Raw genomic sequence first — 56,299 nt, forward strand, 5'->3', positions numbered from 1 at the left:
GCAGTGGCTGCACACCTACAATCACCACCGCGGACACACCGCGCTGAAGGGCCAACCACCCGCCAGCCGCGTCCCCAACCTCACAGGGCAATACACCTAGTCGTCGCGATGGTGAGGTGCACCAGTCTGCCCACGGATCGGTGCGGAAGAAACCACTCCGTCGCAAGTGGATCAGAGCGCTTCCACCTGCGACGATTCGAAGCCAAAGCTTTTCGCCAATCCGCGTAAAAGCTGGACACGACCGGTCCGTTCACGGTCAAACTGTGTCCCGGCTCCAACCGGAGCCACGCCGCTCTACAGCAGGAGACCAGCGCCATGCTCGAGGTCCGCAAGATCCGACGCACCATTGGCGTGACGGGTGCCGCCGTCGGACTCATGGCCGGTCTCGGCGTCGCCAACGCCTCGACCGCGTCCGCCACCAGCTACGTCTGCAACGTGCTGTCGTCCGGCGCTGACCGCTCGCAGTGCACCCACTCCTCGACCCTGTACACCGGCAGCGAGTGGAGGCCCCAGACGACATTCAACAGCGCCTTCACGTACCTGCGGTTCCAGTACGACGGCAACCTCGTCCTGTACTGCAAGAACAGCGGCTACTCGTTCGGACTCGGTCGGAATGTTTCAGCGGGGCAGGCCGTGTGGGCCTCGGGGTGGACCAACAGCGGCGACATCGCCAACGACAAGTGGGACTTCTGGTCCGACGGCAACATGGCCACCTACTACCAGAATTCCGCCGGGTGGCAGGTCGACTGGAACACCCAGACCTGGCACGGGGCGGGCACCATCGCCATCGTGCAGACTGATGGAAATTTCGTCCTGTGGCAGAACGGCCAAGCCGTCTGGGCGTCGAAGACCTACCACGACTGCCCCGGCAGCGAGAACTATTGGAACGGCTACCAGTAAGCCCTGCTGATGGCGCAACGCAGCGTCAGTGAAGAAGGGCTCCAGAGGCAGCCGGCCCGTCAGCCACGCCGCCGCCCTCGACAAGGAGAGGAACACTGTCGAGCAGCTGATCAACAAGCTGAAGGCCTGGCGAGGCATCGCTACGAGCGACGGCGCGCGGCCGTCCCCGCCGACCAGGGCCCCGCCTCAACACAAGGCGGGACAACAGTCGCGCGCAGCCGGCGTGCGGGCAATCGCGTGCAAGGGGCCGTACAAGTGCCTGGTCATCCGGCCTGCCGTCCGGCGAGACGCGCAACGCCAGTGCCAGCCACCAGAAGCCGAGCATCGGGTGGCCCGAACTCGCGATCTGCGACTTGCGTAGCGTCCGGTGCGCCGACCCGGACACCCTCAGCGTAGGCGCCGCCCCGGTCCCGACACACGATCTCGACGCCCGGATGCGCGGCCAGCCAATCGGCCGGCGTCTGGGCCTCGCGGTCCGGCAGCACGTCGATTGGCCGGTGCGTTTCCATGTCGATCAGGATGGTGTTGTAGGAGTGACGGCGCCGGATCGCGAAGTCGTCGACGCCGAGCACGGTCACCTTCGGGACCTCGGGCGCGGGCTGCGCGCGGATCAGCTTGATGAGCAGGTCACGGCCGCACGGCATACCCAACCGGGTGGCGAGCCGGGATCCGGCCCGGCCGGCCAGCGCCAGCGCGATCGACACCAGCGCCTCGCTCAGCGTCGGCGTCCGCCTGGCGAACGGCGAGGTGAGGCCCGGGACCTGTTCGCTGAACGTCGTTTGGCAGCACGCGTCGTTGACGCATTTGAAACGGCGCACCGTCACCACAACCTTCACCCCGCGCCCGGCGACCGGCGAGTCCGCCAACGAACGGCGGTAGCGGCCGTGAACCCGCGCGGACCGGACGCCGCAGCCGGAACACGCTGCGGCCGGCGCGGAAGACCGTACGGACAACGTCGCGGACACACCATCGGACTCCACCCGATCGACGGCCACTGCGCTCAGGTGCGGAAACAGGGCCCCAATACTCTGCGATAAGCACGTCGATCATGCTCCCCGATCACACATAGTCCTGTGGGTCGCGACGCGTGCAATGGCAGGGAACGTCACGTGACCCGCCAGAACCGAGGGAACTTGATCGCTTGTGGCTAACTCGGGTATTCAGCCTTGAGAGATCGTGACCCGCCACAGGGAAAAAGGTTCACCGCGTAAGCCTGGTCCGGGCATGATTCCCTCCGTGCAGGAGGACGAGAACCATCGCGGGCCCACGCGGTACACGCTGACGGAGACCGAGCATGGCCATGCCTGGGGAGTCTGCGTCGAGGCGGAGGGGCTGTTCGGGGAACCCCGGAGTGGGACGTACGAACTGCTGGACTGGGTCCCGGTAGACGGCGAGGTGCGGGACTGGGTAGGCAGCCGGGTGTGGCTGGTGCCGGACGACGAGGGACTCGAACCTTGGCTGCTGGAGGACGCGGAGAGCTCAGGGCAGTTCCCCGGAACAGACAGTCTGCTGCTCACCGGTCTGGACGACTACGAAGGCCCGCCCGAGGGCCACAGGGGCTCCGTCCGACTGCACGACGGCCATCGGTGGCTGGGCTCGTGCCGGGAATTTGCCCGCATCCTGCCACCCGAGCAGGTGGCACCCCCGCTCGTCCTGAGGGGACTCGCCCCGAGTGATCAGCTCAGGACGGCACTGCTGAAGGGCACCCGGCGGGCGCTGGATCTGGAGGAGGCCGCCCTCGAGATACGGGACGACCAGGGCGAACCCCTCACGGAACGACTGCTGTGGACCAAAGTCACCGCCTGGCAACCGTCCTCCAACGGGACGGACCTGATCGACCTGGAGCTCGAAGGAAAGCTCTTTACGCCCGTCCCCGAATACGCCCGGCCCATCTGGGAACGGTGGCTCGCCGGGCCACCGAACACCCTGGGCGCCTGGGCCTGCCTCGACACCCGGCGCCGCGGGGCCTGGCTCGATCTCGTCCGGGAGCGGGCCTGCCGACGCGCCCACCGTGACCGGCCGGCTCGTCACGCCTACGAACTCGACGGTCGGCACATCACCGACGAACCTGGCCTCTACCTGGCGCTCGGCGAGGCGGTGAACGGACCGGGCGGCTACTTCGGCGGCTGCCTGGACGCCCTCGACGACTGCCTGGGCGGCACCTTCGGCTACACCGCCCCCGCAACCCTGCTCTGGCGAGACGCCGTCACCGCACGCGAGCACCTGCCCAAGACCTTGACACCGGACGGCCAGCCCTACGACCTGTTCGCCGAGGTCCTCAACGTCCTGGCCGAAGGCGACATGCACGTCACCCTGGCGTGAGCTGCACTCCGCCACAAGTGCGCCGCGACGCGTCGGCCAGAGAACATCACGTGATCGTCGCCAGAGCCGAATTCCGTGATGCTCAACCCGTCACAACTGGGGAATTCAGTGACTGTCGACAGACCTCGATCATGCAAGGGACCTTGGGGTGTCTCCCCCTCCTGGTACCGCGCACTGCTGACGACGCGCGCTCGCAGCTGTTCCACGCGGCGCGTCGCCCCCGCACGTTCTGCCAGTGCCTCGACAGGCTTCACTGTCGCCACCTCCCCCTCCATGGGCTCGCACGTATACGAATGAGAATCCGACAGCACGAACGAGAACGGGTGGGAATCCGACAGGTTCAGCGCGTGCCCGGCTCATCTTCGGCGAGCAGACAGGCTGACGTGGCGCGATGACCATCCTGCTCGCCAGTTGCGGGATGTCCTGCTGGCCTTCGGCACTGATACCCGAGCAGGAGGCATTGACCCGCTTCGCGGATTCCTGTGCGCGCTCGCCTCGGCCGCAGGTCGGCCGCGTTCAACCTGCTACCCCAGGCTGAACACGGAGCGGCCGGGCGAGGCAACCCTACAGCCGCGCACTGGCCGGCTTCGCCGTCGGCGCGGACGATGAGAGCGGAGCCGACGGCGTACGGCGCTCCGACCTGCGCGGCGCCGGAGGGCCCGCCGAGGCGCTTGAGCCGGTTCTCGCGGGCCCTGGCCTGCTCGTAGTCATACCGAGGTCGCCAGCTCGCCTTGCCCCCTGTCGGCCTCGTCTGCAAGACGGGCGAACTCCTCAGCGGGCGGCGGCCGGTTTCTCACCGCCGCCTTGGACGCAGCCCCTGCCAGGGGCGGCGCGCGCCGAGGAGCAGGTGCGCACAGGCGATGCCGGCCAGCCCGGCGATCCCTCAATGCTCGCTCTGAGTAATCACGCTACGCCGTTCCAGTGATGCACAGCGAAAACGAACTAGCGGTGGTCGGTGGGGCAATCACTGGTCCGACCTGCCACTTTGTCAGATTTGATACATATTTCAACCGAGTGGGCATGCACGTTGGACATGCCGGTCCGCCGCGCTCGGGCCAGCCTGGATGCGCGAGCCGTCCCGGATGGCCGACTCGCTCCCAGGGGGGAACTTCGATCCGTCCAGGAGACCGACATGAGCGTCACCCGAAGCCATCACACCCGCGCACTCGCCGCCGGTGCCCTGTCCGCCGCCCTGCTGTCGACCGGTACGGCCGGAGCCGTCGCAGCGACCGGGACACCGGCCCCCAAGCCGACCATGACTCACACCGGCATGCCGAGCATGAAGCCGTCGCGGACGTCGGCCGCGATGGGCTCGATCACCGTCTCCGCCGACCGCAAGGCCGTCAAGGTGGGCAACACCGTCGTGTTCACCGGCCGTGTCAAAGGCATCAAGACCGGTTCCACGCTGGTGCTTCAGCACCGGCACAACGGCAAGTGGACCACGCTGAAGACCACAGCCGTCGTCAACAAGAACGGCACCTACACGATCAAGCGGACGTTCACCAAGAAGGGCACCGAGCAGGTGCGGGTGGCGACCAAGTCCGGTACGTTCCACTCCTCGCCGCTCACCGTTCAGGTCAGTTGACGGCGAGCTGAGGCGGGTCTGCAGCCGATCGTGGCGCAGCCGACTTGAGCGGGGTTGGGCATGATTGACCTGTCCGGCCCCGCTGTCGCGTCAGCACGCCGATGATGGGCATGCGCCTGGTGAATTGCGCTCCTTGTTTCCTGTCTGTCCGGAACGGCAGTGTCACCGACCGGCGTGGGCGGGCCGCGGACCGCTACCGTACCGAGCACGCCGAGGCGCGGAGCTGTGCGACGGTCGTAGACCGCCTCACGTCCAACGCCACCTTGAATCCCGCAGCAGAGAACAACCGGACCAAGCAGTCTTGCCGGCCACGCAACTTCGTTGGCGTCCGCACTGACAATACCCGAGCGTCGCCCAACCGAGGCCCCGGCGACAGCGCCGCCGACAGCTCACAACTGGCGTCAATCACCTTCGGGAAGGACCGTGGGCCTGCGCAACAGCCACCGCCAGGACGCCCAAGGCGGGGGCCGCACCACGCGGCCGTGAGCCTTCTGACCGACCAGCTCAACTCGCCAACTGACCGGTGCATCGGGATTCGCCGGAAGCCGACGGTGCTTGACCCTGCTGTGTATCAGCTGCAGACCATCAATGTCGACGATCCCCGGCTTCGTCACCGGCGTCAGGGTCTTCCCCGTCATGCTCACCGTAAGGTGTCATGCGTGACCACAGCGTCGGTGAAGTCGAGCGTCACCTCGCAGTACGTCACCGCGAGCTCCAACTTCCGCGGCCCACCCAACGCCCCACGCGCTCGACCGCGCCGCTGTGCTTTCGATCCGGACCACGTCCTTGACCTCCGCCCCAGCCGCACCGGCGGCCGGCAGGTCGACGGTGAGCGCGGTCAGTTCGCTCACCGTCCACGCCGACAGGGCAGCTTCCAGGCGCTCATCTAACTCGTCCGCGGTCAGCAGGCCGCACATCCACCACCCTGTCCCGGTCCGCATGAGAGGCCCGCAGCTCGGGCGGCGAGCCGGGGCCGGAACGCCTCCCGATGAGCGAAATCTCTCCCAACATGCCTCCGCGTATCGCGACATGCACCCGGCCTCGCCCGACGAAGGGACAGGGACGGCGCCGAACCGACCGACCGGGGCGGTGTGAGCGGATCGAAAATCCAAGGTGACAACGGCTGAGTGATCGCTTTGCTGCACGACAGTCAGGCCCTCGGCCCCTGGTCCGCGGGACGGAGCACGAGCACGAGCACGAGCAGGAGCAGGAGCAGGAGCAGGAGACAGCGAAGCTCGGCGCACTACCGCGTCACCGGTGCTGCGGACGCCATTCGAAGAGCAGGATGGTCGCGTCGTCGCGCAGTTCGTTGCGCTGGTAATCAAGGATGGCGTGGATGAGCAGCCGCAACACCTCGGCCGGGCGCTGTCCGGCGGAGGAGGAGCGGATGATGAAGTCAGTGAACCGGTCAAGGCCGAACTCCGCACCGTCCGTGTCACGAGCCTCCACGACACCATCGGTGTAGAGCAGGACGCAATCGCCCGGTTCCAGGGTCGTCTCGTGTACTTGCCGGGCTGCCGGGGCGAGTGGGCCGGCCAGGCCGATCGGCGGCTGCGGGGGGCTGTCCAACGCCCCGGCGAGCACCCGCTCGGCACGGATCAGCAGCGGCGGAGGGTGACCACAGTTGACCCAGTTGAGGACCCCGGTCTCGGCGTCGAGCCGGCACACCACGCCGGTGCAGAAGGAGTCGGGCAGCCACTGGGTGAGCGCCTGATCGAGGGAGCCGACGACGTCGGCCAGATCGCAGCCGCCGCGGCGGGCGTTGCGCGCCGCCGCCATGGCGACGGACGTGGTCAGGCCGGCGCTCAGATCGTGGCCCATGGCGTCCAGGATCATGGTGTGCAGCAGGTTCTTGACCACCGAGTGGTCGAAGGCGTCGCCGGCGATGGCGTACGCCGGTTCCAGGACCGCGGTGGACACGCACCTGATGCTGCCTATGGTGCGGGGCGGCAGGAAGGCCCGCAGCATCTCGGCGGGCATCAGCATGGTCGCGGTGCGGGTACGGGCGGCGAGCCAGTCGCTGTAGGCGCGCTTGGAGGTGATCAGCATGGCGAGCAAATGGGCCAGCATCCGGCTACGGCGCATCCGCACCCCGTCGAGCGAGGCGGTCCGCACCGCCAGCACGCCCAGCCGCTCCGCGCCATCGATCATAGGGATCCAGAGGTCCAGGCCGTGGTCCACCTCGGCCACCCGTGGGGAGACCGTGCGGTACGCCCAACCGGCCGACGAATGGTCCACCGGCAGCGGCTCCAAAGCCTCGTCGAGTGGGATGAGCAGCTCTTGCTGCAGGTCGGCGAGGTAGATCCGCGCGGTGTCCAGGCCGAGGGACGCGGCGCACCGGTTCGCCAGGGCGGGCAGTTCGACCGGCAGAGCGGTCTGCGCCTCGATGATCAGCTCTTCCAGCCGGTTCTCGTCGACGCCGGTGTCGGGACCGGAGGACGCGCGCGCTGGGTCCGACACGGGGATCACCCCTTCCGTGCCCAGTTTCACACCGATCCCGTCCTCTTTCACGTCAGCCCCGGCGAGGGCGAGAGGCCGTGTCGCCCGTCATCGATCCGACGACCGTCGGTCAGCCTCGCGTCGCCCACGAAGATCCCGATTTTCACCGAGGGCAGTACGACGGAGATCAACCGAGAGCGCCTCGTCAGTCACTGACCTTCTGGCCGCGGTCCGCCTTCGGGTTGCGGTCCTCAACCGGTTTCAGAAGCGCGCGGGTTTCGACCGCTCGATGGCCGTGGCGTAGCGCCGTGACGGCCCTGATCCCGCTTTCCATCCTCCTCAACGCCGCCTTCGTACATTACGGCGCCGGAGAGCGGATCATCAGGCGCTACAACCTCACCGGAGCGGGCGCCGCTGCGATCAACTCGCTGTTCTCTCCTGCCGGAGGGTCCAATACGAACTGGGGCGTCTGCAGTGTCCTCTCCTGCCGATCTTCTGGGCGGCGTCGGGAGTGTGGTTGTACGGCGGCCCGTACTCGGCCGTGCCACTGAGCATCCCGGCCGTCACCGTCCACGCCGACGCCTCACTCGCCGAGAGTGTGACGACACTGTCGTGCACCTCGATCCGGAGCGCTCCAGGGTGCGTGCCGAAGAGCCGTACGACGACCTCGCGCCGCACATCGCTCCCGGTCCTCGTGGGCATCATGACCCATCGACGTCAAACCTAAGCCTCGATCTTTCGTGAGGGTCCGCTGACGGGGTCGGCGGGCCTTTTCGGTTTTCGGGGCGGGTGGTGGGCAGGCTGGTGGCCCGGTTGTCGCGTCGGCCGAGCGCCGGGTTCCACTTCCCGGGGCGGGTGGTGCTGTCGTCGGGACGGGAAGTTGGCAGGTCAACCCGGGCCAGGCAGAAGTGCGAGTCGTTCGGGGGCGTCCGTGATCTCGTGGGTCCAGGGCCAGCGGCGGGCGAGGCGGAGCATCCTGTGCCGCCTTGTGGTGACGAGCTGGGCGGCCGCGGAGAGCAAGGGGAACCGTAGGCGGCGGGGTTCCCATAGCCTGGCTTTGCCGGTCAGGGCGAGCATGGGCATCCATGCCAGCAGGTCGAGGGCGATCTGGACGATCTCCAGCCACACCTTGTTCTGGACGGTTGTATGCGGGGGCAGGTTACGCAGGCCGGTGGCCCGGATCCGGTCCTCGTCCCGCGTCCGCAGCCGATGCCGGAGCTCGAGGGCGGGGATCGGCCGGTCAGGGGTGTTGGTCGCGAAGCACGTGATCCGCATGCCGTCCGCGTCCGTGATCCTCAACTGGGCGCAGGATGGGGCCGTTCCTTCCGGACGATCAATCGCATGCCCTTGGGCCAGCCGTCCAGGAGCTTGCCGGTGAGAGCTCCGCGGCCCAGGCCCCGTCACGGGCCTCACCGTCGGTCTCGACGGCCGGAGTCCAGGCCGAGGCGGGACCTTCAGCACGTGTTCATGGATCCCTTCGGTGATCACCATGCCGACCAGTAGGACAGCCATCGTCCTCGCCTGGCGAGCCAGGACAGAAGTCGTGGGTGCCGCCCGCGGAGTCCGTGCCGATCAGCGTCTGGCGCCCTCGCCAGTAGTGCTTCGGCGTTTGGGCCAGGGCGAGTTGAGCGGTGGTGATGTGGTCGGCTGCCGTATTGGAGCCCGCGTATTCCGGCCGGAGCAGGGCCGCGACGGGCTCACCGGTTCCACCCGGGCCATGGTCGACGGAGGCGGTCAACACCGTCGAGATCGACGATGACCTGGCTGTCGGCGTCGGGGGCGTTCTTGCCGGCCAGCGGCCAGGCACGATGGCGGACTTCGGACTGCGCGGACCGGATGGCTTGCAGGGTTTTCTCGCCGGAGGCGGCGAGGGTGTCGATCAGGTGGCAGATGGTCGGGTCGGAGGCGACCGGACCGAAGACGGCCGTCTCACATCTCAGCATCGCGATGTCCGCGAGGCAGTCCCCGCCCAGTGCGACCGCCAGGGCGACGTCCAGGAGGGCCTTGCCGGGATCGTGAACGGCCCGCGGTTTGCGCCACGGAACAGGACCGCCCCGGCCTTGGAGACGACTTGGTCGTCGTCCTGGACACGGAGGCGGGGATAGGACCCGATACAGTGCATGCACCCCTTGCAACTTGGCCCAACTTGACCAGCCTTATCGACGGTTTGCCGTAGGCGCGACTGCCAAGCCGTTGGCGCGCCGCCCATGGGTAGGGACGGCGTACCGTATCCGATGCAGTGCACGGGACAGCCACCCCGGGCAGCGCTGGGAAGTGGTGAACAACGGTCATCGGGTATCGACGGGCGTCTGAGCCGGCCGTCGAGCGTGACTGGAAGTAGCCCCGCCCACTTGCGAATTTCGGGTAGGAGAGGAGTGGGCCAGCCTGGGCTGCCCCGTTGCCTGTCAGTGCAGTCCACTGTAGGCGGCCATGATGATCTCCATGCCGCGGTTGTCCTCCTGCTGGTCCCTGTCAATCATCTGATTCATGACATAGGCCACCGTCATGCGTGAGCCGGGATCGCTCGCGACCAGCGAGCCACCCCAACCGCCCCAGCCGAAGGTGTTGCCGAACTTACCGAAGCCCACCGTCCAGCACATCGAGGTGCCCAGCACGTGGTCCTCGCCGCGGAACACTTCCTGCCACGCGGGCTCGCAACCCCGGGGGGACAGCAGCCGCACGCCGCCGGCCGAACCCTGGTTCGCCAATACCGACTGGGCCAGTGCGACAGAGCGGGCGTTGCCGAAGCCGTTTACCGCAGGGATCTGGGCACGGCGCCAGGCCACGCAGTTGATGTCCTTGACCCGGATCGCCACACCGGTGTTTTCCCGGCGCGTGCCATCCCGTTTGATCGGTGCGCTGGCAGCGTACTCGTCGGTCAGTGACGGCGGCGGGATGAGCGGTGCGACGCGGTGGTCATGCTCGGTGGAGAGTCCGATGTGGAAGTCGGCGCCGAGTGGTTTGGCCACCTCTTCGGCGAAGAACTCGCCGAGACTGCGGCCGGTGATGCGGTGGACGATCTCGCCCACAAGGAAGCCGAAGGTGAGCGCGTGGTAGCCGGCGGCCTTTCCCGATTCCCATTCGGGCGCTTGCGCGGCCAGCCCTGCCGTCACACTCTCCCAGTCATAGAGCTCCTCCACCGTTGTCGGCCCGGACAGGTCCGGCAGTCCCGCGGTGTGTGACAGTACGTGCGACACCAGCACGTTCTCTTTACCGGCCGCGGCGAACTCGGGCCAGTAGGCGGCAACTGGCGCAGACAGATCGAGCTCGCCCCGGTCGGCCAGGATCAGCGCGCACAAGGCGGTCATGTTCTTGGTCGTCGAGTTCACGCCGGTGAGCGTGTCGCGCTCCCAGCTGACGGAGCGGTGCGCATCGACGTACCCGCCCCAGATGTCGACCACCGGCTCACCGTCGACGTAGACGGCCGCAGAGGCACCAACGTCGCCCTTGCCGAGTAAAGCTGCAAGGGCCGCCCAGACTGCGTCAAACCGCGGCTCACAAAATCCCTTTACATCAGTCATGGGCGTAAGCCTCGGTTAACGCCGGGGCTTTCCGCCCAACAATTCCCGCACTGGTTTTGTCGGGCGGGGCGTGATCAAATCTTCTCTACTGCACAAGGGGCCTGAGGGCCGCGCGGTCGGGCCGCCGGCCCCATCGCTCGACCGCTCCTGTCTTCGCCCCGCGGTCGGCCGATGGCTCGGTCGGCGCCCCAGACCGCAGGGCCGATGTCCGCCAAGGCGCCGCGTGCGGCGAGCGATTCCGGCTCGGGCTCCGGCTCGGGCTCCGGCTCGGGTGCCGACCGGTGTGGCCCCTGCGGACGCGGCCGGCTGGTTGGCAGGGCGAGCGTGCCTACGGTGGAGACGCAAGGAGAAAGGACGGATACGCGTGCTGGAAGGGCTGAATCGGGCGCTGGACCATCTGGAGTCCTGCCTCGACCGGGACATCGACATGGCCGAGGTAGCCCGGATCGCCACGGTGTCGGAGTACCACTTCCGGCGCCTGTTCTCCGCGCTCGCCGGGATGCCGCTCCCTCTCTACGTGCGACGGCGACGAATGACGCTCGCCGGGGCCGAGGTACTGGCCGGAGATCTGACACTGCTCGATGTCGCAGTGCGGTACGGGTACAGCTCGGGCGAGGCGTTCGCCCGGGCATTCCGATCGGTGCACGGCGTCGGGCCGGGCGAGGCCCGCCGCACGGGTGCGGTGCTCACGGCACAACCACGCATGTCCTTCCGTGTCGTCGTCGAAGGAAGTACGACCATGCGCTACCGGATCGTGGAGAAGGAGCCGTTTCGGGTTCTCGGCAAGAAGGCCCGGCTCCCGCTCGTACACGAGGGGCTCAACGCAGCGGCAGCGGCGCACCTGGAAAGCCTGGACAACCAGGCGGTCGTACAGATGAAGGAGCTGGCCGGCCAGGAGCCGGACGGGGTCCTGTCGGCGGTGGTGTACCTGACCGACAGCCGGGAAGAGGGGGCCCAGGCGGATTACTGGATCGGCGTGGTGACCGCTCCCGAGGTGGCCGCCGAGGAGCTCGACGCCCTCGACGTGCCTGCCGGGACCTGGGCGGTCTTCGACAACTACGGGCCCTATCCGAGCGCCCTCCAGGAGCTGTGGCGAGACGTGTTCACGCAGTGGTTCCCCTCGAACCCGTACACGAGCCGGACAGGGCCAGAGCTCCTGCGGACGCAACCGGTGGAGATCGGTACGGAGACCGACTCCCAGCTGTGGATCCCGGTCGAGCGGGCCAGCGGGAGCACCGGGGCGTGAACACGGGAACCTGGACGTTGGCCTCCGCGCAGCCGCCTTCACAAAAGGCGGTTTTCTATCAGTGGTTGCGAATCAACCTGGTCAATGGGCCTGTGAGGCATTCTCGCATGATCTCGGCTGGGCCCTGTCGCCAAGGACGAGTGGGGTCGCCGGTTGAGCTGATACGCCACTTCGCGGAGGTCTCGTGCACCGTGGACGGACAGGTTGGTGCCCTTGGGGGCCGGCCTGTCGCAGGTCTGCCCGGTCGATATGCCAGGTGCGATAGCGGGCAACCTCGCGTTCGACGAGACGGCCGTGCGTCGCCACAAGGCGTTCCCGTTCGGCGTGCTCCGGTTCGGCCTGGTGTCTGCTCACTGCGGTGATCTCCCGGGGATCGACGCCCATCAGGCTGTCGCTGTTACGGATACCGGTCCGGGCATGGAACGCGAGGTTCGCACTGCGGCCGATTGCCGGTATCCCCTCCGGCGACCGAGCAACGCCCGAGCCTGGAAGGCCACCGCATGTCTGATCTCAGCACTGCCACCTGGCAAGCAATCCCGATCGTCCCCTACGGGGCTGTCCTGCACGTGCCGGCGGGTTGGGAGGCGCTGCCTCCCGTCCCGGCGAACGGTCCGGAGATCCTGCGGGCCACCGGGGGCCCCGGCAAGAACCTGATCGTCTTCAAGGTGCCCGCCAAGGGAAAGACCGCAGCGCAAGTGGCGGACACCGCCCAGGAGAAACTCGAAGCCCACGGCTACGACGCCTTCACGCGCACCGAGGCCCGGTTCGCCGGGCAGGCGGGGGTGGCGCTGGACTTCGTCGCCCGCCGCGACAGCAAGGGAACGGTCATCTACCAGACCCGGGAGTACTTCGCCGTGCGCGGACACGCAGCATTTGTACTCGGCATGGGAAGCGCCACCTGGGAGAAGGACCTGCAGCTCATCGAGCAGATCGCCGACCGATTCGAACTCACGGAATGAGCCTTGCCGCGGGCGCCGGACTGCGTGAGTTCCACGAGCCCGGCCGGCTTGCGCGGCCCCCTTCCAGGTCCAGCCGGTTGCACGCCTCGGCGAAGCGGGGGTAGGTGTCGCCGCTGGCGACGACGATCCGTAGGTCGATCTCGAGTATCCCGATACCGAGAAGGGAGACCCGCCGTACGCGTCGATCAGCAGCCCGCGGTCGAGAACGAGTTCCAGTATGTCGTAGAGGCCTCTGGATCGCCTCCGCCGCCCTGTTGTGTCGCGACGGTCATCGCGACCAACCCCTTGTTCGTTTGCCTCTGCGCGGTCCCGTCGACGCCGTCCCTCGCTGCGACGGCAGGCTTCCGGGGCCGAGTAGCCGCCGCCACCTGCGAGCAAACGCACGTACGAGCGGGGCGAACTCCGCAGCCCCGCGCCCGTCCGGGGACTGTGATCAGTCCATACCGGCCGCCCTGAACTCGCCCGCTCGGGGTACTCGCGAGCCCATCGGACGGTCGGGCCCATGAGAGAGCCCGGCCTGCGGGAACTCAAAGGGGACAGGAGGTGAGCGTCGTGTCGAGCACGCAGCCGAACCATGCCGGATTCGGCCAGAGCACGGACCGCCCCGGCCAGGAGCCGGTGGGCGAGCTGGTGCAGCGCGCCTCGCAGCAGCTGACCGAGCTGGTGCGCGGCGAACTGCGCCTGGCGCAGGCCGAGATGAAGGAGAAGGGCAAACGCTACGGCAAGGGGGGTGGTCTGTTCGGTGGCGCCGGCGTGGTCGGCTTCCTGATGGCGCAGGCGCTGGTCGCCACCGTGATCGCCGCCCTGGCGGTGGCGCTGCCGGTGTGGGCAGCTGGGCTGATCGTCACAGCGTTGCTGGGTGTGATCGCCGCGATCATGGCCATGAGGGGGAAGAAGCAGGTCGACCAGGCCGCGCCGCCCACGCCCGAGCAGACGGTCGAGAACGTGAAGGCCGACGTGGCCGAGATCAAGGAGAGCGCACACCGATGACCCAGCCGCCTCACGACGAACCCACCGCCTCCAGCCCCGAGGAACTGCGCGAGCAGGTCGAGCAGACCCGGACCGAGCTCGGAGAGACGGTCGAAGCGCTCGCAGCGAAGACCGATGTCAAGGCGCGCGCCCGCGAGAAGGCCGAGGAAGTCAAGGCGCAGGCTGCAGCGAAGACCGGCGAGCTTGAGGAGCAGGCCGCCATCAAGGCCGGGGAACTGAAGGCGAAGGCGGCCGACCTGGCCCACCAGGCACAGGACCGGCTGCCCGATCCGGTCAAGGACAAAGCCGCCCAGGCCGTCGGGCAGGCCCGGGCCAAGGCCGCCCAGGCCGGTCAGCTATGGGGGGAGAAGGCGCCCGAGCCAGTGCGGGAGAAGACCGCCCAGGGGGCGCAGCTGGCACGGGACAACCGTAAGGGGCTGCTCGCGGCAGCAGGTGTGGCCGTCGTGGTGTGGCTGGCCTGCCGTCGCCGAAAGGGCTGAGCCGGGTAAAGGCATCCGAAATCGCCTACGAGCCCGTCGGTCTCGCGCTCGGTGCCGTCAGCGGCATGGCAGCGGGAGCGCTGTGCAAGCAGACGCGGAAGATGCTCGGCCACGATGAGGACGCCCCGGACGCGACCGACGAAGAGCGCTCCTGGCGCGAGGTGCTGCTCGCCGCCACGCTCCAGGGCGCGATCTTCGCCGGAGTCAAAGCGGCCGCCGGCCGCCGACGCCACCGCCGTTCGCCGCCTTACCGGAACCTGGCCCGGCCGGCGCGCATGAGGAGGTGGGAGGGCTGGTAGGACACGCATACCGGCCCTCCCACCGCCCCGGCCAGTACCCGCACAAAGGCCACTCACAGTCATGTCCGGTCAGCATGCTGCTGCCACGCTGACCGTCGCAGCAGCAGTCATCGCCACAATCCTGGTTGCCCGGGCAGCCGTCCTCCACCAGGGCGAGCGAAGGCGTATCGCGCCCGCAGCAAACCGCGTGTGCCCTCACACCCTGCCTCCCGCCGACACGAGCGCGTCATCTGCCGACGCGCTCTCGGACGCCGCCTACTGCGCCGTGCGTGAGGCCGAAAAGCGCATGTCCACCACTGCTGGCAGCAACTCCAGACACGCGCCGACCCATCCGAGTGACCCGTCATTACCGCAGCACCCGCCCGCCGCCTCGCTGGGCGGATGCCGTGCGCTCTGCAGTGGCCTCCCGGCGGAACACCAACTGCACCCCCTGGCAGACGGAGACGCTGAGCACCCGGGTGCGGGCGCTGATCTCGACGCTCGGCCTGACCAGCGCCGCGCAGCGGCCTCGCTGGTCCCGAACAGCAGGCCCGGGCCGTCGCGTTGGCCATCCCTGTCACCATCCAGCAGCCGCTGCTGCACGACGCCGCCGGGCTCGAGGAGGACTCCGGGCCCCGAACGCGTCGCCCGCCTCTTCCCCGCCCGCAGCTGGATCGACTGGGAGCCCAGGTCGACGCCGGATCCGACTCCCCCGTCGGCCAGTTCGGCGCCATGCGCTCCGCATGGGGCATGACCACCCGCAAGACCGACCATGATGAGGCGATACGACTGATCCACACGGCGCTGGACGGCGGAATCAACCTCATCGACACCGCCGACCAATACTCCGGCGGCGAGGCGGAAGAGATCATCGGTAAGGCCTTGCGTGGCCGCCGCGAGGATGTCGTGCTCGCAACCAAGGGCCACTTCCCGGTCCGGATGGGGGACCGCGATCCGAACCGGCGCGGCAACTCCCGGCGTTGGCTGACCCGCGCTGTCGAGGACAGCCTCCGGCGCCTGGACACCGACCGCATCGACCTCTACCAGGTGCACCGTCCTGACCCGGCCACCGACATCGACGAGCACCAGGCGGAGATCGACGTGGACCGGATCCGCGGAGGGGTCCGCACGATCCAGGGCTACGTGGCAAAGCGCATGAAGGACCTCGCTCCGGTCCTGGGGCCCGTCAGAGGGCGCACCCTCCGGTGCCCGCAGTGCCAGCAGTTCGCTCTCACTCCGAGACTCATCAGGGGCTTCCGGAGTGGTGCCAGTCGGACGCAAGGTTCTCCGCCATGCACCGCCACCTCTGTGTCCAGGGCTACGGCGCTCGGGCCTGGCTCTGGGCTATGCCCGTCCGCGTTCTCAACCACGCCGTTCCCGATGCCCCGTACGACGGTGACGCTCCGGACCGGTGCCCCGTCTGCACGATGAGCACCCTGGTTCGAGGAGCCTCGACAGCTTCCGTTCCGGAGACACCCATCGACTTCTGCTTCCATGGCGCAGATGTGATCGACGGGCTGCAAGAGTGCCAGCGCTGCGGCTCTGCCTACACCAGCCAGCAGGGTCATCTGGCCCGCTATGCTGCGCGCCGCGCCGAGTTGAAGGCGATCATCTCGTCTCCCCGAACATCCGACAACGAACGCACCGCAGCCCAGAGGGAGCTGCGCCGGCAACCCCGGGACACCAGCGCCATACGCCTGCGCAACCGAGACTCCGTGGACGGACGCCCTCGCGGCCACCTGCGCACCTTCGGCCTGTCCCGCATCCACGTGCGCGAGATGGTCCACGCGGGCGAACTCCCCGGCGTGACCAAGAGCAGTTGGTAACCCGTCTGTTCCGTAGCCCTCAAGGGCCGCACCACAGCCTGACCCGTCGAAGACCTTCCTCCCCTTCCCCGACGGGACCAGCCCGTGCCTACGACAGGCAGGAACCCAACCGTGCAAGGCTGGGCATTCGGCACTGCGCCCCTCGGATTCGTCGCTCAAAATGCCCCATACGAGAACCTGTCGGTTTCAGGCCGTCGGTGACTCCATGATCGAGGCCGCGATCTGCGACGGCGACTGGGTCACCGTCCGCCGCCGGCCCGGCCACCGAAAACGGCGACATCGCGGCCGCGAAGCTCGACGGCGAGGCCACGGTCAAGCGCTTCAAGCGCGAGGACGGCCACGTCTGGCTCCTCCCCCACAACGCGGCCTACGAGCCGATCCCCGGCGACGACGCGACCATTCCGGGCAAGGTCGTCGCGGTGCTGCGGCGCATGTAACGGCTGCAGGAGGGCGCACGTCAGCTCGTAGCCGAAGGTCTCGGCGTCGGCGGGCGAAGCCAAGTACCTGTAGTCCTCCCCGGCCTTCCGGCACGTCTTTACGATGCGGTGGATCAGCTGCTTGAGGCCGGTCTCGCGCTGCGGAATGCCGGTCAACCCGTCATCGGAGATCATCGCCCTGCGCGACGGCGAACTGGAAGGATGCCGGCCGGAATGCCGGGAAGAGTTCCGGATCCACCACACCGAAAACCACCTGTTCGACGTCACCGGCGCCGAGCCTGGCTACGCGACGGCGCCTCGCCCGCATCTACAGCAACCGCCCGCGCCCCACCGAGTGGCGCCCCCCGTGGGGACGCCGATCATTCGTGCACCGCCTTGACCGGCGCGACCACCGCCTACACGTCCCCCTCGCCGGCGACATCGGGAGCACCAGAGCCGACCTGCTGTACGCCGACATGCCGACTATCACCGTCGAGGGGCCCGGCGCACAGGCCCGGCTCGACCAGCTGCTCGACGAGGGTCGCGTTCAACAGGTGATCCTCGGGGCCGCCGAGCAGGCCGCTCCACTGTCCGGCTGTTTCCTGTGCACCGCGTGGGGGCTCCACCGAGTGGCGACACAAAGCGACTCCTCCCTTACTGTGTGTTGCCTCATTTGCCACTGCAGGCTGCCGCTCATCCTCAGTACCTGAATGACCAGACGATCTCAAGAGTGTCCGTCCAGGTATATTGAGTAAACAGGTGACTTAGATCAGCCGGGAGGTGCGCACCTCTCCTCTTTCCCCGCATAGATTTCACCGTCACCCTTCCAAGGGATGGGCAGCTGATGTTGCGGGACCCAGCACGAGGATGTACCGATGAGGCTCGAAAACCTCCTCTGTTCCACCGCTTCCGCCCTTTCCGCACTGGTGCTGATCAGCGCCTGCAGCGGCGGTTCCGGCACCTCCGCGCCACCGAGCGACGCGCCACTGGTCGGTGTCGACTACCCGCGCTCCGACACCGACTTCTGGCGCTCGTACATCAGGTACACGCCGCAATACGCCAAGCAACTCGGTCTCTCACTCAAGACCACCAACTCGCACAACGACATTTCCGCACTCTCCGCCAATGTGCAGACGCTGATCGTCCTGGGCGTCAAGGGCATCGCGATGGCCCCACAGAGTACCTCTGCCATCGCGCCGATCCTGGCGCAGCTGGAGGGGAAGAAAATCCCCGTCGTCACGGTCGACACCCGCCCGGAAAGGGGCAAGGCCTTCATGGTGGTGCGTGCTGACAACCGTGCCTACGGCGAGAAGGCCTGTAAGTACCTCGGTGCCAAGCTGCACGGCAAGGGGAAGGTCGTGATGCTCCAGGGTGACCTCTCATCGATCAACGGCCGTGACCGCACCGACGGGTTCAACGTATGCATGAAGGCGAACTACCCGGGCATCGAGGTGTTCGCAGAGCCCACCAACTGGGACGGGGCCGTCGCCGCGGAGAAGCTCCAGAACGACCTGGCGATCCACCCCGACATCAGGGGCATATACATGCAGGCCAGCTTCGCCCTGTCCGGAACGCTCCAAGTACTCAAGCAGCAGGAGCTGTTGGTCGGCCCGAAAGACAAGCACCACGTGTTCGTCGTCTCCAACGACGGCACCCCCAGAGAGCTCACACACATCTCCAAGGGCAGCATCGACGCAACGGTGTCCCAGCCGGTCGACCTTTATGCCAAGTACGCCCTGTACTATCTGCAGGCCGCGATCGACGGGAAGAGGTTCCAGCCCGGCAAGACCAACCACGAGAGCACCATCGTGCGGGTCCGCGACGGACTTCTCGAGGATCAGCTCTCCGCACCCCTCGTTACCGCTGACGGCGGTACGTACGACGGCGTCCCCAGCCTCAAGAGCACCGACCCGCGTCTGTGGGGCAACAGCCTGGGCTGACGGCGTGCCCAGACGGTCAGCTCAGGCATCAGAGGATCGTCCGCGAGGGTGACCAGGGCGACGTGGGGCGAGCCAGGGAAAACAGGACCCACGTCGTACGCAACACTTTCCACGGTGACGCGGACACGGTCATCCAGGCCGGCTCCATCGGCCGGGTGCATCTTTACGGGATTCCCTTTCAGCTGGCGCCCTCGTCCCGCTGGGCGGTGGTCCGGCGGTGTGCCGACACGGCGTTCCTCGTGGCGTGCGGCGGCTTCCTGCTGAGCACGGGGCTCACCGTCGCGAGCGGCCGGAAGCAACCGTGGCTGGTGGTCGCCGGACTCGCGCTCCTGATGACGGCGCACACGGTGGGGTGGGTGACCTGGCAGTGCTGGCGCTGCTGTCCCGCGGCCGCCACGAGAACGTGCTGCGCGCCACGGTGAACGGCGTGCTCGCCGGGCTCGCCCGTGAGCAGACCGCGCAGTGGCGCGGCGAGGCGATCGGGCGCCGCGTACAGGGACCGCGGCTGCTTCCCGTGCTGTGCGGGACGGCCGAGCGAGACCTGTTCGACCACTGGTCCCGTATCCGTACCGGCGAACGGAGCGACCAGCCCCATGCCCTCGACGGCGACGTCGCGGAGATCGACCGGCTCTACGCCCTGGTCCCCTCCGGGCGACTGGTGATCCTGGGCGAGCCGGGCGCGGGCAAGAGCGTCGCGGCACTCCGGCTGGGCCTGCGGCTCCTGGAACGACGGGAGACCTCCGACCGGGCCCCCGTGATCATCCCCCTCGCTTCCTGGAACCCGGCCGACACCGGCCTGTGGCGGTGGGCGGCGCAGCGGCTCTCCACCGAGCATCCCGAACTGGCGAAACCGACCGGCTTCGGCACCGTACTGGCCCAGGAGGTGGCGAGGCCGGAACGGCTCCTGCTGATCCTCGAAGAGCTCGACGAGATGCCGGCCGAGCGTCGGGCCGCGGCACTGCGGGCGCTCAACGAGGGTCTGGACGAACACACCCACCTGATCCTCACCTGCGGCGCCGAGCAGTACCGCAACGCGGTGCGCCAGGCCGACGTACTCAGCGGCGCGGCGGCCGTGACGCTCCAACCCCTGAGCTTGCGGCAGCTGAGCGAGTACCTGAAGGCCAGCACCCGGCGGGCGCGGACGGACGGCACCGCACTGTGGGAGCCCGTTCTCGCCCGTATGCGCGACGGCGACGATCCGCACGCCCGGCGGCTGCGCGCGGCGCTGTCGTCGCCGCTGATGCTCGGGCTGGCCCTGGCCGTCTACGGCGAGACGGCCGCCGACCCGGCCGAACTCCTGGACGCAGCCGTGTTCCCGACCAGAGCAAGGATGGAGAAGCACCTCATCGCCCGGCTCGTCCCGGCCGTCTGCACAGCCCTGCCCGGCGTGGGACAACCGCCCCGCTGGCGGGCGCGGGACGCCGCACGTCACCTGAGCCTGCTGGCCCGCGACGCCGCCCGGCACGGCGCTCCACCACCCCTGGGAGAGGCCGGCCGGACCGGCACGGCACACCCGGCCCGTGTCCGCCGGGAGTTTAGGAACCTGCGCCCGCACCTGCCCTGTCCGGCACGCCCGTCGCTCCCACCAGGGCCCGCACCGGCCACCGACAGTACGGCAGGTGACCGGCTGGCTCACCCGGCACCGCACCGGGCTGGCCGAAGACGACCACAGCGCCCTGAAGAACGTCCTGGCCCGCTGTCCCGAACTTGACACGGCCGGCCCGTGCATGTCCGCGACTTCGTAACCTGCTCCAGTGACACGCCGCGCCCTTCGACGGCCGGTCTACCGTTGAGCCGTGACATGGAACGAAGCCGAGTATCTCGACTGCCTGCGGTCCGAGCGGCGTGGCTACGCATGGGTAATGCAGCATCACGGCGGGCTGACGCCGAAGGTGGCCACGGAGGCCGCTCTGGAGCGTTACCCGTACGAGCCGGCCGAGGCGCCGTACCGCGGGCTGATCTTTCACGACGAGGCGTGGCACTGGGCGATGCTGGCGATCCACGGGGATCGGTACGTAGCGGAACACCCCGAGCTAGCCCATCCGTCACCTGACTACCGAGCCTTTGAGTAGCCAATCAACGAGTCATCCCAACACCGAGGTGACACTCCGCGATCGCTCCCCCAGGTCTGTGCCGGAACCCATATTTCCTGAACATCCACGGCTCCGCCGACCGTCCCTCAAACAGAGCCGCACCCGTCGCGGACGGTCGCTCCGCCCCTGATTTTTGTTACACGCGGCGGTAAGGGGCTGCGCAACAACCGATCGACTCCCAAGACTCGACACACGACGGACGACAGGGCGCTACCGGTCCGAGTCCGCTTGTCAGACGAGGAGGAGACCCGAACTTGACTTCCTCCCGCGCCTAAAGGCGGGGGGTTCCAGCGGTCGCCCGCTGGGGTTCCTGTTTCACCGACGACTGCCCCGTCCGGGAGGACTCCCGTTGAGGTCTTGCACCGTCTCCACAGGCAGACGCCGCCAGCCCGGCGGCCAGGATGTTGCGCGCCGCGTTCACGTCGCGGTCATGCACGGCGCCGCACACGCACGTCCACTCGCGGACGTTCAGCGGCATCTTCGCCGCGACCGAGCCGCAGGCCCCGCACAGCCTGCTGGACGGGAACCAGCGGTCGATCACGACGAGTTCGCGCCCGGACCAGACGCACTTGTACTCCAGCATCGACCGGAGTCCCGTCCACGACGCGTCACTGATGGCGCGTGCGAGCTTGCCGTTCTTCAGCAGGTTGCGGACGGTGAGGTCCTCGATCACGACCGTTTGGTTCTCACGGACGAGCCGAGTCGAAAACCTGTGGCGGAAGTCCCGCCGCCGGTCGGCGATCCGCGCATGCACGCGCGCAACCTTGCGGCGGGCCTTCTCCCGCCTCGCCGAGCCCTTCGCCTTCCGCGACAGCTCCCGCTGCGCGCGGGCCAGGCGGACGCGGTCGCGCCGCTCATGCTTCGGGTTGGCGACCTTTTCCCCGGTGGACAGGGTCACGAGGGAAGTGATCCCGTCATCCAGGCCGACCGCCGCGTTCGTGGCGGGAGCCGGGGTGATCGTGTCCTCGCACAGCAGGGACACGAACCAGCGTCCCGCCACGTCGCGGGACACGGTCGCCGTGGTCGGCTCCGCTCCCTCGGGCAGCGGACGCGACCAGCGGATGTCCGGGGGCCGCGCCATCCTGGCCAGAGTCAGCCGCCCCTCACGCCACTTGTAGGCACTGCGGGTGTACTCGGCCGACGCGCGGGACTTCTTCCGCGACTTGAAACGCGGGTACTTCGCGCGCTTGGCGAAGAAGTTCCCGAACGCCGTCTGAAGATGGCGCAGCGCCTGCTGGAGCGGAACGGAGGACACCTCCGTCAGGAAGGCGAGCTCCTCGGTCTTCTTCCACTCGGTGAGGGCGGCGGACGACTGAGGATGGGAGACGCGGCGCTGCCCGCCGTACCAGGGCCGCGTGCGCTCCTCCAGCGCCTTGTTGTACACGAGACGGACGCAGCCGAACGTACTCAGCCGCCTGCTCGTCCGGTGGAGGGCGGACGGCGGTCCGCCCTGGCGGCGAACCGGCTCTTCCTGCCCTGCTCCGCAGGAGCTTCGTTTCCTCCCCGGCCTGAAGGCCGGGGTACCCACCAAGGAGTGCCCCGATGAATGCACGTGAACGTCTCGCCGTTGCTGCTGCCGCAACCTGTCTCGCCGGGGGAGGTATCCTGGCCGGCCCCGCTCCGGCCCTGGCTCAGGCGCAGCCGGCCGAACACGTGGCCCAGGCTGCGGCCGCCAAGTCCTCCTGCGGCGGCAATGTCGTGGTCACGCCAGTGAAGTACACCTACGGAACGGCCAGCTGTTCGGTGTGGGGAAGCCCCGGACTGAAGATCACCTACCACTGGACGGCCAGCGACGGCTACGCAGCGATGCAAGCGTACGGGATGGACGCCACGGGTGCGGGGCACTGGTACAACTGCGGCTCCGGCGGGGGAAACTGCACCGTGCCGTGGGGCAATGAGATCGCCAGGCCACGGGTTCGCGGGTGGGACGCGGTGCGGTTGGCCACCATTTACTTCACCATTGGCTGACCGGTCGCCACAGGGCTACGGCGCGAGCGGGCACGCGTGCGGACAGGGGTGGACGCAGCCGGGGCCGCGCTGAGGGCTGAGCACGCGGCGCACGAACGCCCCCGCGAGCGGGATCCGACCGGTGACCTGGGTCCACGGCGGTGCAGGTCACCACGCGCCGTGGCCCGACCGACCGTCAGCCTGGCCCCGAGAGCGCGGGGCCTGGTCGAAATGCCGATGTCAGTCCTGGCAGGGAGAGGCGTAGGGGAGTTCCGGTATGTAGTCCGACCACTGAGCCCGGGTGAGCGAACCGGCGGTGCTTGCGCAGATCCACCGGATGGCCTGGTCGAGTCCGAGGGGGGTGAGCTGGATCGTGCCGTCGGGTCCCGCTGTGGCCAGGAGGCGGCCGTCCGGGCGGTACGCGGCCGTCTCTATCGCTTCGATGTGTCCTGCGGTGAGGGCCCTGCCCGCCGAGGCGGGATGAGCCGGATCGGTCATGTCCCACAGCAGGACGGTCCGGTCTTCGCCGGCAGCGGCGAGCGTGTGGCCGTCAGGGCTGAAACCTGCCCAGGTCACCGGGCCGGTGTGACCGGTCAGCGAGCTGCCGATGGCTGTGGCGTGCTCGGGGGCGCCGACGTTCCACAGGCGTACGTCGTGGCCGACGCCGGCGGTGGCCAGCAGCTTCCCGTCGGGGCTGAACGCGCCCCAGAGTGTGCCACCGGTGTCGCCCGTGCGTATGTCCGGCAGGGGATGTGGGCGTAGCGGATCGCGGATGTCCCACAGCCGGACTTTGTCGTCGTCGCTGGTGCTGGCCAGGGTGTGACCGTTGGGACTGACGCCCGCCCAGTGGAGGAAGTTGATGTGGCCGGTCGGCAGGCTTCCGAGGGCGGCGGGGTGTGCGGGGTCGGTGACGTTCCACAGCCGCAGGCTGTGCTGGGGGCCGCCGGTGACCAGTACGCGCCCGTCGGGCGTGAACGCCAGCACGTTGTCCTGGTCGGTGCCGCCGGTGCGGGCTGTGCCGGCGGGCCGGGGGCGGCGCGGGTCGGTGACGTCCCACAGTCGCACGGTGCCGTCAGTGCCGGCACTCGCCAGCAAGCGGCCTTTCGGCTGGAACACGACCCGAGTGGCGGAGTGTTCCGTCGGCAGTTCGCTCAGTTGCCTGCCGCGCGTTGGTTCGCGGACGTCCCACAGCCGTACCGTTCCGTCGCCTACGCTGGCCAGATGGTGTCCGTCCGGGCTGAAGGCGATGCTGGTGACGCTGCCGAGATGGCCGGCCAGGACGGCGCGCGGCAGGTGCCACAGACGTACGGTGTGGTCGTCACTCACGCTGGCCAGCGACTGACCGTCGGGGCTGAACGCGAGCCAGTTGACGAATCCGGTGTGCCCGATCAGCGGCTGCCCGAGCGGAGCTGGATGCCGGGGGTCCGAGACGTCCCACAGCCGGATGGTGTGGTCCGCGCCGCCGGTGGCGAGTGTCCGGCCGTCCGGTGAGAACGCCACGGCGAGCAGGGTGCCGGTGTGACCGGTCAGCGGGCGGCCCAGCGGCTCGGCGTGCGCCGGGCTTGATACGTCCCAGAGCTGTACCTTCTGGTCGTTGCCCACGCTGGCCATGAGCTTGCTGTCCCGGCGGAAGGCGACCGCGTAAACGACGTCCGGGTTGCTCAGCGGCTGCCGCCACAGACGTGGTCGGGTCGGGTCGGTGACGTTCCAGAGGCGGATCAGGTGATCGTGGCCGGGGGCCGCCACCATGCGGCCGTCCGGGCTGAAGGCGGCCGAGGCGACGGCCTCCCGTGCCCCGGTGAGCGGGGGGTGAAGGGCCTTGGCGTGTGCCGGGTCGGAGACGTCCCACAGCCGCACGGTGTGGTCCTGGCTGGCGGTGGCCAGGGTGCGTCCGTCGCGGCTGAATGACACGGAGAAGACCATGTCGCGGTGACCGGTCAGGGGCCTGCCCAGGCTCCTGGGCTGCGCCGGGTCGCGGACGTCCCACAGCCGGGCGGTACGATCCCGGCTTGCGCTGGCCAGGGTGTGACCGTCCGGTGAGAACTGAAGCCAGTACACCCAGTCGGTGTGCCCGGTCAGCGGCCTGCCGAGCGGGACGGGGTGTGCGGGGTCGGCCAGGCTCCACAGCCGGATGGTGTCGTCACCGGCCCCGGTGGCGAGGGTGCGCCCGTCGGGTGAGAACGCCACCGCGTACACCGCCTGGGAATGGCCGGGCAGTACGGAGGACAGCGCGATGTTCTGCGTGTCCAGCAGGCCCGCGGCGGCTTCACGCTCCGACCGCAGCCGGTACGCCGCCACGTACATCCGTGCCGCCAGAGACGGATCGGTCGCATTCAACTGTCCTGCCTCGGCCACCAGTTGCTCGGCAACTGCGCGGTCACGGCCGGCGCGGGCCAACGAGCGCTGCTGGACGGCGATGACAGCAACCGTCGACGCGAGCAGCAGTAGGGCGGACACCGCGGCCAGCAGCGCCCTGATACGCCAGGCGGTGCGAGCCGCCACCCGCCGCTCCTCCTCGCGGGCGGCGATGCTGGCGTCGAGGAACTCGGCCTCGGACGGCGTGAGGTCCGCGCGATGCCCGGTCAGGCACTCCTCGGCCGTGACCAGGCGGGTGCCGCGGTACAGGGCTCCAGGATCCCGGTCGAGCGCGGCCCAGGCCCGGGCGGCCTCGGTGAGCTGGCGGTGGACCCGAAGCCGTTCGCGGGCACCGTCGATCCAGGACTGCAGTCGCGGCCAGGCGGTGATCAACGCTTCGTGCGCCAGGTGCACCATGTCGCCGTCGAGTGCGACCAGGCGTGCGCGAGCCAGTTGGTCCAGGACCGAGGCCGTGTCGGCGGACTGGCCGGTGGCGCCGAGCGCCTGCAGTTCGGCGTGCTCGGCGGGACGACTGGTGTCCTGGGCCCCCTCGCCCGGCGTGATCAGGCGCAGCAGGATACGCCGGGCGACCTCGGCCGGTTCCGGCGAGAGCCGGGTGTACAGCTCTTCGGCGGTGCGGGTGAGGGCGCCGTGCACACCGCCTGCGGCCTCGTAGGCAGCGAGTGTGAGGGTGCGGCCTCTGCGGCGGCGCCAGGTCTCCAGCAGCGCGTGGGACATGAGTGGCAGTCCGCCGGGTTCCTCGGCGACGTCCTCGAGGATCCTCGCCGTCAACGTGCGCTCGACGATCAGCCCCGCGGCGGCGGCGGGTTTGACGATCGCGTCGCGCAGTTCGGCCGGTCCCATGGGGCCCAGCAGGAAGGTGGCGTCGGTGAGGGCGGCGGCGAGCGGACGATGGTCGGCGCAGCGGCTGAGGAAGTCCGCCCGTACCGCGATCACCACCCGCAGTCTTCTGTCCGGTTCCAGCGCGCTCACCAGCAGGTCGAGGAAGGCGGCGCGCTCCGCTGGGTCGGAGCACAGGGTGAAGAGCTCCTCGAACTGGTCGACCACGACCACCGTGTCGCCGGAACTCCGGCGTGCCGTTAACGCGGACGCGTAGGTGGAGGCCGGTCGCGGCCCTGGAGTGAGGATCCGTATGGCCGCCAGTCGGCACTCCGATGCCTGCTGGTCCTGGAGGGACGGGAGGAGCCCCGCGCGCAGCAGGGAGGACTTGCCGCTGCCGGACGCGCCGACCACGGCGACCATGCGGCAGGCCCGCACCCGCTCGGTCAGTCGGGCCACGAGCTCGTCGCGCCCGAAGAACAGATGCCGATCGCCGGGTTCGAAGCGGGTCAGCCCCCGGTACGGAGCATCCGTGTCATCGGCATCCGCCGGCTCGGCGGCCACTTCCCGAGCCACCGCCCGCCAGCGCGGCTCCCATTCCTCGGGGGGCGCCCCGCACGCCCGCACATAGGCCAGTGCCACCTCGAGCGACGGCAGTTGGCCGCCTGCGGCCGCCCTCGACAAGGTGGCGACCGAATAGCCGGTGTGTTCCGCCATGGCCCGGTAGGTCAGGCCCCCGGCCTCTCGGCGCAGTTTGCGCAAGTCGAACGCGAAACGCTGGACGGGCCCGGCCGACGGATCCAGCGGTCCCTCACGACGCCCCATCCCGTCCCCCTGGCCAACCTCGGTGGTGAGGAAGAACAGTGGCACCTTCTTCGTCACCTTTGCATCCCTGACCAGCTTGTTTCAGCCGATCGACGCCTGCGGCCGACCTGCCTCGATTTTGTTGCACTCGGTGATGGCGGCCTGCGTGACAACGGGCCGGACCAGAAGCATGGGGCGGGACGTCAGCCGGCAGGTCAACCGCGGGTGCTGCCGTCCCAACCCGATTGCGGTCGGTTCAATGCCGCTGCAGCAAAGGAGACAGAGAGCATGCGAACAGGGATCGACGCCATTGCGCGTAGGGCTGGAATCGCCGTGGTCGCCGCGGGCATGGTGGCCGGTATCGTGACCGGTACCGCCCACGCCTCGACGACCGCAGGCTGGATCGGCCCCGGTCAGACCAACAACTCCCACGGCGTGTGGTGCGTCCAGGCCGCCATCAACGCCTCGCCCGTCCCCACGCCGATCCTCGACGAGGACGGCGCCTACGGTCCCAAGACCGAGGCCGCCATCAAGGCGTTCCAGCAGTACTACCACCTGTCGGTCGACGGCATCGTCGGTCCGGGCACCGGCGACAAGATCTGGAAGTGGGACGGCTACTCGTCCTACTGCTACACCTACGTCCCCACCACCTCCTGAAGCGGACGGGTGGATAGCCGCCCGCGTATGCGCTCCTCGGTGTGACTTGCCGTCCTCCAGAGCTGAGCAACGGGTTCCCGTCGCCGACAGCGCCGGGAACCCGGACGGCGGCAACTGGACACGGCGCTTGTCGCTCGGGGGGGCTGTGCCCGTCCGCGGGCAGTGCAAACTCTGCGATTCGGCCTACGGCTCTCCCAACGGGTCCCGCCACGGCGCTCGCCGGTCAGTCCAGCGGCTCTCCCTTGAGCCGGGCAGCGGCCAGAGGTGCGGTACACGCAACGAGTGAAAGGAATCCAAGAATGACGCTTCTTCCCAGCGCTCCTCGCCGCCTCCGGGGTCTTTGCCAAAGACGCGGCGTGCGGGCGGGGGTGCTCAACGGGCTGACCGCGGTGACCGTCACGGCGGCACTGCTCGCCGCCCCGGTCGCGGCATCGGCGACGGCCCGGGAAGCCCGGCCGCGGCAGACCACGGACGCTGCTGTGCGAGGACTCGACGTCAGCGCCCACCAGGAGAACGTGGACTGGTCCGCGGTCGCCGCCGACGGAGCCTCGTTCGCCTACGTCAAGGCGACCGAGGGCACCTCCTACATCAGCTCCCGCTTCTCCCAGCAGTACGACGGTGCGGCAACGGTCGGCCTGATCCGGGGCGCCTACCACTTCGCCAGGCCGGACAAGGCTTCCGGCACTGCCCAGGCCGACTATTTCGTCGACCACGGAGGCGCCTGGCAACCCGGCGGCACGACCCTCCCCGGCGTCCTGGACATCGAAGCCACGTCGGGCCTTCCCACCTGCTACGGGGTCGGCCCTGGCGCGACGGTCAACTGGATCGCCTCGTTCGACAACGAGTACCGGCGACGCACCGGTCTCCACCCGGTGATCAACACCAACACGTCGTGGTGGTCGCAGTGCACCGGCAACTCCTCCGCCTTCGCCGCCACCAACCTGATCTGGATCGGCAGTTGGACCGGGACCCCGCACCCGCTGCCCAACGGCTGGTCCACGTACGCCTTCTGGCAGACCTCCGACTCCGGCACGTTTCCCGGTGACCAGGACGTCTTCAACGGCACCGAGCAGGATCTGCGGAACCTCGCCGCCAGCGGCACCTACACTCCCCCGCCGCCGCCTGCGGCCGGCGCATGGCCGGTCGTCCAGCAGGGCTACAGCGGTCGCCAGGTGACCACTGTCCAGTACCTCCTCAACGCCCATGGCGCCGCACTGTCGGTGGACGGCTCCTTCGGGACGGACACGCATGACGCCGTGGTCGCCTTCCAGACCCGCAACCACCTGACCGCCGACGGCATCGTGGGCCCCAACACCTGGCAAGCCCTCATCACCACCGTCAAAGAGGGTGACCACGGCCCGGCCGTCAGCGCGGCGCAGGCCGAACTGAGAGCGCACGGCGCGGCACAGTCGGTCGACGGCTCCTTCGGCGCCGCCACCCACGACGCCGTCGTCGCCTTCCAGACCCGCAACCACCTCACCGCCGACGGCATCGTCGGGCCCAACACATGGTTGGTGTTGGTCAACTGACCAGGCCGATGGCGAAATGGAAGGCGTCCGTGCCGCCGCCGCAGAGGGCAAGAGCCTGAAGCAGTACCTGCACGACCTCGGCGTGCGCGAGATGCACCGCAAGCGTTTTGTCGTCGGCGGCGTCGCCTGGGCCGACAGGCTGCGCGGTGAGTTCGACGACGCGTTCCCCGCGAGGTTCCTCCCGCTCACCGTGGTGACGGCACTGCGGCTGCCTGATGAATCTGCACGTCGATGTCTCCTGGCTGCTCGACGTCCAGGGGGCCGCCCTCGGCCACGAGGACGTGACGGTAACGGACTACTCGGCGCTGGTCGCGGCGGTCGCACGACACAAGACCAAGCTGCCGACGCTCGGGACGGCCGACCCGGATGCCGCCTGGCGCACAGCCGCCCTTTTGCACATGATCATCCGAGTTGAGCCGCTTTCACACTGGAACAGCCTTTTCGCCGCTTTCGTCGCCGCTCAGTACATGGACCGGTCCGGCGAGGGCATCGATCCGCCGTACGGCGCCCTGTCCGACCTTGTCCGCAAGGTCCGGGATGCTCGCCTCAGCGTCTATGCCGTCGCCGAGACGCTGCGTTCCTGGAAGCTCTGACTGTCCTGGGTTCCTGAATGAGGTCAGGCACCACGGTCGCCCTCCAGGCCGGTCTACGGGCCCTGGCGGCTCCGGGCGTAGCGCTGCCGAGACTCGGGCCAGGCGGGCGGCCCTCCGCCTGCAGGCGTATGCCTGCGGGGGGACGTCCAGCGATGGGGCCGCTGGCTACGATCACCGCATGGAGCGAGACCTGCCGCCCGCGCCGTGGCTGAGGCGATTGCCGTCGGGTGTCTGGACGGTAGTGACCTGGTGCGCCGCCGGGCTCCTTGCGCTGCTGCTGTTCGCCTCGACGACGTATCGGATGGTATGGCCCTTCGGGCTCCAGCACCCCGCTTTCGCACCGGCACTCGCATTGCGGGCGGCCCTGGCCGTGATTTTGGCGCTGGCTGTCGGCTGGGTCCGGCGGTGGCCGGAGCAGGTGTTCGGTGTGCTGCTGGCCGAGTCGGTCGCGGTGGTGCTGCTCCGAGAGCGGACGTGGCCGCTCTTCCTGGCGATGGGCGTCCTGGTCGGCTATCTCGCGGCCGTCCGTCCCCGGCGGATCTCCGTCCTCGCGGGCGTCACCGAACTTGCGGTCTGGTGGGGCGAAGCGCTGGCCGTGAACGACGACCTGGTGGAGTTCAGCGACTTCGCCAGCAGTCTTCTGGGTGCCGCGGCGAGCATCGCCATTCCGTGGGCGATCGGCAACTCGATACGCCAGCAACGTGGTTACAGCCAGGCCCTGCGTGCGTACGCCGCCGGCCAGGCGGTCACGGCCGAACGGCTCCGGATCGCCCGGGAGTTGCACGACGCGGTGGCCCACAGCATCGGCGTCATCGCGATCCAGGCCGGTGCGGCGAGCCTGGTGCTTGACGTGGAGCCGGCCGGGGCCCGCCGGGCACTGGACGCCATCGAGTCCACCAGCCGCGAGACGCTGGCGGGCCTGCGACGGATGCTCGTCTCCCTCCGCCAGGCCGAGACCGGCGAGGCCCCACCGGCCCTCGCGCCACTCGCCGGCCTGGAGGCCGTCGACCGACTGGCCGAGACGATGGCGCGGGCCGGCGTCGAGGTGGACGTGCGATGGCAGGGGCGGTCGCGTCCGCTGCCGCCCGAGGTGGAGCTGGCCGCCTTCCGGATCGTCCAGGAGTCGGTCACCAACGTGGTGCGCCACTCGGGCGGCCGCCGCTGCGAGGTGCGCATCACCTATCAGGAGGAGGAGTTGACCATCGAGGTGCTCGACGAGGGCCGGGGTCCCGTCCTCGGTCGCCGTACCGGCCAGACCGGCTACGGGATCTTAGGGATGCGCGAGCGGGTCGCCCTGCTGAACGGCCGGTTCAGCGCCGGGTCCCGGCCCGAGGGCGGCTTCCGGGTCGCCGCGAGGCTGCCCGCATGACGGCCTCCGACGCCACCGGCCCGGCGATCCGCATCCTGCTGGCCGACGACCAGGAGCTGGTGCGCACCGGGCTGGGCATGGTCATCGCCCACTTTCCGGACCTGGAGCTCGCGGGCGAGGCGGCCACCGGCGCCGAGGCCGTCCGGCTCGCCAAGGAGATCCGCCCGGACATCGTGGTGATGGACATCCGGATGCCCGGCATGGACGGCATCGAAGCCACCCGGCTGCTCACCGCGGGCGCGACCGACCCCGTGCCGCGCGTGCTGATCCTCACCACCTTCGACGACGACGACAACGTCTATGCCGCCCTGCGGGCCGGTGCGAGCGGATTTCTGGTCAAGGACATGGCGTTGGTGGACATCCTGGCGGCGATCCGCGTGGTCGCCGCCGGTGAGGCCCTGATCGCGCCGAGTGTCACCCGCCGCTTGATCGCCGATCTCACCGCGCGGCCCGGACCGGCCGCGCCGAAGCGCCAGCTGCCGGGCGTCACCGAGCGCGAGCGCGAGGTCCTGACCCTGGTCGGCCGCGGCCTGTCCAATGCGGAGATCGCCGAGCAGCTCTTCATCGGCCCCGCCACCGCCAAGACCCACGTCGCCCGGCTGCTGACCAAGCTCGACGCCCGCGACCGCGTCCAACTCGTCATCGCCGCCTACGACGCGAGCCTGGTGTCCCCGTCCGGCTGAGCCCGAACGAACCGGAACTTCAGGACGGGAACTCCAGGACGGGAACCCCAGGCACGGCGCTCTTACGGGAGCTGGACGGTGACCTCCGGCTCGTTCGGGGAAGGACCGTCCAGCAGCGGCTCCGGCTGGCCTTTCAGCTGCAGGTCGAAGAAGTCCCCGAGGTACGTCCGGGTGATCGCCAGCCCGCGCAGCGGTGCTATCGCTCCGGGTCGGCTGGGCCGGCCCACCGCCTGGGAGAGCAGCGGCAGGTCGCTGAAGGTGCCGTGTTCGGCGCCGGCGATCGTGAGCCGGCGCTTCCAGCCGTCCAGTCTTGTCCAGGCGTCGTCCCAGCTGGAATCCATGCCCGGGCTCTCGTCGGACTGGGCGCCGAACAGGAGGAAGGGCCTGCCGTTGAGACCGGCGGCCGGGACCGGCTCATGGAACGTGCCGTCCATGTTCACCCCGGCCCGCACCCGGCGGTCGGCGGCCATGGTCACCGCGGCGGCGTCACCGCCGATGGAGTGCCCGGCCATGCCGATCCGTCGTCGGTCGATCAGGTGGGCGTAGATCCAGGGCGAGTGATGGGACGTCAGCTGGTCGATCACGAAGGAGGAGTCCTTCGCCCGGCTCCTGGCGATGGCCGGCAGCCCGCCCGTCGGCGGCTGGTCGCAGATGGCGCAGGGCAGGGTCCGTCCGTCGGGGAAGGTGACACCGGGGGTCTCGTAGGTGTGGTCGATCAGCGCGACGACGTACCCGCGGCTGGCCAGGTCCTCGGCGATGCTGCTGAACAGCGCCCGTGGGAAGGTGAAGCCGGGCGAGAGCAGTACCAGCGGGAACCGGCCGTGCACCGGGCGCGCGTCCGCACGCGCCCAAGTACGGACGGCGGTCAGCGCCTCGGGAGGAATACCGGAGCCAGGGACCCTGTCCTGCAGGAACAGCCGGGCCTCGTCGGTGGTCATGTAGGGGGCGGGTGTCCCGCTCCCGGGCCGGGCCGGGTAGTACATCGACACCATCAGCTGCCTCGGTCCCGCAGCCGGCACCCAGGGGTCCTGGCGGCTGTCGTCGACGAGGTGGAGCATGTTCCGGCCGACCGCGTACCGGCCGGTCGGGCGGGGCAGTGCCGCCGCGAACCCGGTTGCCGCGGGGTGGGCGGCGGACACGGCGTCGGACGGCGCTGCGGCGAAGGCAGGTGCCGCGGCCGCGATCGGCAACGGCAGGACGAGTGCGAGCGCGGCGGTCAGCGCCGCGCGGCGGATACTGGTCATGCACGAGAAAGTAGATCGCAGACACACCCCCCGACATCAGCCCACGAGCAGACAACTGCCTCCGCTTCCGGGCGGACCCGTCGTCCCCTCGCAGGCGGACCACAACGTGGCCGGCCTGACTGCGAAAACGGTGCGCCGTGCCGGTACCGGGCCCGGGATGCAATGGCTGATCCCCGGGGCCTACGGCCGTCGCGGTGCCGCAACCCTCGTTGCCGAGAAGCTGCAGCGCTCTCCCGGGGCCGCATGATCCATGAGGTGGTCCTGCGAGGGCTCGGGATGTCGGCCCGTATCGGTTCGGCGGTGCCCGAGTGGAAGGGGGCGAGCTGTTTGCGGTCGACCTGGCGGCTGCCGCAGTGCGGGACGCCGCCAGCGAAGCGGACATCAAGTGCCTGAAGCCATGGGCTGCCGCGCTACGGCGACGGCGACCGAGGCAGGTCGTGAGCGGTCATTTGTTTACGCAGAAGGTGCCGGCCGCGGGGTTCAGCACCCCAACGACGTTGATGGTGTTGCCACACACGTTGGCGGCCACCTCGACGGGCACCTGGATCACATTGCCGGAGACCACTACAACGAAAGAGTGAAACCCGGCAGGCTGGCTTGCAGAGGGCATTGGTGAACGGCACAAGCTGGCCCACGGTGCTTCGAGCCGGCCGGCGACGCGGTCGCCGCGGTGCGCGCCATCGCCTGGCTCGTAGATCAGCTCGGCGGTGGCCTGGTGCTGAACAGCGCATACGGCCTCAGCGGGAGAGGCACCGTCATCGTCCGACCGCAAGGCACGGCGACCAGGACCGATCCACCTCATTGTGTTGGCCGTTGTGGTCCGTGGCCGGGTCGGCCGTCCCGCCGCAAACCGGACCCGACTGGGCACCTACCGCTGGCTCGTGGAGAGGAGCTTTGCGGGGTTGCACGGTGTCCGACGCTTGTGGATCCGGTGGGAAGGCGGAGCCGACATCCACGGAGCATTCCTGAAACTCGCACGCTGCCTCATCGCCCACCAAAAGCTCAAGGCATGGCGCTGACGTTGGGGTGCAAGGTCGCTGGTCACCCGGTGGATGTCCGTGGCTGGTGGCATGATTCGGCTTCATGAGTGACCGTTTGCTTTCACCCGCCTGGCTGGCCTCGTGGGCAGAGAGGGTCTCCGGGACCCTCACGGCAATGGCAGGCGAGTTCGAGCGGCGGCACGGCTTTCCACCTGGCACCAACGAGGTCCGGTCGGCCAGTCGTGACGATCAAGCTGTGGCTCGCACGCTTGCCCGAGTGAGCCTCATTCCGGCTGACTTGGTCACCTTCTACGACAGCGTCGGCGACGTCACCTGGGAGGACGTCGGCAATGGCTACTTCATCGACCCGGCAGGTGACGTCCTTCTGCGACTTCAGGAGTGCGGCGTCGTCACCGTCGGCGCGGACCAGAAGGTCCAGGGCCTGGCCATCGGCTCGAACGGCGGCGGCCTGTCCTACGTGGCGGGCGCTGATGGGTCGGTTCATCGGACACGGACAGCGTCGCTGGACGAGCCTGAGCTCGACAAGGTAGCCGATGACCTGCGGCAGTTTCTGGAACTACTGGAGCGATCGCTGACACGGTTCGTGGCCGACGGCGAGCCGGGATCTCTGTAGGTCAGCCTCCAGCATTCCGTTGGCCGCTGTTACGCCGCTCTTGTGAGTAGCGTGCAACCTCGGCTCAGCGTCCGGCCGCGGCCTTGACCACAGCCATGTCCTCGCCGGTGAGTTCCGCGACGCGGTCGGGTGGGAGGCCCGCGGCCAGTGCCCGGGCGAGCAGCTCGTCACGGCCGTGGGCGCAGTCACGGTATGCGAGGAGTTCGGGCTCGACCGCTGCCAGGGCTTCGGGAGCCGTCCGGTGACGCAGTCGGCTCAGTTCCTCGTCGGTCAAGGGAACCGGCAGCCGCTCCGCCTCCTCGGGGATGGCCCCGGTGTGCTCGGGCGGCACGAGCCGCAGCCGGGGCGACGCCTCGGACGTATGCTGCGCGCCGAGCCAGGCACGCACAGCGGAAGTCTCCATGCAGTCGAGTGAGCCAACGGCGGACGGCGGCACGCCTGGCGTCTCAGTGGGTTCGTCTACGAGAAACAGGTACGCGTCGTCAGTCATGGCACACTCCTCGTCCCAGGTTCCTGAACCTGTGGCATCTCTTTACCCCGTTCGCCTCCGAACAGCCCATGCATCGTTCGGATGTCGGCAGGTCCCGGGAGGCGGCTCGGTCCAGGTCGATCGCGCCGGAGACGGCGGCGCCTGGCGCGGCCCCAACGCCCGCTGTGGTGACGGCGTGCCGGCACCACCACACCAGCCCAGGCCAACTCCGCCGACCGGCAGTCGCGTCCGCATCAGGGCAGTAGGTACGCAGATGAAGGGCCCGGTGCCGCCCGCCCCACGCTCTGCCACCAACGCTGATCAGCGCGTACCCCTGTGCCGGCCCGTCCGTTCCAGGCCGCCCATCACTGACCCTGCGGATCTGGGTACACGGACAGGGTCGAGTAGGAAGAGAAGGGGAGCTTCATGGACGGAGCGTCGCTGCGTGCAGTGGGGTGGGCACGGTCGCTGCCGCTGCACAGTGAGGTGAAGGCGGCCCGCGACTGGGCGCGCGAGCATCTGGAGACCCTGGGCTGGACCACGACCGCTCCGGAGACGGCGGACGCGGTCATCCTGGCCGTCTCGGAGCTGGTCACCAACGCCCACCTACATGCGCACAGCAGCGCACAACTCGTGCTGACGTGGGACCAGAAGTGCCTTCATCTGGCCGTCCACGACGCCTCTCCCGAGCTGCCGACGCCTCGTCGGCCGGGCGACGAACAGACCGGTGGACGCGGAATGCTGCTCCTGGACGCACTGGCCGACCGGTGGGAGGCCCGCCCCTGCCCGCACGGCAAGACCGTCATCGCCTGTTTCACCCCACACCGCGGAAGCGAGGACGGTCGAGATCTTCCCGCCAAGTGATGGTGAGCGAACCGCACGGAGATGCGATTCTCGGCGGAAGCACGGAGACACCGGGTATGGCTTTCGCAGGGTCGCCCCTCGATTGCTCCCCCAACCTGGTCGCCCGGTGTCGCACGACGGCCCGACCGCTGATCGGGAGCCGCGAGTACCGCGTCGTACATCGCTGTCCGAGGCAGCAGCTGGCACATGCGTCGCGCTCCGACGGCTTGACCACGGCATCAGGAAGCGTAGAACTCGTGGGCGTGGCCACCGCGCCACTCCCCCGCTCCCGGTTGTCCGGGATGGCCGCATCTCGTCCTGGCCGTGGCTGTGCACGGTGACTCCCCGGTCACCTCCCGGCGGGCCCCGGACCGGACAGGTGGGCGCGTCGGCCTGGGCCGGTCGGGGACCGACCTCATGGCCCGCCGCCTCACCATCAGCGGCCCCCGGCCCGGGTTCACTCCACGTCCGCGACGACGGATCCGACGCGTTCGGCCAGACCCGGATCGCGGCGGACGAGGAGGGCCGCGTAGCCGACGGCGAGGACCAGGGCCGCGAGTGCCGCGACTGGGAACCAGTTGTACGGCGCGGGCTGGCCCGGCTTGGCCAGGTAGTAGAGCGGCACCAGGATGGCCAGGGCGCCGAGTGCGGGCAGCACCAGGTGGCGCACCGTGTGGAACTCCTGCGGACGGTAGCGCCGGTAGTACAGGGGCAGCGCGATGTTGGATGCCAGGTAGACGACCAGGATCAGGATGGCGCCCAGGGTCGAGGACTCGGTGAAGAAGACCACGGGGTCCATCGGGCCGCCGTCGGCCCCGAGCAGGTGGCCGAGACCCCAGCCACCGATGATCAGCAGGGCGGTGACGGCGAAGGTGATGATCGCGTTGTTCGGCGTACGGCGCACGGGGTGGACGTAGCCGAAGAAGGACGGCAGCAGTCCCTCTCGCCCGGCGTTGAACACCAGCCTCGCCTGGGAGTTGATGCCGGCGATCAGCACGCCGAGGGTTGAGGTCAGGCCACCGACGTAGGCGAGGAAGGCCAGCGCGCCGAGGGTGTGGTGGGCGATGTCGATGAAGGGGATGGGCGATTCGCCGAGCCGTTGGACGTCGTAGTCGAAGCCGGTGACCGTGGCGTAGGAGAAGAGGATGTAGCTCGCCGTCATGATCCCCACCGAGGAGAACACGGCGCGGCCGACGTTACGCCGCGGGTTCTCCGTCTCCTCGGCGAGGGCCGCGGAGTTCTCCCAGCCGACGAAGAGGTACACGGCGAGCGGGAAGCCGGCGGCCAGGCCTTTGAGGCCGTGGTGGATGTGGTCGGGCAGGAACGGCGCGGCGGAAAGGTTGCCGCGGTGCTCGACGAGTGCCGCGACCGAGACCGCGACGAGGACCAGCATCTCCACGGCGAAGAAGTAGCCGGCCCACTTGGTGGAGAAGGCGACGCCGCGCAGCATCACCACCACCGAGGCAGCGGTCAGCAGCAGCGTCCAGATGATCCACGGAACGTCGATGCCGGTGTAGTGGTGCAGGGTGATCTGCACGAAGCCGCCGGAGATGGCGATGACGGAGGCCATGGCGATGATGTAGCCGAGGCCGGCCAGCAGGGCTGTGGTCACGGCGCTAACCGGGCCGAAGGTCTTTCCGACGAAGGTGATGAAGCTGCCCGCCGAGGGATGCGCCCGGGAGAACTGGGCGAGGGTGTTGCCGAGCAGCGCGACAGCCACTCCGGCGGCGAGGATGGTCAGCGGCGAGGCGACGCCGGCGGTGGTGGCGAGGAAAGCGAAGCCGAAGAAGAAGCTCATGGCCGGGCCGACATTCGCCATGGTGGCGGCGGCGATGTCCGCCATGCCGAGGACGCCGCCGTGCAGCCGCTCGGGCGGACCGGCGGTTCCGGGGTCGGGCATGACGGCGGCTCCTTGCGCGGGGTCGGTGCGGGATGAGGGCGTGGTTGAGGCTCAGGCCGTTCCGATGTCGCGGTGGGCCTTCACGGCGGCCACCGCCGGGGCCATCGCGCCGCGGGTGAGTTCGTCGAGCAGGTCGGCGTGGTGGCGGTTGCGTGCCCGTACGACCTCGGGGGCCGGGGCGGGCAGCAGTAGGCACTGGCGGCCGAGCAGGTCCGCGGCGAACTCGCGGATTCCGGGGCCGCCGAGTGCCTGGGCGAGGTCGAGGTGGAAGCGGGTCTCCAGTTCGAGCAGCCGTTCCGGTACGTCGGCCCGCTCCAGTTGGTCGACCAGCGTCCGCAGCCCGTCGAGCCGGCCCTGCGGTATCTCGCCCACCGCGTGGGAGACGAGACCGCACTCCAGCAGCGAGTGGACGGAGTCCAGTGAGGCTGCCTCGTCGGGATCGTGCATGGCGGCCACCACGGTGTCCCAGTCCTCGGCGACGAAGGTTCCACCGGACCTGCCTCGGCGGCGGTCGAGCAGGCCGTCCTGGCACATGCCCTCCAGAGCCCGGCGAACGGTGATCTCGCCGATGCCGAGTTCCTCGGCCAGGGCACCGACGTCGGGCAGCCGCTCTCCTGGCGCCTCGGACCTCAGCCGCACCCGCAGGGCGATCCGCGAGCGGACCAGTTCCGATCCGGTCTGTCCCCTGCCGGGCAGGACACGAACGTCGAGCACCCCGGAGACGAACTTGCCCGCTGCCTTGACCACGACGTCACCTTAACCGCCTGCTGAGCGGGGTCACGGCCCGCGTGAGATGTTCATGGAGGCTCCTACGGACGTAGCGGCTCCGCGATGCACGCAAAATAGAGCATGATGAACAGTTAAACAAGTCTTGTTCTTTTAGATCGCACTGAACTAATTTCCCGGTCACCGTCCCCACTCCTCTCATGGATGTCGCGATGACCTCAACGCTCACCCAGAGTCCGCCCTCCGAGCCCGGCCTGAAGCCGGGACTCAAGAACCGGCACCTGTCGATGATCGCCATCGGCGGTGTCATCGGTGCCGGCCTGTTCGTCGGCTCCGGCTCCGGCATCGCCGCCGCCGGCCCCGGCATCCTCGTCTCCTACGCGATGGTCGGCGTCCTCGTCGTCCTCGTGATGCGCATGCTGGGCGAGATGGCCGCGGCCAACCCGACGTCCGGTTCCTTCTCCGCGTACGCCGACCGGGCGCTGGGACGCTGGGCCGGCTTCACCATCGGCTGGTTGTACTGGTTCTTCTGGGTCGTGGTGCTCGCCGTCGAGGCGACCGCCGGAGCCAAGATCCTCGCGGGCTGGGTGCCGGCCGTCCCGCAGTGGGGCTGGGCGCTGATCGTCATGGTCGTCCTGACCGCCTCCAACCTCGCCTCGGTCAGCTCCTACGGCGAGTTCGAGTTCTGGTTCGCGGGCATCAAGGTCGTCGCCATCGCCGCGTTCATCGTGCTGGGCGGTCTCGCGATCTTCGGTCTGCTGCCCGGCTCGGACCACCCGGCGTCCGGCTTCTCCTACCTCACCGCCCACGGCGGATTCCTGCCGCACGGACCGGGCGCGATCCTCACCGGCGTCCTGATGGTGGTCTTCTCGTTCATGGGCAGCGAGATCGTCACGCTCGCGGCCGGTGAGTCCCAGGACCCGCGGGGCGCGGTCACCAAGGCCACCAACAGCGTGATCTGGCGGATCGCGGTGTTCTATCTGGGCTCGATCCTGATCGTGGTGTCGCTGCTGCGCTGGGACGACCCGGCGATCCTCAAGGACGGCTCGTACGTCGCCGCGCTCAGCTCCATCGGCATCCCGCACGCCGCCCAGATCATGAACGCGATCGTGCTGACCTCGGTGCTGTCCTGCCTCAACTCCGGTCTGTACACCGCCTCGCGCATGGCGTTCTCACTCGGCGGCCGCAGCGACGCCCCGGCATCCTTCGCCCGCACCACGCAGCGCGGCGTACCGCGTACGGCGATCCTCGCCTCGGTGGTCTTCGGCTTCGTCGCGGTCGCCTTCAACTACCTGTGGCCGGACACCGTCTTCCAGTTCCTGCTCAACTCCTCCGGTGCGATCGCCCTGTTCGTCTGGCTGGTGATCTGCTTCTCGCAACTGCGGATGCGCAAGATCATCCAGCGGGAGTCGCCCGAGAAGCTCGTCGTGCGGATGTGGCTCTACCCCTACCTCACCTGGGCCACGATCGCCCTGATCACCTTCGTGCTGGGCTACATGCTCACCGACACGGCCAAGGGCGGCGGACGCGATCAGGTGGTCCTGTCCACCCTGGTGGCACTGGGCGTGGTGGCCTTCGCACTGGTTCGCCAACGGGTGAGCCGCAGGCGGGACGAGTTGGTCACGACGTCGACGTCCTAGTCCTAGGAACCACCTCCGCGTCGGCCCCGGGAGCGGTATCGCCGCTCCCGGGGCCGACGCCGTGTCTCCGACGCCTCACCGGCCACCCTCGCGCGCACCGCCAAACCGCGCTGGCGCATCGAGCACGCCTACCGCGAGATGAAGCAGGCCCGGCCTTCTTCGAAGGCTGTACCTGCGGAGGCCGGCACCGCCACGTCACCGTCGTCTCCGTCAACTGACCAAGCAATGCTAGGAGCCGGCGACGTTCCAGGCATGGAGGACGCCACCATGGTCGATGCCTTGGAGGAGCCGGCCGGTGTGGTCGAACGTCAATGCCGTGACGTCCTCCTCTCCGACGGAGGTGATCTCGCTGTACAGGGTGCCGCTGGCGACGAGAATCGCGCCGTCTTCGTAGGCGATGGCCAGTGCGTGGTTGTCGGGACCGAAGGCCATCGTCACGACGCCGTCGTGCCCACGGATCTGGGGGGTCTGGATCCTGGCGGGCCTGTGGACCTTGGTGATGTCGTAGAGCTGGACGTCCCCCTCGTATCCGGCGACCGCGAGAACACCGCTGTCAGGCCCCAGGGCCAGGCCGGTGATGTCATGGTCGGCTTCGGTGGTGAAACTCGACACCTGGACGGGATCGCGGGGCTCGGTGAGACTCCACAGACGCACGGTCCCGTGGTAGTCGGCGGTCGCGAGCATCCTGCCCGTGACAGCCGACGCGGTGAGACCGGGCAGGGCGAGGAATTTGACGGCTCGCCCTGTGCGGACGTCCCACAGCGCGGCCGTGTCCCGCTCGTACGTGACGGTGAGTGCCGTCCCGTCGGAGGTGAACGCCAAGGAGCCGACGTGGCCGTGGCCCTCGCTCGTGAGGACTCCCCGCGAAGAAGGCTTGTCGGGCGTGGTGAGATCCCACAGCCGGACGGTCCCGCCGGCGTCACCGGCCGCCAGGATCCTGCTGTCGGGGCTGATGGAGAGCGTCCGTACAAGTCCCGGATCTTTGATGGTCGCCAGGGTGTCGCCGGTCGTGGTCGAGCGCAGCCGGATCGAGGAGGGGCTGGTGGTGGAGGCGATGACCTTGCCGTCCGGGCTGAGCGCCAGCGCGGCAAGGGAGCCTTCCACTCCTTCGATGGATTCAGGGGCGTTCACGGTGAGGAGGGCCACCACGGCCCCTGCACAAGTGATCAAGGCGGTCAGCAGGGCAACGACGCCTCGGCGACCGCCGCGCATGCCCGCGGCCTGGGCGTCCTGCAAGGGCCGCTGCGCGCCGACGACCGTGGCCTCGTCGTTGTCGGTGCCCGCCTCGGCCTGGGGTGCCGGGTACGCCGGAGAGAGCGGTGCGGCAGTGGTCGCCTGCCGGGTGCGGCGGGCACGGTAGTACCCCTCGGCGGGGCTGCGAGGTGCCCCGGGTCGGGGTTCGAAGGCAGGAGCGCGGCGGGAGAGCAGGGCGATGACGCGGCCTGTCCGGGTTCCTGTGTCCATCACTCGACCCCTCCTTCAGGCTGCGGCTGGTGCAGGCGGGGCGGAGTCGGCGAGGCGGCATCCGTGCCCGGAATGCCAGAGCTCGTCCCCTCGTGCTCCGCGTCGCCGCTGGTGTTCTGCGGAGGCGGCGTGCCGGACCGGAGGGCGCGCACCGGCTCCTCCCACGTCTCCTGGAGGTGGGACGGCTCCACGCGGCCGGCAGCCGGGGGTTCGGTCAGGGGGATCTGAGCCGTGGCCTTCTGGAGGGTGGCCATGCCGCCGGCGCCCAGGCCGACAGCTACCCAGGGGCTGATGCCGTGCGGGTCGGTGAGGCCCATGGCACTTGCCACGAGCCCTCCGACCGCCGCGTTGATGAGCACCATGACGATGTACTCGGTACGCCACAGCGGCTCTTTGGTCTCGCGGTCACGCCAGGGAAAACAGTGGTCCTGGCGAACCGCCTTGGCGATGTCCAGCCCGTCCATGGCAAGCGCGCCACACATGCCCCACAGCAGGTTCAGCCACACCATGGAGTGAGCGTAGGGGCTGGTGATTCGCCGTTGGTGGGATTCGGTCGTGCTCGTAGCAGGCTGCCGTCCAGACCTGTGCAGGTGCTGGTCCAGTCCCGACGAAGGCGTGGGCCATCAGGTGATCACCGGTGCCCGAGGTGGGAGCGATGTGCGAAGGAGAGCACCGCCTCGCCGCGCAGCTGATAGCCCGTCTGGCCGGCAAGCGTGATCACCGACGTCACCACCATCAAGGCCCCGTCCACGACGCCAAGGCCCTTGCGGGGCCGCGACGCCTGAATTTCCCCGCCTCCCTGGCTGGGAAGCCTGCTTTCGGCCACACGCCTTGTCACAGTCGCTGATCATGATAGGGAGTACGGATGCTTGGTCGACTCCCGCTCGTTGAACAGCTCGATGGCTTGCGCACCGCACTCTCCCAGAACAAGGTCCTGACCGAGGTGATGAACAGGGCAGCGACGTTGGAGCTGCCCGGCTGGTATGTGACGGCGGGATGCCTGTTCCAAACGGTCTGGAACGTGGTCACCGGCAGGCCCCCGACCAGCGGCATCAAGGACTACGACGTCTTCTACTTCGACGGCACGGACCTGTCCTGGGAGGCGGAGGACGCCGTGATCAAGGCGGGGCAGGAGGTGTTCGCCGGGCTGCCGGCCGAGGTGGAGATCCGCAACGAGGCGCGCGTGCATCTCTGGTACGAGCAGAAATTCGGCGTGCCCTGTTCGCCGTACGAGTCCACCGAGTCAGCGATCGACTCGTTCGCCGCGACGACGTGCTGCCTGGGGGTGCGGCTGGAGCCCGGTGGAGGGTGGCGCGTCTATGCGCCCCACGGGCTGTCCGACGTCTTCAACCTCGTGATTCGGCCCAACCCGGTGCTTGCCCCGCGGGGAGTCTATGAGGCCAAGGCAGCGCGCTGGAAGGACGAGTGGCCGGAACTCACCGTGCTGCCGTGGCCGAGCTGACGCCCGATGCGCATGGCCGTAGGGCGAATCCCTGTCCCACGGGCAAGTCGCCCTTGAGGCGGCCCGTAATGGCCGCGAGATCCATGCGGGCCGCCGGCCGCGATCTGCGCGACGGGGGCGGTCGGGAATAGCCTGGGAACAGCCTGGAAAAGGGCGGCATCGGGACGGCACGGGCCCGCCCCGATGCATTCCCTTCGCGGAGAGGACGCGAAACAGGGAGGTGGAGCCATGCCCTGGAATCTGAACGGCACGTACCTGGAGAGCTGCAACTGCGACGCGGTGTGTCCCTGCACCACCTCGGGCCTCACCGCTCCGGCCGACCACGAGCGCTGCCAGGTGACCTTCGCCTTCCACGTGGACCGTGGGGACGTGGACGGCGTGGATGTCTCCGACCGCAGCGTCGCCCTCTTCATCGACGGGCCCCGGGTGATGGCCGAGGGCGGCTGGCAGGTGGCGCTGTATGTCGATGCTTCGGCCGACGACGGCCAGGCGGAGGCGCTGGGCAGGGTGTTCTCCGGACAGGCCGGCGGGCCGATTGCGGCGCTCACGCCGCTCATCGGCGAGGTCCTTGGTGTGGAGCGTGTACCCATCGACTACCGCGACGACGGCCGCCGCCATGCCGCGCGGGTGGGCGACACCATCGACATCGAGGTCGAGGACCAGGTAGCTCCCCAGTTCGGCGAGGACGGTCCCGTGATGCGCCTGAGCGGCATGTTCCACCCGGTGAACACCACTCTGACGATCGCCCGGTCGACCCGGGCGACGGGCGTCGGCGTGTACGGCCGGTCCTGGGACTTCACCGGCGGCAACGCCCACTCGGCACCCTTCACCTGGTCCGCGTGAGAGTCAGTCCGCATACCGTCCACTACCGGGCGGCCCCCGCCGGGCTGCTGCTCGTCGCGGCCGCAGCCGCTTGGCTCTGGGTGGTGACGCGCTGGGCCGGCCTGCAGGGCATGCCGGGCACCATGGGTCTGGGCCTGCCCGCTTTCCTGGCGGCATGGACGCTGATGATGGCCGCGATGATGTTGCCCGCTACAGCGCCCGTCGCCGCGCTGTACGCACGCACCATCACCGTGTACCGGGCGCCGCGCATGGTCGTTTTCACGCTCGCCTACCTGCTCGTGTGGGTCTTGGCGGGGCTGCCGGCGTACGCGCTCGCCGTCGGTCTGGGCCGAGCGGCGGTCTTGCCCGGTGTGGCCGGAACCGCAGTGGCCGCGGTCGTGTTCGCAGCCAGCGGCATCTACCAGCTCACGCCACTCAAAGACCGCTGCCTGGCGAGGTGCCGCTCACCGCTCGGCGTCATGCTGCGTTACGCCTCGTACCCGGGGCCCTCGCGCGATCTGCGTGCCGGAGCCCACCACGGAGCCTTCTGCCTGGGTTGTTGCTGGTCGCTGATGGCGCTGCTCGCGGCCTTCGGTCTGATGAACCTGTGGGCCATGGTGGTCCTGGCCGCCGTGATCACCGCGGAGAAACTCGTTCCGGGCGGCCGCATGGTGGCCCGTGGCGTGGGGGTCGTCTCGATCGCCCTGGCCGTCGCCGTCTTCTGGGTCCCGGCGCTGGCCCCGGGCCTCACCGGTGGCGGCATGGCCGGCGCGATGTGAGGACGGGACATGCCCGACGATCCCGGCGACGGTGCGGGGCACCGCTCGGAAGCGTCCCAGCGTGGCTGCGCCGGTCCGTGCCGGCAGAGGTGACGTGACGGTCGCAGTGGTGATCCTCGTCCTCACGACCGTTGTGGGGGCCGCCGGACCGGTCGGGCCGCGCAGGACACGCCGCTTCCGCGGACAGGGTGTCCGGGCAGCCAACGTCTCGCCGGCCCTGATGCCGTTCGACACCGGCGAGAACATCGTCGCCGGACGCGGCAAGATCCAGGTCAGGCCCTCCCCCGGCAGAACGGCCGGACCGGCCGGAACGGCGTCGAGGGCCGGTCCGCGGCCTCGACAACAGCCCCCTAAATGAGTCGACGATCCGGCCATGACCGCGCTCGCTAACGGTGCTCGGGGTTCTCGTAGTCGCGGCGGCAGCCGGCGTCCCAGGCCGTGCGCTGGTTGCCGTAGGCGGGAACGCCTCCAAGGTCCTTCAGCGCACGGGCCAGGTGCAGCAGGTTCCAGGTCATGAAGGTGGTGTTGCGGTTCGTGAAGTCGTTCTCCGGGCCGCCGGAACCGGGGTCCAGGTACGAGGGCCCGGGTCCCGCCTCGCCGATCCAGCCCGCGTCCGCCTGCGGAGGGATCGTGTACCCCAGATGCTGCAGGCTGTAGAGCACGTTCATGGCGCAGTGCTTGACGCCGTCCTCGTTGCCGGTGATCAGACAGCCGCCGACGCGGCCGTAATAGGCGTACTGGCCCGCCTCGTTGAGCAGGCTGGAGCAGGCATAGAGACGTTCGATCACTCGCTTCATCACGGAACTGTTGTCGCCCAGCCAGATCGGGCCTGCCAGCACCAGGATGTCGGCGGCCATGACCTTCTGGTACAGCTCCGGCCACGCATCCGTCTCCCAGCCGTGCTCCCGCATGTCGGGCCACACACCGGTGGCGATGTCGTGGTCCACCGCTCGCACCACATCGACGCTCACTCCTTGCGCGTCCAGGATGGCGGTGCTGCGGTCGATCAGCCCGTGGGTGTTGCTCGTCTCCGGTGAGCGCTTGAGGGTGCAGTTGATCAACAGCGCACGCAGGTCGTCGTACCGGGCCGGTGGTGCGTCGGTGGCAGGCGACGAAGCGGTCACACGATCCTCCTGAAACCCCGGCCGTCGCATGATGCGCGGCGAGTGGTCCTTCTCAGGGCTCCAGCCTGTGGGGCGGCCGCACCGAGCGCCACCGCGGCTCCTCCGAACGGCCCCGTCGTCCTCAGGGCACCGGACCCGCAGCGCCTTGGACGGGCGCCATGGACGTCGGTCACGAAGGACCGGTGGCCTGGATGCCCGTGCCGTCCTTGGTCTCTTTCACGGCGAGCGTGCTGGAGCGTTGTTCGACGTTGAACTGACTGTGCTCGGGCCGCCGGCCAGGGGACGGGCGCGAGTCCCGGAGCCGGTCCGCACGCAAGCGGACGAGCCCGGTTCGCCCTGGACCGATCGATTTACCGCTGCTTCCCGCCGCGCCGACGGTCCAGGCCGAGCCAGTGTCAGCGGCTCGTCAGACGCCTGTCAGTACCAGTTGGCACAGTTGTTCACGTGAACGGCACCCACCACGGAGGCCGGACACGAGGAGAGGTGCCCGGAGTGGTTTATCGGGGACCAGAGCACAGCTCATGGCCGGGCCCCTTGGGACCCACGCAGGTTCGAATCCTGCCCTCTCCGCCCACATCTTTGGCCAACGGTATGCCTTATGCCCAGAGATCGTCGGTGTCGGCGTTCTGGAGATCCGAGGTCGCAACCAGGCCTTGGTGATCATTCGACCCGGCCGGGGCGTCGAGCAGTCGGTAGGCCATGAGCGTGCGCTGTGGGATGCGCGTCAGGGTTGTCCGCGCCCAGCCCCCCGAGCAAGCGCAGACCATCCTCGGCGGGGCTGCCGGGGGCCGCGGACAGCACCAGTAGCTCCAGCCCTGATTCGTTGGGTAGCGCGAAGTTCTCCTGGTGCAGTTCCAGTGGTCCGACCAGCGGGTGCCGGTAGGCCTTGCGCCCATGGGTGCGGGCGCGCACGTCCGCGCGGGCCCAGAGGCGGCGGAAGCGCTCGCTGCCCATCGCCAGCTCGCCGATGAGTGAGGCCAGGCGGGGGTCCTCGGGGTATTTGCCGGCGGCCAGGCGTAGGTGCCCGACCACGTCGAGGGTGCATGTCTCCCAGTCCGCGTACAGGCCTCGCTCGGCCTCCTCCAGGAAGATGTGCCGGGCGGTGTTCAGGCCCGGCATCGGCCTGCCGTAGAGGAGCCCGGCGAGGCGGTTACCGGCGAGCACGTCCAGGCGGTGATTCATGATCAGCGCGGGTGCGTCGGTGACCAGGTCGAGGACGCGCGACAGCTCCGGCCGTACCCGGCCGCCCGGCGCCTTCGCGCGGCGGCGGCGCTGCCGGGCGAGCCGGTAGAGGTGCCCGCGTTCGGTCTCGTCGAGGCCGAGGACGCGGGCGAGGGCGTCGAGGACCTGCTCGGAGGGCTGGGTCGCGCGGCCCTGCTCCAGGCGTATGTAGTAGTCGACGCTGACTCCGGACAGGTGTGCGACCTCTTCTCGGCGCAGCCCTTCCACCCGGCGGCGGCTGTCGGTGGGGATGCCGACGGCCGCCGGGTCGACCCGGGAACGCCGGGTCCGCAGGAAGCCCGCGAGATCGTCCATGTCTTCAGTATGACTGCGGCAGTGCCTGTGAAGGTGGTCCTGCTGTTACCAGGAAGTCCCGTCCTACGGAAGTGGAGCCCCTGAACGCCGGGCGCCGTGGCGTCCAGGATCGAAGGCATCCGATCCGAAGGAGTTCGCATGAAGACGCTGATCGTCTACGCCCACCCGGAGCCGAAGTCGCTCAACGGCTCGCTGAAGGACCTCGCGGTGTCCGTGCTGGGAGGCGCCGGGCACGAGGTGCGGGTGAGCGACCTGTACGCGATGAACTGGAAGGCGGTCGTGGACGCCGCGGACTACGGCCCCGACGCCTCACGTCCGTTGAAGGTCGCCCGGGACTCGGGCCGGGCCTTCGACGCCGGATCGCTCACCCCGGACGTCCTGGCCGAGCAGGAGAAGTTGCTGTGGGCCGACACGATCATCTTCCAGTTCCCGCTGTGGTGGTACACGATGCCCGCGATCCTCAAAGGCTGGGTGGACCGGGTGTTCACCTACCGCTTTGCGTACGGCGTGGGTGAACACAGCGACACCAGGTACGGCGAGCGCTTCGGCGAGGGCACTCTCGCCGGGAGGAAGGCCCTGCTGTCGGTGACCGTCGGCGGCCCGGAGGCGCATTACGCCGCTCGCGGGATCAACGGACCCATCGACGATCTGCTGTTCCCGATCCACCACGGCATCCTCTACTACCCGGGCATCGAGGTGCTGCCGCCGTTCGTGCTGTACGGCAGCGACCGGATGACCGGCGAGGACTACTCGGACGCCGCCAAGGCCTGGGAGCAGCGCCTGCTCACCCTGGAGTCGACCGAGCCGATCCCGTTCCGGCGGCAGAACTTCGGTGACTACGAGATCCCCTCGCTGCACCTGAAGGAGGGGCTGGAGCCTGCGGGCCGCACGGGTTTCCGGCTGCACGTGCGCGGCTGACCGCCGACGAAGGCCAGGAGGAGCCGGGGCGCGAACCCGGGGAGCAGTCCCAGGCCATGGCAGCGGCGGCGATCGTGGCGATTCCGGACCGGAGGGGGGCGACCCCATAGGCTGAGCCCCCATCCGCACTGTCTGGGGGAGCAATGACCAGTAGGTTCACCGAGTTGGTCGTCGACTGCCACGATCCGGAGCGGCTCGCGGCCTTCTGGTGCGCGGTCCTGGGCTTCAAGGTGATCGACCGGAGTGAGGACAAGGTCGAGATCGGTTCCTGGGAGCCGACCGTCGAGGAGGTCCGGGCCCGCCAGATGCCGCCCACCCTGCTCTTCATCCGGGTGCCCGAGGGCAAGGCCGTGAAGAACCGGCTCCACCTGGACGTCAGCCCGGTCGACGGCAGTACCGACGACGAGGTGGCCAGGCTGCTCGGCCTTGGCGCCGTCAAGGTGGACGTGGGCCAGGAACCTGGCCAGAGCTGGGTGGTCATGGCCGACCCCGAGGGCAACGAGTTCGACGTCCTGCGCACTCTGGCACCGTCCAACTAGAGGACTACCCCGACGGGTTAGTGGTCGCAGGCGGTCAGTGAGCGCAGGACGGGCGGTCCGCCGTGGTCGTTGTGCCAGATGGCGGCGGTCAGTGTGAGATCGCACGCCCGGCCGGCGTTCATGAGCAGACGACATTGGGCAGCTGCATGGCCGAACTGGACCCGCCCTCCTCCGCCACCGCATCCGGCTCCCGTGACCGCCACAGGGCGTTCCACCGATTACGGGACAGAGCCGAAGACCGTACAGGTCCGAGCCGAACGGCAAGCAGTCGTCCGAGCGCCTCACACGGCGGGGGCGCCGCCGGCGAAGGTGCGTTCTGTCGGGGACGCCACGAGCTCGACCATGGTTCCGGTGCGGAGGTCATCGCCGACGACGCGCGTGATCGCGTCGGTGAGCGCGGTGCCGAGGCGCGCGGTGATCTGGGCGGCGTCGGGGCGGTCGAAGACGCCGGCGCGGAGGCCCAGGATCACCGAGGCGCTTGTGTCCACGGCCTTGCCGCCCCGCGCGAAACGGCCTGCGGGGACTCCAGCCAGGCGGATGCTGACGAGGTCGCGAGCCCATTCGCCATAGACGTCGACAATCGCGTCCGTCAGTGCGGCGACGAGCACAGGTTCCTTACCTGCCAGCCTGCTCTCTGGAAGGTGGACGGTCAGATGCGGCACAGTGGACCTCATTCCCTTTGAATACAAAGGCTTTGTTCTTAAAGGTATCTGCAGGAGGTCGCTGATGTCCACGGAATCGGACGGTCCAGCCGTCGACGAGGCCGTCCGCACTCTGCTGTTGCTCATGCCACGGCTCGTCGGCCGCGCCAAGCGCCTGCCGATCCCTGCGGCGCTGCAGGGCCTGGACCTGGCACCGCGACATCTCGCGCTGCTGGCCCACCTGGAGTACGACGGTCCCACCAGCGTCAACGACCTGGCCGCCCGGCTGGAGGTGGCCCCGACGACCGTCAGCCTCATGGTCAGCGAGCTGTCACGGCTGGGCGTCCTGCAGCGCACTGCCGACCCCGCCGACCGCCGCCGCCGCATCATCGCCATTACCCCCGCCTACGCCGCACCGATCGGCGAATGGCTTTCCGGCAGCGCCTCCGCCTGGGAACGCGTCATGCGCGGCCTCGCCCCTGCGGAACGCGCCACGGTCATCACCGCCCTGCACACCTACGAAGCCGCCTTGGAGCAGGCAGGCGACCCGCATCGGAACACGCAGTCACGTTAGGGACTTGGCGGAGCCGGCATGGCGCTGCCCGCTGCCACAGCCGCTCTCGCCCAGTTTCAGCACCATCACGGGCGTCGTCAGCGCGGGAGGCCGACCGCTCGGGAGATGACGGTGCCGAAGGCACGGTCGGGCAGGATCCGACGCAGGGCGATGAGCGGGTGGGCACCGAAGCCCTTGGCGTAGCGGGTCTCGGGGCGGCGGGCGGTGTCGGCCTTACCGCAGGCGTCGGCGACGACGGAGGGCGGGGAGTGGCGCTTGGCGTTGGCCGCGGAGCGCAGGGAGGATGCGACGGCACCGGCGCCGCTGCGGCGCGGCTGTTCGCCCGGGAGGGCTTGTCGTGGACCGGCAACAGCCGCCAGCCCTTCCGGGCCAGGAACTTCCCAACGGTCACCCACCCGACACCGGGCTGACGTTCGAGCAGTTGCCAGGCCCGGTCCGCCTGCGCGTCGTCGACGAGGACCGATACATCGGCTCAGCCATGTCGATGTCCCTGGGAATGGCCTGCACCAGACCGGATTGCCCCACGCGGCGGCCCTGCAGAATGTCCAGCGCAACAGGCGCCGGAACGGTGACCGACAAGGTCTGCACTGCGACCATGCGCGTAGCCGGACCCACGGTCACCGCACCTCAACTCATCAGGGCCGGCATGACGGCCGGACGCTGAGCAGCTCGGTTCGCAGCGCGGGCGTGCCGTCGACAGGCGCGGGATCCTGCGTAGTCGGCTCGATACCGCCGGCAGCGATCTTGTCGAGCGTCTTCAGGCCGGCGGCACCGACAGTGCCGAACACCGTGTAGTTCGGTCGCAGTGCGGAGTCGCCGTAGACGACGAAGAACTGCGAACCGTTCGTGTTGGGACCGGCATTGGCCATCGCCAGCAGACCGCGCCCGTAAAGGCGACGGACGCCGGTCGGATCGCTCGGGGCCGGCGGCAGGTCCACCGGCAGCTCATCCTTGTACGCGTACCCGGGACCACCATCGCCGGTGCCGGTCGGATCACCACACTGCAGGACCTTCAGCGTCGGATACGCCGTCAGCCGATGGCACACCGTACGGTCGTAGAACCGGTGCCGCGCCAGGTGCACGAAGCTCTGGACCGTGCACGGCGCCTCCCCTCGGTCCAGACGCAGTGGGAGGGGGCCCTGGCTGGTCGGGACAGCCATATCGATCGTGCCGTGGCTGGGGGTGTGCCGCGGGTCGGGCGGCATGGGAACCGGTCGCGCCGCCGGCTCGTCCGGGGTCTGGGTGTACTGGCAAGGACCGTGCGTGGTCCGCGGCGGGGCATCGGAAGCGGACGCGGTGGTGCTACCCCCGGACACGACCAACGCCGCTGCCGCCAATGCGGTCATGAGAACTCGGTTCATCCTGCACACCCTCCAAAAGATCGTCAGATTTCGGAGCCGTCGCAGTCTAAGGCGCGACCCGACGGGCGAGAACCCGCCCGCAAGCCACATCCGCCTCCCAGGTTTCGGCCCACGGCCGCGGGCCGCTTCGTTCGGGTGCGGCACGAAGTCGGCTGGCCGGTCGGGGAGTCCACCCGCTGCATGCCGGATGCTCCCCGAACCCGGTCGAGCGAGCTTCCCGGTCCACGCAGAGGCCACCACCGAACACTGCCCTGCGCATGAGGTGATCTCACCGGGGTGCCGCTGCCGTCGTCTCCGGTCTCTCCGGTCTCTCCGGTCTCTCCGGTCTCTCCGGGGGGAAGCGTCGCTGGTCGGCCAGCGTTCCGGCAGACCGAGAGCAAGGGTCGGTCGTGCGGGCGACCGCCAGCCTGTCCGGGCCGCGATGGTGCGGGACGTCGCACGCACTCCCGGTTGGGCGTCTCGTGACCGAACGCCCGCTGGTGGGACGGTCGTTGGTGAACGGGCTCCGCCTTCGCCGCTTCTTCTGCGAGCGGGCCTCGTGCCGTCGGCGACGCTCGTCGAGCAGGCCAGGACTTGAGCGAGCGGTGCCGCCGCCACAGAGAAGGACTGCGGCGATGGAGGCAAGCTGTCGCGACGTCCCTGGACTGCCGTACCGGTGAGCGGCTCGTCGCCTCGAGGCGCTTTCACAGCCCTGCGGGCGCGGTCCCCACATCGCTGCGCAGTGCGTGCTCTTCCGCGTCGGCCAACCAGAAGAAGATCGGGGGCAGGCCGAGTTCGATCACCGCCAGCACGACCTGAAACCCCTGCGGCCAGCCGTGGACGGCGAGCGAGAGCAACCGGCCCATGCCGCCCAGCAGGAAAACGCCGGCCAACCACCGGACCGCCCGAGCCGGAATCGGCCGCTGCTGCGCGGCCCACAGCCACGCCAGCCCGTAGCCGACGAAGCTGGCCCCCATGAACCGGCCCCAGCTGTCGACCGTCGTGCCGGCAGAACCGGCTCCGGGGATCGCCGCGTTGCCGAGGACCACGTGGTACAGGCCGATCACCACGCTGGACCAGCCCATCAACTGTGTGAGTGTGCGCAGAGTCCTTGCCACGATCCCTCCGGGCTGTCTCGGCGGAGCTTACTTGACGCGTGTCTACTAGACTGGATGCGTTAGTAGACACATGTCAAGTAGTCTTCGTTCGTGCCTCCCCGCCAACGACTCAGCCCCACCGACCGCCGCGCCCAGCTCCTCACCGTCGGAGCGCGCCTCTTCGCCGCACGCCCGTACGACGAAGTCCTGATGGAGGAGGTCGCCGAAGAGGCCGGTGTCTCTCGCGCCCTGCTCTACCGTCACTTCTCCAGCAAGCACGCCCTCTTCGCGGCCGTTTACCAGCAGGCTGCGGACCAGTTGCTCGCCGAGACCCGGCTTGACCCCACCGACTCCTTGGTGGAGCAGCTCATCCAGGGCATGGAGGTCCATCTCGACTATTTCACGAAGAACCGCAACGCCGTCCTCGCCGCGAATCGTGTTCTCGCGGGCGATCCCGTGATCCAGACGATCATGACGAACGAGCTGGACGCACTCCGTACGCGACTGATGGCCGTACTACCACTCGCGGACGAGAGTGTCCGTGAGGCCGTGTCCGGCGTCCTGAAGAGCTGGCTGGCCTTCGTCCAGATCCTCTGTGTCGACTGGCTCACCCACGAGACCTGCACCCGCACCCAGTTGCGTGACGTCTGCATCGGCGCGCTACTCGGCGCTCTGCGGCCTCTGCTCGCCGAGGATCCCGTTCCGGACTGGCCGCCACAGCGGCCCAACGCAGGCGCATGAGGTCCGCCGTACGACGAGGGCGGGATGCCCGGCGCGGTCCCGGTCGGGCTCGGACGTCTGAGCGGGGACACCGACGCTGTCGGCGGGGAACAACGTGGCGTTCGGCAGAAGCCGCGGTATGCCATCTGGCCCTTGGCTGCCCGGTCGGCGATGTCGGCGAACTCGTGACGGATCGAGGGCAGCCGCAGCAGCCGGCAGGTGGTGTCTATGGCCGTGGTGTCGATGGCCGTGGTGTCGGCCCGCTCTCGCCCCGGAGCACCCTTTCCCCGCCGGCCCGAAGGACCGCTACTCGGCCCTCGTGTGGACCGCGAGGTCGGCGAGCGGACCGGGCATCGACCCGACCGGCTCCGGCATCGGGAGGTCGGCCACCGGCAGCGCCCGGTGGGTGATGCGGGTTCCGGTGGCTCGGGGAGAAGGGGCCTCACGGAAGAACGCGTTGTGGGGTACGTCGTCGTTCCGGGGAGCGTCTGCTCGCCGGAAGCCAACGACCGGACAACCTGGCCAGGGTCGTTGGGGGTTTTCAACGCCGTAGAGATCTCCTGCTTCGCCCTCGCGCAGAAGGACCACTTGGAGAATGGGTAGTGACCGGGCCGCAGAAGAGGATCTGACCGATGGAACGCATGACCAACTCACATTTGCCCGATACGGAGCGAGCACTGATCGTCCTCGACACCGACCAGCTCGAACTGGCCGGCTTCCCTGACGGGAGTGTGTTCAGGACGCTGCACACGACGGCCAATCTGTACGGGCACACCCTCGCGGTGCCGCAGGTGGTGGCGATGGAGCACCTGACACAACACCGCCTCGGCGTCCAGCAGTTGCCAGGGCGTTCGCCGGAAGCGGCTACGCAGCGCCGATGTGAAGCTCTGCACGCGCTCCTCACGGTCCTGCCGACGCCCGAAGGCGCCGCGGAGGAGGCCCTGGACCGAGTGGCCGGCCGCCGTCTCCCCGCCGGAACCATGTCGGTCGACGGGGACGAAGGCAAGGTCGAAGACCATGCCATCCGGGACACCATTGCCTGGCTGACCCTGCTCGACGCCTTCAACTCCCGGAATCAGATGCTCTGGTTCCTCTCCGGTGACCAGCACTTCGCTGCACGCTCCGCGTTTCACCCCGATCTGCGTACCGAAGCAGCACAACGTCTGGGCGCGGAAAGATCACTTTTCCTGTGCCTGATGAAGAACGGTATTCCCGCGCTGTTGAAGCGATGGGGTACCCAAGTAACGCTCGACACCGCAGAATTGAGCCTTCTGGCGCGGTCGGATTCGGTTACTCAGCAGGTGCGGAGCGTGATCACCGAGCCTGTGCGCCCCTTCGCCCCGGACTTCCCGGTGCCCAGCACGAGCCTCCTGGCCTTTGACGGCCGGCTCGGAAGGCCTCTGGCCTACCAGGTTGACGACAGGCTGTGGGTGCCCAGCCGAATCCGCTATCGGGTCTACGGGGAGGAACACACACGGTTCGGCTCCTCGTTCATCATGACGCGGGTGCTACTGGAGGTCAGCGGCGAGCCCAAGCTCGTGCGGGGCGTGACGGTTCTGGACGTCAGCACCGTCGAACCGCCCACTGCGCGAGGGCGGTATGAGACCTGATCCTCGATTCTTCGTCTCGTCCGGGGTGAGCGAGCAGGTCGTAGTGGTGCCGGACGGCTGTAGCCGGGACCGAGCGGACAATCACTGCTCGCTCCCGACCCCCCGCAGCGGCGCGTCATGTCGCTGACGACGTCGACGATCGGGTCATAGCCACTTTTATGGCCCTCGGGATGCTTGTCCGGGGTGCTTCGCTTGTGACGTTTGGCGTCGCTGACGCCTTCGGTCCCTCGATGCGCGGCGACAGCTGCCGTGTGATCCGGCGGAACAGGTCCTCCAGCGGCTCCCCCGACGTCCCGACCGAACTCGGTCAGCCCGGTAACTGACTTGGGGCGGCATCGCCTGGTCGACCACATCGCGCGCGAGGCAGTCCGTGCGAACCGTCGCGACGCCGGCCAGCACATGGTCGTACGTCGACATCGCCCATCGGCCCCTTGTAGCCGCAGGAGACGGCGTTCAGCCGCTTCTCCTTGCCCATCACAGAGGCGGGCTGCCACATGTCCCTCCTAGGCCCTCCATCCCCGTGCTCGCGGCGGTAGTGACAGCTGTCCGCGGCCGGCTGCTGCTGCAGGGTGAAGCGACGTGACGGACAGAACCCATGAAGATCCCTCAGACACTGACAGGCAGCTGAGCGAATGCTGCCCCGCCCGTCCGCCGACGTACCCCCGGGGTACGGCGCCCCGGTGCACCCGCTCCAGCGGCAAAGAGCCTTGGGCAGACAGTGTCAGCGGCTCATCAGGCGCCTGTCAGCGCCAACTGCCAAAGTTGTTCACGTGAACGGCACCCACAACGGCCGCCGGACACGAGGAGAGGTGCCCGGAGTGGTTTATCGGGGACCAGAGCACAGCTCATGGCCGGGCCCCTTGGGGCCCACGCAGGTTCGAATCCTGCCCTCTCCGCTCCTGTTCAGCTCGCCTTCAACACCGGACTGCTGACATGCCACGCCGGTTCTTCACCAGCGCGGGCGACACGTCCGGAGGCCTCCGACGAGACGGCGAGGCGGCGGACGGCCTCAAGGAGACTGTCGACGTCGCTCTCGGTGGTGGAGAAGGAGGTGACGAAGCGGCAGACGCCCGGCTCCCAGCGGTTGTCGTAGATGGTGAATCCTTCCGCCAGGAGCCGGTCGATGACCGGCTGGGGAAGGCGGCAGAAAAGGATGTTGGCCTCGACGGCGTGCAGCAGGTCGGCGCCGGGGAGCGCCTTGAGCCCGTTGCCCAGGCGGGCGGACATCGTGTTGGCGTGGGCGGCGTTGCGCAGCCACAGGCCGTCGGTGAGGTAGGCGTCGAGCTGGGCGGACTGGAAGCGCATCTTGGAGGTCAACTGGCCGGCACGCTTGGCTCTGAAGGACAGTTCCGGGGTGAGGGCGCGGTCGAAGACGACGATGGCGTCGGCGGTCATGACGCCGTTCTTGGTCGCTCCGAAGGACAGGACGTCGATGCCGGCCTGCCAGGTCAGCTCGGCGGGCGTGC

The 56,299-nt window shown here is 69.0% G+C and carries 48 protein-coding genes, 2 tRNA genes and 10 pseudogenes (1 of these 60 cut by a window edge); 34 read left to right on the forward strand and 26 right to left on the reverse strand.

Going from position 1 to position 56,299, the window contains the following annotated elements:
* Positions 1–315 precede the first annotated feature (315 nt).
* Both ACFYMM_RS26115 and ACFYMM_RS26120 read left to right on the forward strand, forming a co-directional pair.
* Positions 316–900: a hypothetical protein gene (locus tag ACFYMM_RS26115; protein WP_388390567.1), complete on the forward strand. Its 585-nt coding sequence runs from the start codon at positions 316–318 to the stop codon at positions 898–900.
* Positions 901–931: 31 nt separating this feature from the next.
* Positions 932–1,120 (forward strand): annotated as a pseudogene (locus tag ACFYMM_RS26120) (hypothetical protein); the annotation flags it as partial.
* 43 nt (positions 1,121–1,163) lie between these two features.
* Here ACFYMM_RS26120 and ACFYMM_RS26125 read toward each other — a convergent pair.
* A complete protein-coding gene (locus tag ACFYMM_RS26125) occupies positions 1,164–1,895 on the reverse strand; it encodes an ISL3 family transposase (protein ID WP_388390569.1) in 732 nt (243 codons plus the stop codon).
* 229 nt (positions 1,896–2,124) lie between these two features.
* Here ACFYMM_RS26125 and ACFYMM_RS26130 point away from each other — a divergent pair, with 229 nt between their 5' ends.
* Positions 2,125–3,222 (forward strand): barstar family protein, encoded by a 1,098-nt coding sequence (locus ACFYMM_RS26130; RefSeq protein WP_388390571.1) that lies wholly within the window; start codon positions 2,125–2,127, stop codon positions 3,220–3,222.
* Positions 3,223–4,354: 1,132 nt separating this feature from the next.
* Entirely contained in the window at positions 4,355–4,807 is a 453-nt protein-coding gene (locus tag ACFYMM_RS26135; protein ID WP_388390573.1) for a hypothetical protein, read from the forward strand.
* Positions 4,808–5,460: 653 nt separating this feature from the next.
* Here the strand turns inward: ACFYMM_RS26135 and ACFYMM_RS26140 are convergent.
* From ACFYMM_RS26140 to ACFYMM_RS26155, 4 genes and pseudogenes are all read right to left on the reverse strand, one after another.
* The gene (locus tag ACFYMM_RS26140) at positions 5,461–5,838 is read right to left on the reverse strand and encodes a DUF1707 domain-containing protein (RefSeq protein ID WP_388390575.1); all 378 of its coding nucleotides are present in this window, start codon (positions 5,836–5,838) and stop codon (positions 5,461–5,463) included.
* A 220-nt stretch (positions 5,839–6,058) separates the two neighbouring features.
* Entirely contained in the window at positions 6,059–7,276 is a 1,218-nt protein-coding gene (locus tag ACFYMM_RS26145; RefSeq protein ID WP_388390984.1) for a PP2C family protein-serine/threonine phosphatase, read from the reverse strand.
* Between the two features lie 858 nt (positions 7,277–8,134).
* Positions 8,135–9,368 (reverse strand): annotated as a pseudogene (locus tag ACFYMM_RS26150) (transposase).
* A gap of 283 nt (positions 9,369–9,651) precedes the next feature.
* Positions 9,652–10,767: a serine hydrolase domain-containing protein gene (locus tag ACFYMM_RS26155; RefSeq protein WP_388390577.1), complete on the reverse strand. Its 1,116-nt coding sequence runs from the start codon at positions 10,765–10,767 to the stop codon at positions 9,652–9,654.
* 364 nt (positions 10,768–11,131) lie between these two features.
* On the opposite strand from ACFYMM_RS26155, the gene ACFYMM_RS26160 reads away from it, so the two are divergent.
* On the forward strand, positions 11,132–12,013 hold the full coding sequence (locus tag ACFYMM_RS26160) for a GyrI-like domain-containing protein (protein WP_388390579.1): 882 nt from the start codon (positions 11,132–11,134) through the stop codon (positions 12,011–12,013).
* An 829-nt stretch (positions 12,014–12,842) separates the two neighbouring features.
* Here ACFYMM_RS26160 and gvpJ read toward each other — a convergent pair.
* Positions 12,843–13,244, reverse strand: a pseudogene (gvpJ, locus tag ACFYMM_RS26165) (gas vesicle protein GvpJ).
* A gap of 346 nt (positions 13,245–13,590) precedes the next feature.
* Between gvpJ and ACFYMM_RS26170 the strand changes: the two are divergent.
* From ACFYMM_RS26170 to ACFYMM_RS26195, 6 genes and pseudogenes are all read left to right on the forward strand, one after another.
* Positions 13,591–13,962, forward strand: coding sequence for a phage holin family protein (locus ACFYMM_RS26170; RefSeq protein ID WP_388390986.1), 372 nt, complete (start codon positions 13,591–13,593; stop codon positions 13,960–13,962).
* Positions 13,959–14,441 (forward strand): DUF3618 domain-containing protein, encoded by a 483-nt coding sequence (locus ACFYMM_RS26175; RefSeq protein ID WP_388390581.1) that lies wholly within the window; start codon positions 13,959–13,961, stop codon positions 14,439–14,441. The genes ACFYMM_RS26170 and ACFYMM_RS26175 overlap by 4 nt, the downstream gene beginning before the upstream one ends.
* A 65-nt stretch (positions 14,442–14,506) precedes the next feature.
* Positions 14,507–14,720 (forward strand): annotated as a pseudogene (locus tag ACFYMM_RS26180) (DUF4235 domain-containing protein).
* Between the two features lie 731 nt (positions 14,721–15,451).
* Positions 15,452–15,841 (forward strand): annotated as a pseudogene (locus tag ACFYMM_RS26185) (aldo/keto reductase); the annotation flags it as partial.
* Positions 15,842–16,287: 446 nt separating this feature from the next.
* The gene (rpsN, locus tag ACFYMM_RS26190; RefSeq protein ID WP_388390988.1) at positions 16,288–16,545 is read left to right on the forward strand and encodes a 30S ribosomal protein S14; all 258 of its coding nucleotides are present in this window, start codon (positions 16,288–16,290) and stop codon (positions 16,543–16,545) included.
* Between the two features lie 187 nt (positions 16,546–16,732).
* Positions 16,733–16,982 (forward strand): annotated as a pseudogene (locus tag ACFYMM_RS26195) (LexA family protein); the annotation flags it as partial.
* Here ACFYMM_RS26195 and ACFYMM_RS26200 read toward each other — a convergent pair.
* A pseudogene (locus ACFYMM_RS26200) lies at positions 16,980–17,141 on the reverse strand (hypothetical protein); the annotation flags it as partial. The pseudogenes ACFYMM_RS26195 and ACFYMM_RS26200 overlap by 3 nt on opposite strands.
* 236 nt (positions 17,142–17,377) lie before the next feature.
* A complete protein-coding gene (locus ACFYMM_RS26205) occupies positions 17,378–17,512 on the reverse strand; it encodes a hypothetical protein (RefSeq protein WP_388390583.1) in 135 nt (44 codons plus the stop codon).
* Between the two features lie 324 nt (positions 17,513–17,836).
* Between ACFYMM_RS26205 and ACFYMM_RS26210 the strand changes: the two genes are divergently transcribed.
* The 3 genes from ACFYMM_RS26210 to ACFYMM_RS26220 all read left to right on the forward strand — a co-directional run bounded on the left by ACFYMM_RS26210 (position 17,837) and on the right by ACFYMM_RS26220 (position 20,973).
* Entirely contained in the window at positions 17,837–18,901 is a 1,065-nt protein-coding gene (locus tag ACFYMM_RS26210; RefSeq protein WP_388390585.1) for a sugar ABC transporter substrate-binding protein, read from the forward strand.
* Positions 18,902–19,253: 352 nt separating this feature from the next.
* Positions 19,254–20,612 carry an NACHT domain-containing protein gene (locus ACFYMM_RS26215; RefSeq protein ID WP_388390587.1) on the forward strand — a complete coding sequence of 453 codons (1,359 nt, stop codon included), beginning with the start codon at positions 19,254–19,256 and terminating at the stop codon, positions 20,610–20,612.
* Between the two features lie 85 nt (positions 20,613–20,697).
* Positions 20,698–20,973 carry a hypothetical protein gene (locus tag ACFYMM_RS26220; RefSeq protein ID WP_388390589.1) on the forward strand — a complete coding sequence of 92 codons (276 nt, stop codon included), beginning with the start codon at positions 20,698–20,700 and terminating at the stop codon, positions 20,971–20,973.
* A 292-nt stretch (positions 20,974–21,265) separates the two neighbouring features.
* Here ACFYMM_RS26220 and ACFYMM_RS26225 read toward each other — a convergent pair.
* Positions 21,266–22,399, reverse strand: a pseudogene (locus tag ACFYMM_RS26225) (RNA-guided endonuclease InsQ/TnpB family protein); the annotation flags it as partial.
* Between the two features lie 137 nt (positions 22,400–22,536).
* Here ACFYMM_RS26225 and ACFYMM_RS26230 point away from each other — a divergent pair.
* On the forward strand, positions 22,537–22,962 hold the full coding sequence (locus ACFYMM_RS26230) for a hypothetical protein (RefSeq protein WP_388390591.1): 426 nt from the start codon (positions 22,537–22,539) through the stop codon (positions 22,960–22,962).
* Between the two features lie 219 nt (positions 22,963–23,181).
* Here ACFYMM_RS26230 and ACFYMM_RS26235 read toward each other — a convergent pair whose 3' ends face one another.
* Positions 23,182–27,018, reverse strand: a complete 3,837-nt coding sequence (locus tag ACFYMM_RS26235; protein ID WP_388390593.1) for a helix-turn-helix domain-containing protein — start codon at positions 27,016–27,018, stop codon at positions 23,182–23,184.
* Between the two features lie 210 nt (positions 27,019–27,228).
* Between ACFYMM_RS26235 and ACFYMM_RS26240 the strand changes: the two genes are divergently transcribed.
* The 5 genes from ACFYMM_RS26240 (at position 27,229) to ACFYMM_RS26260 (ending at position 31,771) form a co-directional block, all read left to right on the forward strand.
* Entirely contained in the window at positions 27,229–27,597 is a 369-nt protein-coding gene (locus ACFYMM_RS26240; RefSeq protein WP_388390595.1) for a peptidoglycan-binding protein, read from the forward strand.
* 356 nt (positions 27,598–27,953) lie between these two features.
* Positions 27,954–29,126 (forward strand): GH25 family lysozyme, encoded by a 1,173-nt coding sequence (locus ACFYMM_RS26245; protein ID WP_388390597.1) that lies wholly within the window; start codon positions 27,954–27,956, stop codon positions 29,124–29,126.
* A 215-nt stretch (positions 29,127–29,341) separates the two neighbouring features.
* Positions 29,342–29,719, forward strand: a complete 378-nt coding sequence (locus ACFYMM_RS26250; protein WP_388390599.1) for a toxin Doc — start codon at positions 29,342–29,344, stop codon at positions 29,717–29,719.
* A 178-nt stretch (positions 29,720–29,897) separates the two neighbouring features.
* Positions 29,898–31,088, forward strand: a complete 1,191-nt coding sequence (locus ACFYMM_RS26255; protein WP_388390601.1) for a sensor histidine kinase — start codon at positions 29,898–29,900, stop codon at positions 31,086–31,088.
* Positions 31,085–31,771 carry a response regulator gene (locus ACFYMM_RS26260; RefSeq protein ID WP_388390603.1) on the forward strand — a complete coding sequence of 229 codons (687 nt, stop codon included), beginning with the start codon at positions 31,085–31,087 and terminating at the stop codon, positions 31,769–31,771. The genes ACFYMM_RS26255 and ACFYMM_RS26260 overlap by 4 nt, the downstream gene beginning before the upstream one ends.
* Before the next feature lie 62 nt (positions 31,772–31,833).
* Here the strand turns inward: ACFYMM_RS26260 and ACFYMM_RS26265 are convergent, their stop codons facing one another.
* Positions 31,834–33,015, reverse strand: coding sequence for an alpha/beta hydrolase family protein (locus tag ACFYMM_RS26265; protein ID WP_388390605.1), 1,182 nt, complete (start codon positions 33,013–33,015; stop codon positions 31,834–31,836).
* Positions 33,016–33,460: 445 nt separating this feature from the next.
* Positions 33,461–33,619: pseudogene (locus tag ACFYMM_RS26270) on the reverse strand (chaplin); the annotation flags it as partial.
* A 256-nt stretch (positions 33,620–33,875) separates the two neighbouring features.
* Here ACFYMM_RS26270 and ACFYMM_RS26275 point away from each other — a divergent pair.
* Together ACFYMM_RS26275 and ACFYMM_RS26280 are read left to right on the forward strand one after the other, a co-directional pair.
* A pseudogene (locus ACFYMM_RS26275) lies at positions 33,876–34,034 on the forward strand (IS5/IS1182 family transposase); the annotation flags it as partial.
* Positions 34,035–34,170: 136 nt separating this feature from the next.
* Entirely contained in the window at positions 34,171–34,629 is a 459-nt protein-coding gene (locus ACFYMM_RS26280) for an SMI1/KNR4 family protein (RefSeq protein ID WP_388390607.1), read from the forward strand.
* A 64-nt stretch (positions 34,630–34,693) separates the two neighbouring features.
* On the opposite strand, the gene ACFYMM_RS26285 is transcribed toward ACFYMM_RS26280, so the two are convergent.
* Positions 34,694–35,119, reverse strand: coding sequence for a DUF6003 family protein (locus ACFYMM_RS26285; RefSeq protein WP_388390609.1), 426 nt, complete (start codon positions 35,117–35,119; stop codon positions 34,694–34,696).
* 405 nt (positions 35,120–35,524) lie between these two features.
* Between ACFYMM_RS26285 and ACFYMM_RS26290 the strand changes: the two genes are divergently transcribed.
* Complete coding sequence (locus ACFYMM_RS26290) at positions 35,525–35,962, forward strand: ATP-binding protein (protein ID WP_388390611.1); 438 nt, start codon at positions 35,525–35,527, stop codon at positions 35,960–35,962.
* A 436-nt stretch (positions 35,963–36,398) separates the two neighbouring features.
* Here the strand turns inward: ACFYMM_RS26290 and ACFYMM_RS26295 are convergent, their stop codons facing one another.
* Positions 36,399–37,841 carry an APC family permease gene (locus ACFYMM_RS26295; protein ID WP_388390613.1) on the reverse strand — a complete coding sequence of 481 codons (1,443 nt, stop codon included), beginning with the start codon at positions 37,839–37,841 and terminating at the stop codon, positions 36,399–36,401.
* A 51-nt stretch (positions 37,842–37,892) separates the two neighbouring features.
* On the reverse strand, positions 37,893–38,588 hold the full coding sequence (locus tag ACFYMM_RS26300) for a FadR/GntR family transcriptional regulator (protein WP_388390615.1): 696 nt from the start codon (positions 38,586–38,588) through the stop codon (positions 37,893–37,895).
* Positions 38,589–38,779: 191 nt separating this feature from the next.
* On the opposite strand from ACFYMM_RS26300, the gene ACFYMM_RS26305 reads away from it, so the two are divergent.
* A complete protein-coding gene (locus tag ACFYMM_RS26305) occupies positions 38,780–40,207 on the forward strand; it encodes an amino acid permease (RefSeq protein WP_388390617.1) in 1,428 nt (475 codons plus the stop codon).
* A gap of 228 nt (positions 40,208–40,435) precedes the next feature.
* On the opposite strand, the gene ACFYMM_RS26310 is transcribed toward ACFYMM_RS26305, so the two are convergent.
* From ACFYMM_RS26310 to ACFYMM_RS26320, 3 genes are all read right to left on the reverse strand, one after another.
* Positions 40,436–41,671, reverse strand: a complete 1,236-nt coding sequence (locus ACFYMM_RS26310) for a WD40 repeat domain-containing protein (protein WP_388390619.1) — start codon at positions 41,669–41,671, stop codon at positions 40,436–40,438.
* Positions 41,671–42,180 carry a hypothetical protein gene (locus ACFYMM_RS26315; protein WP_388390621.1) on the reverse strand — a complete coding sequence of 170 codons (510 nt, stop codon included), beginning with the start codon at positions 42,178–42,180 and terminating at the stop codon, positions 41,671–41,673. Before ACFYMM_RS26315 ends, ACFYMM_RS26310 begins: the two co-directional genes overlap by 1 nt.
* A 122-nt stretch (positions 42,181–42,302) precedes the next feature.
* Entirely contained in the window at positions 42,303–42,497 is a 195-nt protein-coding gene (locus ACFYMM_RS26320) for a hypothetical protein (protein WP_388390622.1), read from the reverse strand.
* Between the two features lie 39 nt (positions 42,498–42,536).
* On the opposite strand from ACFYMM_RS26320, the gene ACFYMM_RS26325 reads away from it, so the two are divergent.
* From ACFYMM_RS26325 to ACFYMM_RS26335, 3 genes are all read left to right on the forward strand, one after another.
* On the forward strand, positions 42,537–43,133 hold the full coding sequence (locus tag ACFYMM_RS26325) for a nucleotidyltransferase family protein (RefSeq protein WP_388390623.1): 597 nt from the start codon (positions 42,537–42,539) through the stop codon (positions 43,131–43,133).
* A gap of 228 nt (positions 43,134–43,361) precedes the next feature.
* Complete coding sequence (locus tag ACFYMM_RS26330; protein WP_388390625.1) at positions 43,362–43,976, forward strand: DUF1326 domain-containing protein; 615 nt, start codon at positions 43,362–43,364, stop codon at positions 43,974–43,976.
* Positions 43,973–44,734, forward strand: coding sequence for a DUF2182 domain-containing protein (locus tag ACFYMM_RS26335; RefSeq protein WP_388390626.1), 762 nt, complete (start codon positions 43,973–43,975; stop codon positions 44,732–44,734). The genes ACFYMM_RS26330 and ACFYMM_RS26335 overlap by 4 nt, the downstream gene beginning before the upstream one ends.
* Before the next feature lie 386 nt (positions 44,735–45,120).
* Here ACFYMM_RS26335 and ACFYMM_RS26340 read toward each other — a convergent pair whose 3' ends face one another.
* Entirely contained in the window at positions 45,121–45,858 is a 738-nt protein-coding gene (locus ACFYMM_RS26340) for a flavodoxin family protein (protein ID WP_388390628.1), read from the reverse strand.
* Between the two features lie 477 nt (positions 45,859–46,335).
* Here ACFYMM_RS26340 and ACFYMM_RS26345 point away from each other — a divergent pair.
* Positions 46,336–46,428: transfer RNA gene (locus ACFYMM_RS26345), tRNA-Pro, on the forward strand.
* Between the two features lie 90 nt (positions 46,429–46,518).
* Here ACFYMM_RS26345 and ACFYMM_RS26350 read toward each other — a convergent pair.
* The gene (locus tag ACFYMM_RS26350; RefSeq protein WP_388390630.1) at positions 46,519–47,394 is read right to left on the reverse strand and encodes a helix-turn-helix transcriptional regulator; all 876 of its coding nucleotides are present in this window, start codon (positions 47,392–47,394) and stop codon (positions 46,519–46,521) included.
* A 138-nt stretch (positions 47,395–47,532) separates the two neighbouring features.
* Here ACFYMM_RS26350 and ACFYMM_RS26355 point away from each other — a divergent pair, with 138 nt between their 5' ends.
* Positions 47,533–48,312 carry an NAD(P)H-dependent oxidoreductase gene (locus ACFYMM_RS26355; protein ID WP_388390632.1) on the forward strand — a complete coding sequence of 260 codons (780 nt, stop codon included), beginning with the start codon at positions 47,533–47,535 and terminating at the stop codon, positions 48,310–48,312.
* 143 nt (positions 48,313–48,455) lie between these two features.
* Positions 48,456–48,851, forward strand: a complete 396-nt coding sequence (locus ACFYMM_RS26360) for a VOC family protein (protein WP_388390634.1) — start codon at positions 48,456–48,458, stop codon at positions 48,849–48,851.
* 281 nt (positions 48,852–49,132) lie between these two features.
* Here the strand turns inward: ACFYMM_RS26360 and ACFYMM_RS26365 are convergent, their stop codons facing one another.
* Complete coding sequence (locus ACFYMM_RS26365) at positions 49,133–49,513, reverse strand: 4-oxalocrotonate tautomerase family protein (RefSeq protein WP_388390636.1); 381 nt, start codon at positions 49,511–49,513, stop codon at positions 49,133–49,135.
* A gap of 64 nt (positions 49,514–49,577) precedes the next feature.
* On the opposite strand from ACFYMM_RS26365, the gene ACFYMM_RS26370 reads away from it, so the two are divergent.
* Positions 49,578–50,066 carry a MarR family winged helix-turn-helix transcriptional regulator gene (locus ACFYMM_RS26370; RefSeq protein ID WP_388390638.1) on the forward strand — a complete coding sequence of 163 codons (489 nt, stop codon included), beginning with the start codon at positions 49,578–49,580 and terminating at the stop codon, positions 50,064–50,066.
* Here the strand turns inward: ACFYMM_RS26370 and ACFYMM_RS26375 are convergent.
* From ACFYMM_RS26375 to ACFYMM_RS26390, 4 genes are all read right to left on the reverse strand, one after another.
* Positions 49,993–50,487, reverse strand: a complete 495-nt coding sequence (locus ACFYMM_RS26375; protein ID WP_388390990.1) for a hypothetical protein — start codon at positions 50,485–50,487, stop codon at positions 49,993–49,995. The two genes, ACFYMM_RS26370 and ACFYMM_RS26375, sit on opposite strands and share 74 nt — an antisense overlap.
* Positions 50,454–50,663, reverse strand: a complete 210-nt coding sequence (locus tag ACFYMM_RS26380) for a hypothetical protein (protein WP_388390640.1) — start codon at positions 50,661–50,663, stop codon at positions 50,454–50,456. Before ACFYMM_RS26380 ends, ACFYMM_RS26375 begins: the two co-directional genes overlap by 34 nt.
* Positions 50,664–50,701: 38 nt before the next feature.
* Positions 50,702–51,427: a peptidylprolyl isomerase gene (locus ACFYMM_RS26385; protein ID WP_388390642.1), complete on the reverse strand. Its 726-nt coding sequence runs from the start codon at positions 51,425–51,427 to the stop codon at positions 50,702–50,704.
* A 683-nt stretch (positions 51,428–52,110) separates the two neighbouring features.
* A complete protein-coding gene (locus tag ACFYMM_RS26390) occupies positions 52,111–52,524 on the reverse strand; it encodes a DUF4345 domain-containing protein (protein WP_388390644.1) in 414 nt (137 codons plus the stop codon).
* 90 nt (positions 52,525–52,614) lie between these two features.
* Between ACFYMM_RS26390 and ACFYMM_RS26395 the strand changes: the two genes are divergently transcribed.
* The 3 genes from ACFYMM_RS26395 (at position 52,615) to ACFYMM_RS26405 (ending at position 55,729) form a co-directional block, all read left to right on the forward strand.
* Positions 52,615–53,244, forward strand: coding sequence for a TetR/AcrR family transcriptional regulator (locus ACFYMM_RS26395; protein WP_388390646.1), 630 nt, complete (start codon positions 52,615–52,617; stop codon positions 53,242–53,244).
* Positions 53,245–53,855: 611 nt separating this feature from the next.
* A complete protein-coding gene (locus tag ACFYMM_RS26400) occupies positions 53,856–54,833 on the forward strand; it encodes a hypothetical protein (protein ID WP_388390648.1) in 978 nt (325 codons plus the stop codon).
* 803 nt (positions 54,834–55,636) lie between these two features.
* A tRNA-Cys gene (locus tag ACFYMM_RS26405) sits at positions 55,637–55,729 on the forward strand.
* Positions 55,730–55,736: 7 nt separating this feature from the next.
* On the opposite strand, the gene ACFYMM_RS26410 is transcribed toward ACFYMM_RS26405, so the two are convergent.
* On the reverse strand, positions 55,737–56,299 hold the end of the coding sequence (locus ACFYMM_RS26410; protein WP_388390650.1) for a threonine aldolase family protein. The gene runs 583 nt beyond the window's last position; the window shows 563 of its 1,146 coding nt (coding positions 584–1,146); its start codon lies beyond the right edge, outside the window; the stop codon is at positions 55,737–55,739.

The sequence above is a fragment of the Streptomyces sp. NPDC006739 genome (assembly GCF_042869815.1).
In the GTDB taxonomy this organism is placed as follows: Bacteria; Actinomycetota; Actinomycetes; order Streptomycetales; family Streptomycetaceae; genus Streptomyces.

Coding starts and splice junctions, on each gene's coding strand:
- ACFYMM_RS26115 (WP_388390567.1), top strand. CDS start 316: ATGCTCGAGGTCCGCAAGATCCGACGCACCATTGGCGTGACGGGTGCC.
- ACFYMM_RS26130 (WP_388390571.1), top strand. CDS start 2,125: ATGATTCCCTCCGTGCAGGAGGACGAGAACCATCGCGGGCCCACGCGG.
- ACFYMM_RS26135 (WP_388390573.1), top strand. CDS start 4,355: ATGAGCGTCACCCGAAGCCATCACACCCGCGCACTCGCCGCCGGTGCC.
- ACFYMM_RS26140 (WP_388390575.1), bottom strand. CDS start 5,838: ATGTCGCGATACGCGGAGGCATGTTGGGAGAGATTTCGCTCATCGGGA.
- ACFYMM_RS26155 (WP_388390577.1), bottom strand. CDS start 10,767: ATGACTGATGTAAAGGGATTTTGTGAGCCGCGGTTTGACGCAGTCTGG.
- ACFYMM_RS26175 (WP_388390581.1), top strand. CDS start 13,959: ATGACCCAGCCGCCTCACGACGAACCCACCGCCTCCAGCCCCGAGGAA.
- ACFYMM_RS26210 (WP_388390585.1), top strand. CDS start 17,837: ATGAGGCTCGAAAACCTCCTCTGTTCCACCGCTTCCGCCCTTTCCGCA.
- ACFYMM_RS26230 (WP_388390591.1), top strand. CDS start 22,537: ATGAATGCACGTGAACGTCTCGCCGTTGCTGCTGCCGCAACCTGTCTC.
- ACFYMM_RS26240 (WP_388390595.1), top strand. CDS start 27,229: ATGCGAACAGGGATCGACGCCATTGCGCGTAGGGCTGGAATCGCCGTG.
- ACFYMM_RS26250 (WP_388390599.1), top strand. CDS start 29,342: ATGAATCTGCACGTCGATGTCTCCTGGCTGCTCGACGTCCAGGGGGCC.
- ACFYMM_RS26255 (WP_388390601.1), top strand. CDS start 29,898: ATGGAGCGAGACCTGCCGCCCGCGCCGTGGCTGAGGCGATTGCCGTCG.
- ACFYMM_RS26260 (WP_388390603.1), top strand. CDS start 31,085: ATGACGGCCTCCGACGCCACCGGCCCGGCGATCCGCATCCTGCTGGCC.
- ACFYMM_RS26265 (WP_388390605.1), bottom strand. CDS start 33,015: ATGACCAGTATCCGCCGCGCGGCGCTGACCGCCGCGCTCGCACTCGTC.
- ACFYMM_RS26280 (WP_388390607.1), top strand. CDS start 34,171: ATGGCAGGCGAGTTCGAGCGGCGGCACGGCTTTCCACCTGGCACCAAC.
- ACFYMM_RS26285 (WP_388390609.1), bottom strand. CDS start 35,119: ATGACTGACGACGCGTACCTGTTTCTCGTAGACGAACCCACTGAGACG.
- ACFYMM_RS26290 (WP_388390611.1), top strand. CDS start 35,525: ATGGACGGAGCGTCGCTGCGTGCAGTGGGGTGGGCACGGTCGCTGCCG.
- ACFYMM_RS26295 (WP_388390613.1), bottom strand. CDS start 37,841: ATGCCCGACCCCGGAACCGCCGGTCCGCCCGAGCGGCTGCACGGCGGC.
- ACFYMM_RS26305 (WP_388390617.1), top strand. CDS start 38,780: ATGACCTCAACGCTCACCCAGAGTCCGCCCTCCGAGCCCGGCCTGAAG.
- ACFYMM_RS26310 (WP_388390619.1), bottom strand. CDS start 41,671: ATGGACACAGGAACCCGGACAGGCCGCGTCATCGCCCTGCTCTCCCGC.
- ACFYMM_RS26315 (WP_388390621.1), bottom strand. CDS start 42,180: ATGGTGTGGCTGAACCTGCTGTGGGGCATGTGTGGCGCGCTTGCCATG.
- ACFYMM_RS26325 (WP_388390623.1), top strand. CDS start 42,537: ATGCTTGGTCGACTCCCGCTCGTTGAACAGCTCGATGGCTTGCGCACC.
- ACFYMM_RS26330 (WP_388390625.1), top strand. CDS start 43,362: ATGCCCTGGAATCTGAACGGCACGTACCTGGAGAGCTGCAACTGCGAC.
- ACFYMM_RS26350 (WP_388390630.1), bottom strand. CDS start 47,394: ATGGACGATCTCGCGGGCTTCCTGCGGACCCGGCGTTCCCGGGTCGAC.
- ACFYMM_RS26355 (WP_388390632.1), top strand. CDS start 47,533: ATGAAGACGCTGATCGTCTACGCCCACCCGGAGCCGAAGTCGCTCAAC.
- ACFYMM_RS26360 (WP_388390634.1), top strand. CDS start 48,456: ATGACCAGTAGGTTCACCGAGTTGGTCGTCGACTGCCACGATCCGGAG.
- ACFYMM_RS26370 (WP_388390638.1), top strand. CDS start 49,578: ATGTCCACGGAATCGGACGGTCCAGCCGTCGACGAGGCCGTCCGCACT.
- ACFYMM_RS26380 (WP_388390640.1), bottom strand. CDS start 50,663: ATGGTCGCAGTGCAGACCTTGTCGGTCACCGTTCCGGCGCCTGTTGCG.
- ACFYMM_RS26385 (WP_388390642.1), bottom strand. CDS start 51,427: ATGAACCGAGTTCTCATGACCGCATTGGCGGCAGCGGCGTTGGTCGTG.
- ACFYMM_RS26400 (WP_388390648.1), top strand. CDS start 53,856: ATGGAACGCATGACCAACTCACATTTGCCCGATACGGAGCGAGCACTG.